Below are 57,505 nucleotides of genomic sequence, written 5' to 3'. Positions count from 1 at the left end.
CTCGCGTGAGGTGTACGGCGCGCCGCCGTGGCAGGTCGATGCGTGGGTGTCGACGTACACGGCGATCCGGGCCGGCGAGCTCGACGGGGTCACCGGCGACGTGGAGCGGCTCACCGGTCGTCGCCCGGTGTCGCTGCGTGAGTACCTCGAGCGCGAGAAGACCTGACCCACAGGCAGAACCGACGCCCGACGCGCTCCCGGGGTCAGTGGGCCAGGGCGACCAGCTCGGCGGTCTGTCGGGCGATGGCGAGCTCCTCGTTGGTCGGCACGACGGCGACGACCACCGGCGACGCGTCGGGGGAGATGACGCGCGCCTGCTTCGACCGGGCGCCGTTGCGCGCCCGGTCGACCGAGATGCCGAGCCCCTCCAGCCCGTCGGTGACGGCCGCGCGCAGGGCGATGCTGTTCTCACCGATGCCGGCGGTGAAGACGAGGACGTCGACGCCGCCGAGGATCGCGACGTAGGCGCCGACGTAGTGCTTGAGCCGGTGCACGACGACGTCGAAGGCCAGACGGGCGTCGGGGTCACCGGCGGCCAGCCGGTCCTCGAGCTCGCGGAAGTCGTTGACCCCGCTGAGCCCGAGCACACCGGACCCCTTGTTGAGGAGGGTGTCGATGTCCTCGAGCGAGAGCCCGGCCTCGCGGCCGAGGTAGGCGTGCAGGCCGGGGTCGACGTCGCCGGAGCGGGTCCCCATGACGAGTCCCTGCAACGGGGTCAGGCCCATCGAGGTCTCGACCGCCGCGCCACCGCGCACCGCCGAGGCCGAGCAGCCGTTGCCGAGGTGCAGGATCACCTGGCGCAGCTCGTCGACAGGGCGGCCGAGCAGGTCGGCGGCCGCCTGCGAGACCCACTGGTGCGAGGTGCCGTGGAAGCCGTAGCGACGGATCGAGTGCCGCTCCGCGAGCTCCCGCGGCAGGGCGTAGGTCGAGGCCTCCGGCGGGAGGGAGGAGAAGAACGCCGTGTCGAAGACGGCGACGTGCGGTACGGCGAAGCGCTTGCGGGCGGCCTCGATACCCGTCACGGCGGCTGGGTTGTGCAGCGGTGCCAGGGCGCTCAGCTCGCGCACGCGGTCGAGCACGGCGTCGTCGATGACGACGGGCTCGGAGAAGTCGGGGCCCCCGTGCACGACGCGATGACCGACGGCCCGCAGGGCCAAGGCAGCGAGGTCGACCCCGTCCGCGCGCAGGTCCTTCGCCATCCGCTCGAGCGCCCCCGCGTGGTCGGCCACGCCGCTGCCGGACTCGCCGATGCGCTCGACGGTACCGCCGGCCTGCTTCTCACCGGTCTCGGGCACGACGAGCTGGTACTTCAGCGACGACGACCCGGCGTTGAGCACGAGGACGGGTCGGGTGGCGTCGGTCATGCGTGCTCCTGCTGCTGGGCCTGGACGGCCGTGATGGCCACCGTGTTGACGATGTCGTCCACGAGCGCGCCGCGCGAGAGGTCGTTGACCGGCTTGCGGAGGCCCTGCAGGACGGGGCCGATCGCGACGGCGTGGGCGCTGCGCTGGACGGCCTTGTACGTGTTGTTGCCGGTGTTGAGGTCGGGGAAGACGAACACCGTCGCGCGGCCGGCGACGTCCGAACCCGGCAGCTTGGCCCGCCCGACCGCCGGGTCGATCGCGGCGTCGTACTGGATCGGCCCGGCGAGGGCGAGGTCGGGGGCGCGTTCGGTGACGAGATCCGTTGCGGCCCGGACCTTCTCGACGTCGGCGCCGGACCCGCTCGAACCCGTCGAGTACGACAGCATCGCGACCCGCGGCTCGATGCCGAACTGTCGGGCGGTCTGCGCCGACGACACGGCGATGTCGGCGAGCTGCTCGGCGGTCGGGTCGGGGATGACGGCGCAGTCGCCGTAGACGAGGACGCGGTCGGCGAGGCACATGAGGAAGACGCTCGACACGGTCTTGACGCCGTCGCGCGTCTTGACGAACTCGAGGGCCGGGCGGATCGTGTGCGCGGTCGTGTGGACCGCCCCCGACACCATGCCGTCGGCGAGGCCGAGCTGGACCATCATCGTGCCGAAGTACGAGACGTCGGTGACGACCTCGCGGGCCAGCTCGAGGGTCACCCCCTTGTGGGCGCGCAGCCGGGCGTACTCGGCGGCGAAGCGCTCGACGAGGTCGGGGTCGGTGTTCGACACGACGCGCGCCTCGTCGAGGTCGAGCCCGAGCGTCGAGGCCCGGGCGCGGACCGTCGTCTCGTCGCCGAGGAGCGTCAGGTCGGCGACGCCGCGCCGCAGCAGCACGTCGGCGGCCTCGAGGATGCGGTCGTCGCCGCTCTCGGGCAGCACGACGTGGCGACGGTCCGAGCGGGCCTGCTCCATGAGCTGGTACTCGAACATCAGCGGGGTGCGCACGGGCGAGGCCGACACGTCGATGGCGGCGAGCAGCGCGGCCTGGTCGACGCCCTCGGAGAAGAGCCGCCGGGCCACCTCGATCTTGTTGCGCGACGACCGCGTCATGGGCCCGAAGACGCGGGCGGCGCGGCCGGCGGTCGTCATCGTGTCGGCGTCGGTCAGCGCGATCGGCAGGTCCTGCTGGACGCCGGCCGACAGGCGCGCGATCGCCTCGGGGATCTCGTAGCCGCCGGTGAGGATGATGCCGGCCAGGCTCGGGAAGGTGCCGGACTGGTGGGCGAGCACGAGGCCGGGCACGAGGTCGGTGCGGTCGCTGGGGGCGATGACGGTGACGTCGGTGCGCAGCCGCGGCAGGACGTTGGGCAGGCTCATCGCCGCGACGACGAGGCCGAGGCTGTCGCGGTCCATCCACGCCTCGGTGCCGAGGACGAGCCGGGCGCCGGTGGCGGCGGTGAGCTGCCGGAAGCTCGGGGCGCGCAGCAGCGGGTTCTCCGGCAGTGCGGCCGTCACGGCGAACGGCAGGTCGGCGAGGATCGCCCGGACGGCCTCGACGTCGACGGGCTCGACGCGGTTGGCGATGACGGCCACCGGCTCCGCGTGGTTGGCACGCAGCTCGGCGAGGGCGCCGTCGGCGGCGACCCGCACCTGCTCCGGTGAGCGGTCCCGGCCGTGGACGACGAGGACGACGGCCGAGCCGAGGTTGGCCGCGACGCGGGCGTTGAACGACAGCTCGGTGCCCGTTGACACGTCCGTGTAGTCGGAGCCGAGCACCAGCATCACCCGGAAGCGGCTCGCGAGCCGGCCGAAGCGCTCGACGATGAGGTGGAGCGCCTCGTCCGGGTCGTCGTGGGCCTGCGCGTACGTGACGCCGAGCGTCTCCTCGTAGGTCTGGTCGGTGCCCGGCTGGGCCACGAGCATCTCGACGATGTGGTCCACCTCGTCGTCGGGCCCGGTGCCGCCGAGCGTGGTCAGCGGCCGGAAGATCCCGACCGACCCGACCTCGCGCAGCAAGGCGTCGAGGAGCCCGAGGGCCACCGCGGACTTGCCGGTGAGGCCCTCCGGTGAGGCGAGGTAGACGCTGCGGCTCACGCTCCGAACCTAGCGGGTCGCCGGTGCGCGCGAGGACCCGGTGGTCACGCGTCGGGGGCGGGAGGCGTCGGGACGGCGTCGAGGCGCTCGAGCAGGGCGACGGCGTCGAAGGGGGCGCGTCCCTGCGCGTCGTTGTCGAAGTAGACGTACACGTCGTGGCCCTCATCGGCCCACGCGCGGCACTGCCGCGCCCACCGGTCCAGCGAGGCGTCGGAGTAGCCGCCCGAGTACAGCTCGGTCTCGCCGTGGAGGCGCACGTAGCGGAAGTTGCTCGTCGCGTCGCGCATGACGGGGAAGCGTCCGGCGGTGTCGGCGACGACGAGCGCGACACCGTGCCGCGCACACAGCTCGCGGGCCTCGTCGGTGTCGAAGCTCGGGTGACGCGGCTCGAGCGCGTGCCGGACGGGGCGGTCGGCGTCGGTGGCCCTCAGCGCGTCGTCGGTGGCCACCTTGTCGTCGTGGCGTGCTGCGAGGTCGGCCAGCCGACGCGTCGAGCGGGGGAGCAGCCCGAGGAAGGTGTCGACGCGCTCGGCGTCGAAGGTGAGGCGCTCGGGCAGCTGCCAGAGGAACGGCCCGAGCTGGTCGCCGAGCGCGAGGACACCGGAGGCGAAGAAGTTCGCGAGCGGCGTCTCGACGTCGCGCAGGGCCTTGAGGTGGGTGATGAACCGGCCGCCCTTGACGGCGAGGTCGACCGACGCCGGTACCGCCTCGCGCCAGCGACGGTACGACGTCGGCCGCTGCAGCGAGTAGAAGGAGCCGTTGAGCTCGATGGAGGTCATCCGCTCGGCCGCGTAGGTCAGCTCGAGACGCTGCGGCAGACCCTTGGGGTAGAAGTCGCCGCGCCAGGACGGGTAGCGCCAACCGGACACACCGACGTGGAAGCGACCCATCCGGCCACCGTACGCGTCAGGCGCCCCGGGGCGCGTACATGATGAGGGCGACGCCGACGAGGCACACCACCGCGCCCGCGACGTCCCAGCGGTCCGGGCGGAACCCGTCGACGACGACGCCCCAGAGCAGCGACCCTGCCACGAACACCCCGCCGTACGCGGCGAGGATCCGCCCGAAGTGGGCGTCCGGCTGCAGGGTCGCGACGAAGCCGTAGAGCCCGAGCGCCACGACGCCGGCGCCGATCCAGGCCCAGCCACGGTGCTCGCGGACCCCCTGCCAGATCAGCCACGCGCCGCCGATCTCGGCGAGGGCGGCGAGGGCGAACAGCAGCAGCGATCGGGCGACGGTCATGGGCCGATCCTGCCCGAGCCGCGGGCCCTGTCGGGGTCGAGGTGCGGACGGCACCCCTCGAGGCCGGTGCGGCGAGGACTCCGTTCGCTGCCGCCATCGTGGAATGACGCGACATTTCTGGCTTGTCGCCTACCGCGGAAAGAATGATTACGGGTCTCATTGTGCGCCTGTGGAATCCGATGTTTTACCGTCGGACGAGCTTGCGGCAGAGGTAGTCTCGAACGGGTCGTGGCGGGTTCCGACCGGGTCGCGCCGCACGGACGAAGAGGGATGAACATGTCCGACGTGAGTCCTCGGGGTACGGGTGGGGCCGCGTTCGCCGCGACCTTGATGATCATCGGTGGCGGGTTCGGGATCCTGCAGGGACTCGCCCTGCTGGCCAAGCCCGACTACTACGTCCAACCCAAGGGCTACTTCATCAACACCAGCGCATCGACGTGGGGCTGGATCCTGCTCGTCGTCGGGATCGTCGTCGTGGCAGCCGGGTTCGGCGTGCTTTCGGGTGCTTTCTGGGCCCGATGGCTGGGCATCATCTTCGTCAGCCTCCAGGCCTTCGGGAACTTCCTCTTCATTCCGGTACAGCCGTACTGGTCCTCGATCCTCGTCCTCGTCGACCTCTGGATCATCCACTCGCTGTTCGTCCACCGCCGCATCCGTGACTGACTCGAATGCTCGGACTGAGTTGGACTGACTCGCGCGCGTCGCCGTCAGCCGCCCACAGCGACGGCTGGGCCCCCCTCGTCCAGGCGCGTGAGTCCAGGCCAATGCCCGGCCAGACGGCTGTCGAGCGGCCGCGCGTCGCCCACGCTGCTTCGCGCCTGAACGCTGCACGAACACCGCGGCGTCCCTCCGGCGATCTGTGCACCTACACGCCTGCCGGGTGTCACCATGGATGTGGGCGCCACGTCTCCCACAACGTCGGTGCACCGTAACCCCCGGGCGGGGGCTCCCGGGGGAAGCCGCCGAGCAGGCCATGCGCGGAGGGGGGCTCCCAGATGGCCTGAGCCTGCTCGGCGGCCCAGCCTGGCTCAGGTGCCCCCACTCACCAGCGGGCCGATGTCACGGGTGACCGATGGCTCCGTCCACGGCTCGGTCAGCGCCGAGGACCTTCGAAGAGCGCCGGGGTCTCACCGTGGCCCGCCGGCCGCACTCCCGTTCCGGACGTGGGTGGGTCCGTCGCTGATCGACCTTTCGGTGCAGGGCTCAACAGGGAGCGAGAATCCCGCCGATCCAGTACGCCCTGTTTCGACCGCATCCGCGACGGTGAGCGGTCACACTTCCGTTGGTGACGACGCTCAAACGTATCGGGCGGCTCCGGGCGGTGCTCGCGGCGTACTCGTTCAACCCGTACCTGCACGGCCGGGCCGCCGAACTGGCTGGTGGCGCGCTGCTCGCCGACGGCCTCGGCGGCCGGCGCAGCCCACTGGATGGACGCAAGAGCCGCAGCGGCATCCTCGGTGGCGTCCTGATCGTCGTCGTCGGCCTGCTCGCCGCGTGGTCCATCGCGTCTCACATGGCCCCCATCGAGGCCTACCCCGACGGGAAGACGGTGCCCGGCACCGTGGTCGCGGTCCACTACAGCCAAACCGCCTCCAGGTGCGGGTCGACGCGCACGGTGTGCACCGTGTGCTCCGTCGAGGCCAAGTTCACCTCCGAGGGCTTGACCACCACGACGATCGCCGGCGTACGCAGCCCTGACCAGTGCAGCATGAAGGGCCAGCCGGTCGAGGTGTCCGTTCGTGGGAGTGACCTCGGATCGGCCCGCGTCCTGCTCCCCTCCGACCAAACGCTGTTCCGCTTGGGCCAGTACTTCGCATGGCTCTGGGTCGCCCTCGGCGCCTGGGTGCTGTGGGACCGGCTCACCGCAATCGTCGTCGGCACCGTCCTGCTCCGGCAGGGCCGACGCGTGGTCGCCACGCACCCGGCAGTTCCCGTGGACGAGCTGATGACGGACCTGCAGAACGCCTGGGGCAGGGGAGCAGCCCGGACCCCCGCGTACGAAGCCCCGTAAGCCCATCCGGGAAGCCTGCGGGCGTCGGTACCCGGGTGGAGGCGGATGGCCAAGAGAAGACCCCGCCCCCTCCTGCGTGTTCCGCAGGTGGGAGGGGATTCCGTCGGGCGGAGCTGAGGGGACCCCGCCGTCCTCGCTGTGCTGCGGCGGCTCCTCGAATCACGGGGTCCCAGAAACGGCAGAGAGACCGGACGAAAAGCGTGTCCGGTCTCTCTGCCGTTGGTGGAGCTGAGGGGATTCGAACCCCTGACCTTCTCATTGCGAACAGGTGCGGGGCCGTTGTGGTGCTCGTCCTGGTGCGGTGCATGCGTTTCCTCGGCGCCCTTGGCGGGTGGGCGTTTTGGGGTGCGGGGGACACCGGGGGGACACGACTCAGCCCCGCGTGTTGGCGCATCGACCGGAACGGACAGGGCTGGGTGGTGCCGCGCAGAAAGCGCTTCGAGGACCCAGCGACGCGGGTCGTCGACACCGCCGGCCGCTCGAGGTGGGCAGTGGTCCTCCCTGACACTGCGTCCGAGCGGCGACGGCTGGGGCCTCCCTCGTCCGGGCGCTTGAGTCCGGGCCGCGGATGGTCGAGCATGCCATCGAGCCGACTGCCAATAGGCCGCGCGCCCCCATGTCCCGTGGAAGCGCGGGGTGCGGTGGGGTGCGCGTAGGCGCGCCAGCGCCGGAGCGCGGGGTCCCCATCGCGGGGTCCCGCGCTTCTTCGCGCCGCAGGCGCGTTTAAGCCAGTACAGATAGTCCTCACGACACGCCTGACCCGTCCACCGACCAGCGGCATGACCGAGCGAGTTTGGCCATGCTGCACACAGGGACCTCGCAGGCCCTGATTGCCGTCTTCGCCAGCCTGCGACACACGCCCTGCAACGCGTCGGCGTAGGTGCCGAGCCGTCGACGGGAACTCGGCCGGCTGAGACATCGTCCTCCACGGTGAGAGGGCTATCCGGCTAGCCGAGACGTCTGCCGTATGCCCGTCGTGTCGAGGACGCGCTCTCAGTTGTCCGCTGCCTCCGTCCCCTTCACCCGGCGACGCTCGGCGGTCGAGTAGGCGACGGCGAGAGACTCCATCAGCTCCGGCGTCTCCGGAAGGACGGCGTCCGCCCCGAGGACCTCAAGGACGTGCGAGCGTTCGAGAGCGTGTTGAAGCGACGGTGAGACGCCACAGAGGACGAGGCCGATATCGCGGGCTCGGAGACGTTGCGCGGCCAGCTCGAAAGCCTTGAGGAAGGTGGCGGACGGGATCTCTCCGGAGCCACGCAGCGAGAGGACAACCGCGGCGTCGACCGTCTCCCGCGGGTCGGGCCACTCGTCCTCGAGCCGGTTGACCTCGGCGAAGAAGCTGGGGCCGTCGTAGTGCAGGACGGTCGTGGCATGACTGGGTAGCGCTGATGGCGGGTCGCCGACCGTCCATCCGCCGTCGCCCACGGGTGTCAGCTGCAGGATGCGGCCGCGCTGGGACGCCGAGACGGCGAAGAGGACGATCGACAGTCCTGCGCCGATGAAGATGGCCTGCTGGAGCGGCAGCTGGGTGGTCGCGAGGAAGGTGACTGCCATCGCCGTCGTCGAGAGCCAGGAGGTGCGCAGCACGAGCGTCAGGTCGGGGAGGCGGCCGGCGACGAGCTCGCCGCCGATGACGATGAGCAGGCCTCCGATGACGGCCATCGGGATGTGCCCTGCGACGGGCCCCACCGCGAGGACGATGAGCGCGAGCCAGGCGCCGGCGAAGATGCCTGACCACCGGGTCCGCGCCCCGGCGCTGGTGGCGACGCCGGTGCGGGAGAGCGACCCGCCGGTCGGCAGCGCGGAGAAGAGGCCGCCGGCGATGTTGGCCAGGCCCTGGGCGCGGAAGTCGATGGACGCGTCCGGGCGGGACCCGTCGGGGTTGGCGACGGCGGCCCCGATGCCGGCGGCCTGGGCGAGCGCGACCAGGGGGCGATCGCGATTGCTCCGAAGACCAGCCCGGGGACGGAGCCGAGGTCGGGCACCGAGAAGGGCGGCAGCGACCGGGGGACGCTCGCGATGTCCGAGACGAGCTCGACGTCCGTGTGCAGGGCGGCGCAGGCGACGCTGACGACGAAGAGCGCGACGAGGGTCGCATAGGAGCGCAGCCGCCGGATCGAGCGGACGGCCGCCCAGACAGCCACGGTCGCCGCGGAGACCAGCACTGTGGTGCCGTCCCAGTCGTCGATGTGCGTCAGCGCGTCGACGAGCTTGGCGATGGTGTTGTGCGAGGTGGGGGTGTAGGCGGTCGCGTCCTTGATGACTCCGGTGATGATCTGCAGCGCGATGCCGGTGGTGAATCCTGTCATCACGGCGGTGGACACGAACGACATGACGGAGCCGAGTCCGAGCAGGCCCATGACCAGCATGACAATGCCGACCAGGATCGTCAGCGTCGCCAGTGCGCCGGCGTCGCCGGGGTCGAGCCCAGCGTCCGACAGCACGCTGCGCGAGGACAGCGCGATGGCGCTGGTCAGCGTCGTCACCATCAGCGCGGTGCGGGCGAAGACGGATCCGACCATCGTCGGCACGACCCCTGACCACAGGCCGAGTGGCGCCGCGAAACCGCCGATGCTGGCGTAGGCCATGCCCTCGGGGATCGAGAACAGCCCGGTCACGAAGCCCGACACGGCGTCCTGGCGCGACGGGCGGCCCAGCTTGGGGAGCAGGGTCACGGAGTCACGATCGCGAAGTTGGGGTCGCCCGGCTCCAGAACCGCGAGGAGTCGACCGATGACCGTTTCGTCACCGGTTACCTCGATACCCGTCTGCGCGAGCGTCCCCGTTGCCAGCGCCGGGAGCGCACGCCGTGTGGTCGTGACGGTCGCGTCGGCCTCGCCGCTCTGGGGTCGGTCGCTGTAGGTGAGGACGCCGTTGCCGAGGCGCACACGGTAGCGTTCGCCGGAGTCGGTGAGCACCACGTCGATCGAGAGTCGCTCGTCCCAGGCGCCCGGGCCGTTGACCTGGATGGCCAGTGCGTCGAAGAGCATCGCGGGAGTCAGCTCGGCGAGCAGGTCGGTTGCGGCGGTCGTGGTGGGGGTGCCGAACTGCCCGTCGCGCAGCTCGGTGGCGCCGGAGAGGTAGAAGTCGCGCCAGGTGCCGTTCTCGGCCCCGTAGCCGAGCTGCTCGTAGGTGTCGGCCAGCACGTCTCGGGCCCGTTCGTGGTCCGGCTGGGCGAAGACGGCGTGGTTGGCGATCTCCGCGGCCCAGCGGTAGTCGCCGGCGTCGAAGGCCGCGCGCGCCTGAGTCACGATCGCGTCGATGCCGCCCGCGAGCTCGACGTATCGCGTTGCCCGCTCGACCGGGGTGTGCTCCCAGAGGTGGGCGGGGTTGCCGTCGAACCAGCCGAGGTAGCGCTGGTAGACCGCCTTGACGTTGTGGCTGACGGAGCCGTAGTAGCCACGAGCCGACCAGGCGTTCTCGAGGGCCGGCGGCAGCTCGATGCTCTCGGCGATCTCGGGGCCGGTGAGGCCCTGGTTGAGCATGCGCAGGGTCTGGTCGTGCAAGTACGCGTAGAGGTCGCGCTGAAGGCCGAGGAACTCGACGGCACGCTCCTGCCCCCAGGTCGGCCAGTGGTGGGAGGCGAAGACGACCTCCAAGTCGGCACCGAACAGGTCGATGGTCTCTGTGAGGTACTTCGACCAACCGTGCGGGTCCCGCACAACGGCACCCCGCAGCGTGAGCAGGTTGTGCAGGTTGTGGGTGGCGTCCTCGGCAGCGCACAGGGCCTTAAGGTCGGGAAAATAGAGGAGCATCTCCGAAGGTGCCTCGGTGTCGGGCGCCATCTGGAAGACGATCCGGACACCGTCGACGACCTCCTCCTCGCCGGTCTTGGTGATCTCGACCGTGGGCGCGATGAGCGAGACAGACCCGGTCGACGTCGTCTGGCCCAGGCCGGCGCCGACGCCACCCTGCGGGCCCCGGGCCAGCGCCGCGCCGTACATGTACCCGGCGCGTCGACCCATCGCCGTCCCGGCGTAGACGTTCTCGCTGATGGCATGCCCGACAAAGCCCTCCGGCGCCAGGACCGGCACCCGGCCGGCGTCCACGTCGGCTTGTGTGGTCACCCCCTTCACCCCGCCGAAGTGGTCGATGTGCGAGTGGGTGTAGATGACGCCCGTCACCGGCCGATCGCCCCGATGCGTGCGGTAGAGCGCCAACGCGGCGGAGGCGGTCTCCACGGAGATCAGGGGGTCCACGACGACGACCCCGGTGTCGCCCTCGATGAAGGTGATGTTCGACAGATCCATCCCGCGCACCTGGTAGATGCCCGGCACGACCTCGAACAGTCCGCTGGTCGCGACGAGTTGCGACTGCCTCCAGAGGCTGGGGTTGACCGTGTCAGGGCAGTCCCCCCGGAGGAAGTCGTAGGTCGAGGGGTCCCATACGACTCGGCCCTCGTCGCCGCGCACTGTGCCGTCCAGCGGGGCGATGAGCCCGCGCCTCGCGTCGTCGAAGTCCTGGGTGTCGTGGAACGGTAGACGATCGCGGATCTCGTCCTGCTGGTGGACGATCGTGGATTCGGCCGGTTTCGGGGAGCTGGTCATGGTCCTACCCCTCCACATCCCGCCCAGAACCACATCACCCGGGCGGTGTGATGCGTGGCTTGAGGCGCCCCGCGGGGTCCTTTTGCCCGCACCCTTTGCGAGCATGCCGTCCCGGACCGACGTCCGCTCATCGGCGTGTGGGTGAAACTTCGACCGCGCGACACGCGGCGTGTTTCTTCGTCGCCCGGCACCCCGGGCGGGGATGGTGGTGAGTGCGGACACACCCACACAAAAGACCTGAACTGACAAAACTGCGGGCTTGATGCCCTGGGGGTCGGCTCCCCACCCGGCCAGAGGCCATCCACACGAATAGCCGCCACACACACAGACACGAACTTCTCGTCCGCCACCTCTTCTTCGTCATCACCTGACGTGGCCTGGCGTGTGCGCGGCTCCCCGCAGCGCCGGCATCTTCTCAACTCGTTTCTGGGCCGCCCTTTCGGACCGGGTGTGCCGTGCAGCGGGAGCCGCAGTACCTGCACGGCACACCCACCCGGACCGCTAGGGAAGGGGGTGGCCGCCATGACCCGGGAAACACGAGACCGCGTCTGGGACGCCGTCCCCCTCCGCGCCGCCGACGACACTCCGGGTCAGGCGGGTGACGAGCCCGTCGGGGAGGGTCATCCGCTGGACCTGGGCCACCTCGACGCCGCCACCGAGGCGCAGGTCATCGCCCGGCTGACCTCGCGCAACTTCAACGCCTGGTCCGAGGCCGCCTCCCGGGTCGGTCACTGCGCCAGACCGATTCGGCTGCACGGCTCCTCACAGACCGTCGACACGTCCACCGGTGAGGTGCTCTCGAGCTTCTCCTCGGCCGACAGCCCGCTCGGGGTCCTGCACGTCCGCTGCGGCAACCGCCGCGCCGCCGACTGCCCGTCCTGTTCCCGCGTCTACGCGGCCGACACGTTCCACCTGATCCGGGCCGGCGTCGTCGGGGGCAAGGGCGTCCCCGACACGGTGTCGGAGAACCCACTCGTGTTCGCGACCCTCACCGCGCCGTCCTTCGGCCCGGTGCACGGCACCCGCGACGGGCGCCGCTGCCGCCCCTACCGAGGCAAGGACCAAGCAGACCGCTGTGCGCACGACCGGCCGACGGTCTGCCACGCCCGGCATGGCGACAAGGACGTGCTGCTCGGGCAGCCGCTGTGCCGGGACTGCTACGACTACGAGAGCCACCTCGTGTGGCAGTGGTGGGCGCCCGAGCTGTGGCGCCGGTTCACCATCGACCTGCGCCGGTCCCTGGCCCGTCACGTCGGCGTCCCGGAGGCGCGGCTGTCGCAGCTGGTGACGGTGCAGTACGCGAAGGTCGCCGAGTACCAGCAGCGCGGCATCGTCCACTTCCACGCCCTCCTCCGCCTCGACGGACCAAAGACAAGGGACGGGTTCGCCGCGGCTCCCGCTGGCATGACTGCCGCCCTGCTCGCACGCCTCGTCGAGGAAGCGGCCGCTGGCGTCACCTTCGACGCCCCACCCCTGCACAAGGATGACGAGGCGCGCCGGCTCCGGTTCGGCACCCAGCTCGACGCCCGACCCATCGCCACGGCCCGCCGCACCGACGACCCCGACCGGGCGCTGGCCCCGGAGCAGGTCGCCGGCTACCTCGCGAAGTACGCGACCAAGTCGGCCACCGACTCCACGGCTACCGACAGCCCCCACGCGCGACGGCTGCGGGCCACCATCGAAGCCGTCGCCGACCGGATCCGGGCCGACGCGCGACTCGATGGGATCCCGCTGCGGGATCACCCGTATGGCCTGCTGTTCAAGTGGCGGCACATGCTCGGCTTCCGCGGACACTTCTCAACCAAGTCCCGCCGCTACTCGACCACGCTCGGGCAGCTGCGCCGGCGCCGGGTCCGCTACGAACGCGCCCTGGCCGCCGCGCGGCGCGAGGGTCGCACCCTCGACGTCCGCACCCTCGACGACCTCCTCCAGGACGACACCGAGGAGACCACCCTCGTAGTCGGCCACTGGACCTACGCCGGGACCGGCTGGGACACCGACGGCGACACCGAGCTCGCCAAGGCCGCTGCGGCTCGGCACGTGAGTACGCCCAGGAACGAGCAGCGAGCAAGCACCAGAACGACTGACAGAGAGAGGAGTTCGGACATGGAAGCAGACCAGTCAAAGCAGGAGAAGGCCCCGCCCCTCCCGGTGTTGCTGACCTCACGCGAGGTCGCCGTCGCGCTGCAGGTCTCGCCGGCAACCTTGTGCCGGTGGCGGCAGACGGGACACGGTCCACGGGTCGTGTGGCTGTCGCCGTACGCCCCGCGGTACCGGCCGGAGGACGTGACCAAGTGGCTGGAACGGATGGCGGCATGAGCATCAGCAAGATGCCCAACGGCCGCTTCCGGGCTCGGCTCAAGAGCGGCCGGGTCGGCGTCGCCAGCAAGGTCTTCGACACCCGACGCGAGGCCAAGGCGTGGCTCGACCGGGAACGAGCCGCACTGGCCGGCGGCGTCGACCCCCGCGCCGGACGGGAGCGGGTCCGGCCCCTCGTCCAGCGCTGGCTCGAGGTCCGGCGAGTCACCGTGGCCGCGAAAACCTACCGCGCGGACCAAGACCTGCCGCGGCTCATGCCGACGAGCATGTTGGCCCTCCAGGTGTCGGCGGTTTCTGGCCGTGAAGTCGCCCGCTCCTTCGAGGCGCTGCTGGCTGCCGGTCTCGAAGAGGGGTCGGTCGTGCGGTACCGCGCCAGCCTTTCGTCCTTCTTCAGCTGGTGCGTGCGCGAGAAGCTCATCCTGGCCAACCCGGTCACCGGCGTACGGGTGCCGCGTCAGTCCGACGAGGCCGACGAGATGGACCCCTTCAGCGAGGCCGAGCTCGAGGAGGTCTACGCGCTGTGGCACGCGGCCGCGCCACGCCTCGCCGACATCCTCCTCGTCCTCGCCTGGACGGGTCTGCGCTGGGCGGAGGCTCGTTCGCTGCGGGTGGCTGACGTCGTCGAGGTCCCGACGCCGGGGCTGCTGGTCCGTCGGTCGCAACCCGAGGGCGGCGCGGTCAAGTCGACCAAGGGCCGGTCGTCCCGGCGCGTCCCGCTCGCCAACCGGGTGCTGCCGATCGTCCTGGGTCTGTGCGCCGGCAAGGCTCCCGGCGACCTGGTCCTGACGACCGAGCGTGGGGCGCAGCTGCACCGGTCGGCGGTCCTCCGCACCCTGCATTGGGTGACGACCGGTCGGGGGCGCCGGATCCACGACCTGCGCCACACCGCCGCGTGCCTCTGGCTGGCCCGTGGCGTCGACCCCGGGACCGTCCAGGCGTGGATGGGACACGAGTCCATCGGCACCACGAACCGCTACCTGCACCACCTCGGAACCGGCGCCGATCTGGCCGGTCTGGCGAGGCTCAATGTGACCCCGGGGGACACCGGGGGGACACATCGGCAGGAGACGGGCGGATGACAAAGAGAGAACCCCGTCCCCTCATGCGCGTTTCCGCAGGTGGGACGGGGTTTCTCATCGGTGGAGCTGAGGGGATTCGAACCCCTGACCTTCTCATTGCGAACGAGACGCGCTACCAACTGCGCCACAGCCCCTTGGTGCGGAAGGAACGATAACACCCGGGGCAACGCCGCATCCAATCGGTCGGGCACTTCGCCGGCCGTACGTTCCGCCCTCGCCGGCCCCGGTCGCGAGCGTGAGGAGAAGGGCGGCCAGCGAGCCATCCTCGCACCGGCCACCGACAATGAGCCTGTTGAGCGGATTGGTTTGCGCGGCAGGCGAACTCGATGTGGACAACTCCTTGATGGCACCACGACATTCCCCTAGAATCGAACACATGTTCGCATCTGGTGGGGTTGACGTGCCTGGGGCGGCCGGCCGCCTCGGTGCGCTCACGGCAGCCCTGCAGGCCGAGCTGGCCACGCTCGGCGCCGATGCCCGCGACGACACGTCACTCGACGACACGTCGGTGGTCGACAGCCTGGCCGCCCTCGAGGTGGCCAAGGCGGCCTGCGCAGCGGCGCAGGCGCGCCTGACGGAGCGGTTCGTCGCCTCCCGGGCCCGGGAGGCTGCACGGTTGCGGGCCGAGGGGCGGGCCTACGCGGATGCCGGTGACTTCGACGGGTGGGTCCTGGCCCGCGACCGGGCACGCACCCTCGAGCTCGATCCCGAGGACGCCGACTCCCGGCGCCGAGGCAGACACCGCGCCTCGGAGAGCGCGGACGCTGATGCCCGGTCGCGGTCCTCGCGGCGTCTGATGCTGGCGCGCACCGGGGTCGCGGCCGAGGTGGCCCTTGCCCGGCACGAGTCGCCCGCACGGGGATCGCGCCTGGCGAACGCGTCGGTGGCGCTGGTGCGTCACCTGCCGCACACCCTGGACGCACTGTCGGCCGGGGCCCTCAACGAGCGGCGCGCCGACCTCGTCGTCCGGGCCACCGGCCACCTCGAACCGGTGGTTCGGTCCAGGGTCGACGCCGAGGTCATCGGGATCAACCTCGACGTCGACGACCCGACGTCCGGGGTTGGCGGGTGGGGCGACCGCGAGCTGGAACGCCGCGTCCGGGCCTGCGCCGACCGGCTCGACGCCGAGGCCGCCGTCGCCCGAGCCCGCCTGGCCGAGTCCGAGCGCCGGGTCACGGTCCGGCCCGTCCCGGACACGATGGCCCTGGTCACCGCGCTGCTCCCGGTGGCTCAGGCCGTCGCCGTCCACGCGGCCCTGACCCGGGCCGCCCTGTCCGCGAAGGCCTCCGGCGACGAGAGAGGCAAGGGCCAGCTGATGGCAGACACGCTCTTCGAGCGCGTCACCGGCCAGGCCACCGCCGCCGAGGTGCCGGTCGAGATCCAGCTCGTCATGACCGACCGCGCGCTGCTCGCCGGCGACGACACCCCCGCCCACGTGCCCGGCTACGGCCCGGTCCCCGCCGGCTGGGCCCGCGACCTGCTCGCCCGCGCCACCCGCCCAGTGCACGGCGGGCCGATCGGCACCGAGACCGGCATCGACACCGCCCTGGCCCGCCACGCGGACGACGCCGAGGGAGACAGCACCGCTCGGGCGTGGGTGCGTCGGCTGTTCACCCACCCCGGCACCGGCACCCTCGTAGCCATGGACAGCACCCGACGGCTCTTCCCGGCCGGGCTGCGCCGGTTCGTCATCGCCCGCGACGGCACCTGCCGCACCCCGTGGTGCGATGCACCCGTGGCCCACATCGACCACGTCACCCCACACGCCGAGGGCGGGGCCACCAGCGCCACCAACGGCCAAGGCCTGTGCGTGCGCTGCAACCTGGTCAAGGAACAACCCGGCTGGCACACCCGCGTCGCCCAGGCCGGACTCAGCCCCGGCGACGACCCGCCCCACACGGTCGAGATCACCACCCCGACCGGGCAGCGGTACACCTCGACCTCTCCGCCCGTCCTGCCCATGACCGGTCGGCCCGAGCGACGTCGCTCCACCAGGCCCCCGAGGCCACGCGCACCCGAGGCGACGCCGCCACCCACGCTCATCGTCCTCGAGCTCTACCGACCCTCGACGTTCGAGATCGAGCTCGCCTGCTGATCCGCCGCCGTACCTGCCGCCGCGTCGGAGGGGTTTCGACGCGGCGGCAGGGGCTCACGGCCGGAAGGTGAGCGCGAGTGCCGCCCACGTGCCCGACGTGGTGCCGTCGGCGCGGAAGGTCCCGGTCGCGGTCGGCAGCTGGTAGGCCCGGCCCAGGTTGGTGCTGCCCGTGGCCTGCGCGGTCAGCGCGGTCCAGGCGGAGGTCCACCTCGGGCTGGTTGCCGAGGTGAACGAGGCCACCGCCCCGAACACGACCTCACGAGCGGCCGTCGTCGTCTGGGTCGCCCCGGACGAGAAGGACGAGCCGGAACCGGATGCCGACGCCACGCGGTCCACCCGAGTGACTCCCTGCAGGTCATCGGCCACCATCCGGTAGGTCGACGCCTTGGGGAAGGTCGCCGTGATCTTCGCCCCGGCCGCGAGCGGCTTGGTTGCCGGCGCGGTCAGGACCACGAGTCGGCCGGAGGAGGCCGACACCGAGCGGGCGAGCGTGTACGTGTTTCCGGCCGTGTCGGTGACGTTGACGGCGCCGTTGGAGTTGGCGACCACTTGGACGGTGACGACGATGAGGTGGTTCTGCTGGACGCTCGCGCCGGAACCGAGGGTGATGACCGCGCTGGACCCGGACGACGTCGACGCCGCCGTACCGATCGTGCCCACGAAGCCCGGCGGTGGTGCGGCCACGGTGACCGTGCGCTGCGCGGTGCCCGTGAGGCCCGAGGCGTTCGTGACCGTCAGGGTCACCGTGTAGCTCCCCGCGGTCGGGTAGGCGTGGGTTGCCGTCGACGTCGCCGAGGCGGCCGTCGTGGTGCCGTCGCCCCAGGCGAAGCCGTAGGTCAGAGCCTGCCCCTGCGGGTCGGTGGAGGCGGACGCGTCGGCCGTCACGACGAGGGGCGCGACGCCGCTCGACGGCGTGACCGTGAGCGAGGCTGCGGGCGGCAGGACCGGCGGCACGATGGTGACGCCCCGGCTGACGGTGGCCATCAGGCCCGAGGTGTTCGTCACCGTGACGGTCACCGCGTAGTTACCGGATGTGCTGTAGGTGTGGCTGGCGGTCGCCGTCGTCGACGCTGGCACAGTCGTGCCGTCACCGAAGTCGAAGGCGTACGAGAGTGCCTGTCCCTGTGGGTCTCTCGAGGCCGACGCGTCGGCCGTGACGGAGATGGGGGCGGTTCCGCTCGAAGGGGTCACCGACAGCGATGCCGTCGGCGGCTGCACGGGTGGCGGTGGTGCGGCGACCGTGATGGCCTTCTGGGCGGTCGCGGTGAGCCCCGACGTGTTCGCCACGGTCACGGTGACGGTGTAGCTGCCTGCGGTCGAGTAGGTGTGGCTCGCCGTGGCTGTCGCCGACGCGGGCACCGTGGTGCCGTCACCGAAGTCGAACGCGTACGAGAGCGTCTGTCCCTGTGGGTCGCTCGAGCCCGACGCGTCGGCCGTGACGGAGACGGGCGCGGTGCCGCTCGAGGGGGTCACCGACAGGGAGGCCGTCGGGGGCTGGAGCGGGGGCGGGGGCGCCGACACCGTGACCGACCGGTGGTCGGTCGCCGTGAGTCCCGAGGCGTTCGTGACGGTCACGGTGACCATGTAGCTCCCGGCCGCCGTGAACGTGTGGTTCGCGGTCGCAGTCGCCGAGCGGGCACGGTCGTGCCGTCACCGAAGTCGAAGGCGTACGAGAGCGTCTGGGCCTGTGGGTCGCTCGATGTGGACGCGTCCGCCGTCACGTCCAGGGCCGCGGTACCGCCCGTCGGCGTGACGGCGAGCGTCGCGACCGGTGGCTGCACCGGTGGCGGCGGCGTCGTGACGGACACGGTCCGGGCCGCGCTGCTACTCAGGCCAGAGGTGTTGGTGACCGTGACGGTGACCGTGTAGCTGCCGGCGGTCGTGTAGGCGTGGTCCGCCGTGGCGCTCGAGGATGCCGCCACGGTGGCGCCGTCACCGAAGTCGAACGCGTACGAGAGCGTCTGTCCCTGTGGGTCGCTCGATGCGGACGCGTCGGCCGTCAGGGCCAGCGGTGCGTCGCCGCTCGCGGGCGTCACCGAGAGCGACGCGGCGGGTGGCTGCACGACCGGAGGTGCCGTGACGGTCTCGGCGGCGGTCGTCGTGGTGCTCAGCCCGCTCGTGTTGCGCACCGTGACCTTCGCGGTGAACGTCCCGACGGCGGTGTAGACGTGCGAGGCGGTCGGCGAGGACTGTGCCGACACCGTCGTGCCGTCACCGAAGTCGAAGGCGTACGTCAGGGCCTGGCCCTGCGGGTCGGTCGATGCCGACGCGTCGGCCGTGACCGACAGCGGCGCGATGCCGTTGCTCGGGGTCATGACGAGGCTCGCGGCCGGGGCCTGGACGGGCGGTGGCGGCGCGGCCACGGCGACCGAGCGGCTCGCGGTCCCTGTGAGGCCCGAGGTATTCCGGGCCGTCACGGTGACGGTGTACGTGCCGGCGGCGTCGTAGGTGTGGGTCGCGGTGGGCGAGGACTGCCCGGTCAGCGTCGTGCCGTCACCGAAGTCGAAGGAGTAGCTGAGCGCCTGGCCCTGCGGATCGTTTGAGGTGGACGCGTCGGCGCTCACGAGCAGGGGGGCGGTGCCCGACGTCGGCGTCAGCGTCAGGGCGGCGACCGGCGGCTGGACCGGCGGCGGCAGGTCGGGCTGGAACTCGTACGCGCCGAGGTCGTCGTAGAGCCGCGGACCCGCCGCGAAGGTGTTGGTGACGTTCGGGTCGCGCACGCGCGGGTAGCCGAGGATGTCGGTGGCCTGCTCGCCCGGCACGCCGCTGTCGCCGCGGTCGATGGCCGGGGAGCCTTCGCGCAGCGAGAGGTCCCACGTGCCCGTGTCGGAGAACCTGGGGTCGGCCTGGACGCCCGCGGCCTCTTGGCCGGACGCGGTGCGCATCGCGGCGAGGCTCGTGTACGTCGAGCCCCAGGCGTACATGACGCCGGTCTTGCTGAGGTACACGAGGTTGTGGTCGACGAGCGTGCTGTTCTGGGCGCCGTCCCAGACGCCGATGTTGCCGGCGCGACGCGCACAGCTGATGCCGGCGTAGGCGGGGTAGACGGCGTTGTCGACGGCGATGTTGTTGGCGATCCGGTAGCTGCCCGAGGTCGTCCCCTCGAGGTTGATGCCGCTCGTGCAGTTGCGGAACACCGTGTTGCCGACGATCGTGCCGCCGGTGACGTTGAGGTTGTCGATGCCGTGGTCGCCGTTGTTGTACGTGACGTTGAGCGTGACGAGGTTGTTGTTGGCGCCCGTGTAGAGCTGTATGCCGGTGTCCTCGTTGTCGTGGGTCACGTTGCCGGAGATGACGTTGCCCGGGCTCGTGACGTTGATGCCGTTGGCGTTGCGCTGCCAGCCCTGGGCGTTGAAGCTCGACTGGTTGTTCGTCACGGTGTTGCCCGTCGAGGTGCTCGTGACGTAGATGCCGGTGTCGCTGTTGTGGTTGGTGTTGTTGTCGGCGACGAGCGAGTTGTTCGTCGTCCGGATGCTGATGCCGGGGGCCGTGGCGCTCTGGGCCTGACGACCCGCGTTGGTCACGGTGTTGCCGCGGACGGTGATGTGGTCGCTCTTCGTGACGTAGACGCCGTCGCCCGTGGTGCCCGTGAACGTGAGGTTGGACAGGGTGATGTAGCTCCGCGTCGAGATGTACGCGCCGTTCGTCACGCCGGTGCCGATGACGGGGTTGCGGCCCGGCCAGCTCGTGATGGTGATCGGGGCGCTGGCCGCGCCCGACGCGGACGGCTTGATCGTCTCCGCGTAGGTGCCGTCGCCGATGTAGAGGGCGTTGCCGGCCTGCAGGCGGCTGACCCCCTTGGTGATGGTGCAGAAGGGCGCGCTCGAGGTGCCGTTGCCGGAGTCGCTGCACACCGGGCTCGTCTTGTCGACGTAGAAGTCGGCGGCGACCGGCAGCACCGGCGGCGTGCCGATGACGTACTCGTCGATGATGCTGCCCGCCGTGCACGTCATGTCCTCCCTGGAGGCCGACGAGTCGCAGACCGCCTGCAGCTTGAGGCCGTTCGGGCCGACGTCGACGCGCAGGTGCGACAGGTGCATGGCCCGGAACGCCGTGCGCGGGTCGGTGCTCGTCCACGGCGTCTCGAGCGAGGACGGCGCCCCCACGGTGACGTGCGTGACGCCCTGGATGGGCTGGAAACGCTCGTAGTCGTGCGAGTGACCGTTGATGTTGAGGACGTACTTGCTGTATGTCTGCCCGAACCCGTCGAGGATCGAGGCGATCCCGGTCTCGCCGGGGTGGTAGCCGGTCGAGTAGGCGGGACGGTGGCCGTAGGTGACGATGTACTGGATGTTCGGGTCGTCCTGCGCCTGACGCATCAGCGGTCCGGCCTTCGACTGCCAGTCGCTCCAGGCCCCCGTCCACGGCTCCGGGTAGGCGATGAACCGCACGGGCCCGGCGTCGAACCAGCCCCAGTCGTTGCCGCCCGACGAGACGGCCGGCGATCCGGGCGACGCGGCGGCGTGCGGCATGAGGAGGCGACCCTTGTAGTTGCGCAGGTCGTCCGAGCCGGCCACGTCGTACTCGTGGTTGCCCCATGCGGGCATGTACGCGGCCCGCGTGCTCCACCGCATGACGTCGTTGAAGTGCTGGCTGATGGCCGCCATCGTCGTGCCGTTGGCATACGTCAGGTCGCCGACCATGAGGACGAACGACGGGTCGTCGGCCGTCATGTTGTCGAGCGTCGCGCCGAGCTTGGAGAAGTTGACGGTGTCGCCGACGTCGCCGATCGCGTCGAACCGGAAGGTCGAGGACGGTGGTGCGTGGAAGGTGTAGTCGGGGCCGCCCCCGATGGAGTAGTGGTAGGTCGTGCCCGGGACGAGGCCGCCGAGCTCGAGCTGCCAGAAGGGCCCGGGGGAGTCCCACGGCGTCCACGCCGGCGCGGCTCCCGTGGCGGTCTGCCCGTAGGAGGTCGTCGTGCCCCACCGGACGTCGTTCGCCGTGCCGTGCCAGTCGATGGCGACCGACGTCGACCCGGTGAAGGCGTAGTGCACCTGGTCGGTCGGGGTGTCGGCCCAGCCCGGGGAGGCCGGCGCCCCCACGAGCAGCGCCAGCGCCGCGACGATCGCCGGCGGGAGGATGCGGGCCAGCCACCGGATGCGTCGGTGCGGGCTACGGGCAGAAGACTGCGGCGACCCCGTGTTCATGGGTCGACGCTAGGCACGGACCCCGGCCCGGTCGACCGGCCCGCGGCGTACCGCCGCCTACGTCATCGGGTGTAGCCCTCAGACCCAGCTGGGGAACCACATCCGCGCCTGCCACTCCGACAGCGGGATGACGTCGGCGACGTAGATCGGCAGGAAGAACGCGAAGAGGGCCATCGTCAGCAGGACGAACCCGCCGATGACACCGAGCCCGACGCGTCGACGCGTCAGGGACGCCTCGCGCCCACCCATGACCATCCCGAGGACGTAGACGCACGCGAGCACGACCCACGGGACGAAGGCGACCTCGTAGAAGGAGTAGATGGTGCGGTTGCCGAGGAAGAACCACGGCAGGTAGCCGGCGAAGAGGCCGCAGAGGATCGCGCCGGCGCGCCAGTCGCGGCGCAGCGCCCACATGAAGATCAGGACGAAGATCGCCAGCGTGGCGGTCCACCAGATCGAGACGGTGCCGATCGAGGTGATCGCCTTGCTGCACTGGTCGACGAGGCAGCCGTCGGCGCCCTTCTTCGGCCCCTCGTAGAAGAAGGAGGTCGGCCGGCCCTGGATGAGCCAGGACCACGGGTTGGTCTGGTACGGGTGCGAGGACGTGATGGCCTGCGTCGAGGCGTACATCTGCTGGTGGTAGGCCCACAGCGAGCGCCACCAGTCCGGCAGCCAGGCGTAGTGGGTGTCGGGGTTGCTCGCCGCCCACGTGCGGAACGACCCGCCCTGGGTCAGGATCCAGCCGGTCCAGCTGGCCACGTAGGTGACGACGGCCGTGCCGACGAGCTGCACGAAGGCGAAGGGCCCGTCCTTGACGAGGGTGCCCGAGGCCCAGCCGCGCACCCCCGCGGCGCGGCGCGCTCCGACGTCCCAGAGGACCGTGAGCAGGCCGAACGCGACGACGAAGTAGAGACCCGACCACTTGGTGCCGGCCGAGAGCCCGAGCATGACGCCGGCCACCCACCGCCACGGGCGCCAGCCCAGCCACGGCCCGAGCCGCGAGATCGACGCGCGGGGGCGGTCGCCGACCTTGCGGGCCAGCACGTCGCGGGCCCGGTCACGGTCGATGAGCAGGGCCCCGAACGCGGCGAGACCGAAGAACATGACGAAGATGTCAAGCAGGCCGGTGCGGGAGTGGACGAAGTGGTGGCCCTCGAAGGCGAGCAGGGCGGCGGCGACGGTGCCGAGCAGGTCGGAGCGGAACAGGCGCCGCGCGATGCGCCCGAGCATGAAGATTGAGATCGTGCCGGCGAGGGCCACCGCGAACCGCCAGCCGAAGGAGTTGAGGATGCCGAAGGGCATCTCGCCCCAGCCGATGAGCCACTTGCCGACGGGCGGGTGGACGACGAAGTCGCCCTCGGTGCCGTAGATCATCGGGTCGTTGGCGGTGAAGTGCTGGTCGACCTGGTTGGCCTGCTGCAGCACGTCGTCGTTCTTCATCTCGAACCAGTACAGGACCAGCGACCAGCCCTGCTTGACGTAGTACGTCTCGTCGAAGACGAGCTGGTGCGGCGCCCCGACGTGCCAGAAGCGCATGAAGCCGCCGACGAGGGTGAAGAACAGGGGGCCGGCCCAACCGAGCCACGCGACGCGTCCGGCGACCCGCCGCCTGAGGCGGAGGTCGTCGGCGGGGTCCCCGAGCAGGCGGACGCGCACCTGTCGGGTCGAGTTCATGCGCGCCATCGTATGCAGTGCGCCTGCACGCCTCAGAGGGAGATGCCGCGGGCGCGCAGCAGCGAGTAGCCGAGGAAGGCGACGACGTCGAGGATCGTGTGGCACACGACGAGGGGCATGACGCGGCGGGTGCGCACGAACACGAGCCCGAGGATCAGCCCCATGGCGATGTTGCCGACGAAGCCGCCGAAGCCCTGGTACAGGTGGTAGGAGCCGCGGACCAGGGCCGACAGGGCGATGACGAGGGGCCAGGCCCAGCCGGACTGCCGCCAGCGGGTGAAGAGGTAGCCGACCATGACGACCTCCTCGAGCAGCGCGTTGCCGACCGCGGCGAGGACGAGCACCGGCACGGTCCACCAGACGGCCTCGAGGTTGGCGGCGGAGACGTTGGTGTTGACGCCGAGCGCGCGGGCCAGCAGGTAGAGGCCGAGCCCGGGGATGCCGATGACGGCGGCGAGCCCGACGCCGCGGAGCAGGTCGCGGCCGGGCTCGGTGCGGTCCAGGCCGACGAAGCGCCCGGCCCGCACCTCGGTGGACGGGCGTCGTACGTGGTTCAGCAGGTAGAGGGCGAGCAGCACCGGCACGAGCGGCAGCAGGATGTTGGCCAGCTGGTAGGCGAGGTCGAGCCAGGGCCGGTCGGGCGTCGCGGACTGGTTCATCGCCGTCGTCTGCTGGGACAGCGGGACGGCCCGGGTCAGCTTCTCGACGATGGAGAGCCCGGCGTACACGGCGGAGGAGCCGAGGCTGACGCCGAGGACGAGGAGCGTCTCACCACGCAGGGACCTCCGCGCGGCGGGGTCGTCGGCCAGCACCGGGTCCCACGGTGAGGGCCGCGACAGGAACCGCGCCAGGGCACCGGTGGACGACATGCGGTCACTGTAGCCATCGCGGGTACGTTCGACAGGTGTCGTTGCTCTCCGGCTGGCGGCGCGGCGACCACGCCGCGGACGGGTTCGCCTACCCGGTCTACGAGCGCGGGGACGGGCCCGGCATCGTCCTGGTCCACGAGAGCCCCGGCCTGACGCCCGAGGTCATCGACCTCGGCGACGAGCTCGTCGAGGACGGGTTCACCGTCGCGATGCCGCACCTCTTCGGCTCCTCGCACGCGCGGCCCCGCACGTGGGAGGCCGTGCGCGTCGTGCCGCGGCTCTGCGTCACCCGTGAGTTCACGATGGTCGCCACCGGCCGCACTGCACCGCTCGCCGGCTGGCTGCGCAGCCTCGCGCGCGACCTGCACGGACGCGTCGGGGGACCCGGGGTCGGGGCGCTCGGCATGTGCGTCACGGGCGGCTTCGCGCTGGCGATGATGGTCGACCCCGTCGTCGTCGCGCCGGTGGTCGCGCAGCCGGCGACGCCGTTGCCGCTCGGCGTCCGACGCGCTGCCGACGTCAACCTCGACACGTCGGACCTCGAGGCCGTGCGGCGCCGGGTGGCGGCGGGCTGCCCGGTGCTCGGCCTGCGCTACCGCGACGACTGGGTCACCGGCACCCGCTTCGACACGCTGCGGCGCGAGCTCGGTGACGGCTTCCTCGCCGTCGAGCTCGACGGGCACGGCCACGCCACCCTGACCGACCACCGGCACCCCGAGGCGGTCACTGCGGTGCGCTCCTTCTTCCGTGAGCGGCTCCTCGAAACTCCCTGAGCGCAAGAAGGCCTCCATCAAGCTCGGCCCGGCATCGGCCAACACCAAGCAGGCCCAGCAGGTCATCGCACAGCTGCCGGACAAGGCCGTCACGACCGACGTCGGCGCCCCGTACGCGGGCTCGTCGTTCTACTACTCGGGCTCGGGCAACGACCTGGACGCGACGATGACGAAGTCCGTGACGCTTCCGGCGGGGACCGTCTCGCTGTCGGCCAAGGCCCGCTACGACATCGAGAAGGACTGGGACTACGCGTACGTCACGGTCGACGGCAAGCCGGTCGTCACCAACCGATCGACGGACGCCGACCCCAACGCGCAGAACTTCGGGCACGGGATCACCGGCTCGAGCGGTGGACAGTGGGTCGACCTCACGGCCGACCTGTCCGCCTACGCCGGCAAGACGGTGACCCTCGGGTTCCGTTACTGGACCGACGGGGCCGTGGCCTGCGCACGGGCCGTACAACTTCGGCTTCCTCGACAACCCGGACCTGCAGAACCAGGTCGAGCACTTCCCCTATCAGGACGGCCTGCTCGTCTGGTACTACGACACCTCCTTCGCCGACAACAACGTCGGCGACGCGTGCCTCGCGGGCCGCTGCGGCGGCCTGTACCTGCCGGTGGACGCCCACCCCGGGATGCTCCTCCGGCCGGACAACGGCAAGGTGTGGCGCCCGCGCGTCCAGTCCTACGACTCGACCTTCGGGCTCGAGCCGACCGACCGGATCACGTTGCACGCCAACTTGACCGGGCAGGCGTACGGCGGCCTGCCGGCGAACCCGCTCTTCGACGACACGAAGAGCTACTGGGTGGCGCCGGACGCGTCGACCGGCAACCTCGGCTGGTCGAGCGTGCAGGTGCCCACGACCGGCACGAAGATCCGAGTCGTGTCGACCTCGGCACAGGGCTCGTTCATCCAGGTGAGCGTCAACCAGTGACGGGCTGACGCGACCCGCACGAGGGCGGAGGGGCGGACGGCGAGAGCCGGCCGCCCCTTCGTCGCGTGCGGGGCGCCGACGGTGCTACGGAGGATGCACGCGAAATGCATTGGCCCCGTGGCTCATCCACCTCTACCGTCGTTGGAATGACGACCTCTCCACTGCGCCTGGCCCTCCGCGCGCGCCTCACCGCCGCGATGCGCGAACGGGACCGTGGCACGGTGTCGGCGCTGCGCACGGCCCTCGCCGCGATCGACAATGCCGAGGCCGTCCCCGTGGCCGACGTGCGGGGTCGCGTCGCCGGCCTTTCGGGTTCCGAACACGTGGCCGGCGCTGCGATCGGGGTGGGCGCGGCCGAGGCGAACCGGCGCGAGCTGGACGAGGACGCCGAGCGCGCCGTCGTCGAGGCAGAGGTGGCCTCGCTCCTCGAGGCGGCGCGCCACCGGCGCGACGCAGGGGACCTTGCGGGCGCCGAGGCCGCGGAGGCAGCCGCCCGGCTGCTCGCGGACGTCGCCGCCTCCGCCTCCGCCTCCGCCGGCTGACGAACCTGGCCCCGGCCCGCCGTGGTCCACAGGCTGCGGGGGACAACCTGTGCACATCCGCCCGGAGCATGTGGACGACGCGGGCGCGGCTGTGGACGACACGCCGCACGCCTGTGGACGTCGACATTCTTTGGCGAAAATGCTTGTGGCGCAGCGTCGGACGGGATAGAAATCTCTCACGCACTCCCCTCCGGGAGAGCGGGACGGAACGGGGACGACGGTCCACACGGTGGGGCAACCCACTGCGACAGCCGGGTGACGAGGCTGGCGGGACCGAAGGAACCGAGTCGTCGGCCGGGAGCGTCACCAACGACCGGTCACACCAGAAGGGCCCTTGGGACTCATACTTCCAAGGGCCCTTCGCCTGTCTCGGCCGCGACTCGCGTCAGGCCTGCGTCGTCACCGGCGCACGCCAGGGCTTGAGCCACGGCGTCTCGGGCCAGCCCTCACGCCCGGCGACGAGCTCGTACATCGTCGCGCCGTCGATCGACTCGCGGACGATGTCGGCGTGCCCGGCGTGCCGGGCCAGCTCCTCGACGAGGTGCAGGGCGACCCACCGGACGGACCAGGCGTCGACGTCCTTGGGGAACCACGGCGCGTCGCGGGGCACCGGCACCGCGGCGCCGAGGTCCGCACGCCGCAGCACGTCGCGCGTGACCTCACCCTGCGCCGCGAGGGCCGCCAGGAGTGACTCGAGGGTGTCGGCGTCGGTGACCCTGAAGTCGTCGCCCCACGCCTGCGCCTGCTCCTCGCCGGACGCGTCGGGCGGCGTCGGAGCCTGCGGGGCCGCGGCCATCCGCTCGGTCCAGCCGCGCTCGCACGTCGTGACGTGCTTGACGAGCCCGCCGATCGACAGCGTGCCGGCGGTGGGGGTCAGGCGGATCTGCTCCTCGGTCAGGCCGTACGCGGCGGCGGCGAAGGCCTCGCGCTGCTGGTCGAGGTAGGCGATGAGGCCCTCGCGCTCGTCGGCGACGGGGGGAACCTGTGCGGGCATGTGGAGCTCCTTCTCGTGGGGTGGCGTGTCCAAGGGGTCGCGTGGTTCAGGCGGTGCGGTGCGCCCAGAGGTCGCGCAGCAGGGCGATCTCGGCGCCGTGGTGGATCAGCTCGCGGTTGATGTGCAGCACGAGCGTGGCTCGCGACGCGTCGGCGAACGGCCCTTCCGCCGGACCGCACGGCTCGCCCAGCCCGTCAGTGCCCCAGCTGCGCACGCCGTCGAACCAGGCGGCGTACGCCCGGTCGAGCTGGGCCAGGGCCTCGTCGGCGGTCGCGGCGTAGTCGAAGGTGAAGTAGTCGGCCTCGGGGGCGCCGAAGTGGTGGTGGGCACGGGCGCCGAGCACCCCGACGATGATGTGGGCGAGCCGCCAGGCGATCGTCGTCACCGGCGTGGGTTCGGGGGCGGGGTAGGCCCAGTCGATGGTCATCTCTCCGGTGCCGCCCTGGATCTCGGTGCTGCCCTCACCGCGGCGGTGGACGTTCCAGGCGCCCGGGGCCGGCTCCCAGAGGTACTCCTCGTCGGTGAGCCCCTCGAAGCGGGCCCGCAGCTGGTGCTGCCAGTGCCAGTCGGCCTGCTCGACCAGGGTCTCGTTCCAGTCGATGGTGGTGCGCGTCGTCGGTGTCATGAGTCGATCGTGGCAGGCATATAGGACAGAAACTGTCCGCAGTGGCTGCGACACTTGTGGCATGTCCACGACGAGCGACGGCCCCGGCCCGACGGCCCGCGTCCTCCGGCTGCTCGACCTGCTCCAGAGCCGACCGGTGTGGAGCGGAACCGAGCTCGCCGAGCGCCTCGGCGTCACGACCCGCAGCGTGCGGCGCGACGTCGACCGGCTCCGCGAGCTCGGCTACCCCGTCAACGCGGCGCACGGCGCGGGTGGGGGATACCAGCTCGGCGCGGGCCGACGGCTGCCGCCCCTGCTGCTCGACGACGACGAGGCCGTGGCCATCGCCGTCTGCCTGCGGCTCGCAGCCGGCGGCACCGTCGAGGGCCTCGGCGAGGCGGCGGTCCGCACGTTGGCCAAGCTCGACCAGGTGCTGCCCGCGCGGCTGCGCTCGCAGGTCGAGGCCATCCACGAGGCCACCGTGACGCTCGACAGCACCACCTCACCCGTCGACGCGTCGACCCTCCTCGTGCTCGCGAGGGCGTGCCGCGAGACCGAGCGGGTGACCTTCGCCTACGACGGGCCGCGAGGGGCGGGCGAGCGTCGCGTCGAGCCCTACCGACTCGTCGCGACGGGCCGCCGCTGGTACCTGCTGGCCTACGACCTCGACCGGCAGGACTGGCGCACCTTCCGGCTCGACCGGATCAGTGGCGCCGAGTCGCGCGGCTGGCGCTTCCGGCCGCGCGACGCCCCCGACGCCGCCGAGCACGTGCGCCGGTCGATCTCCCGCGATGCCTACGACCACGTCTGCCGCGTCCGCATCCATGCGCCGAAGTCCGTTGTGGAGGAGCAGGTCCCGCCGTCGGTCGGCACCGTGACGGCCGACGGCCGGTCACACTGCATCTTCGAGGCGGGCGGCAACCATCTCGGCTGGATGGCGATGCACCTCGGCGTGCTCCCGTGGGAGATGACGGTGCTCGACCCTCCGGAGCTGCGCGACATCATGCGGGAGCAGGCCGAGCGCCTGCTCCGCGCCGCGAACGCCGACCCCGGCCGGCCCGGCGATCCCGCGTGACGCGTCAGCCGGTGTTGCGCAGGCCCGCCGCGATGCCGTTGATGGTGAGCAGCAGCGCGCGCTGGACGTCCTCGTCGGGCTCGACGTCGTCGGGCACGGCGCGTGAGCGCGCGAGCAGCGAGGTCTGCAGGGCGTGCAGGGGAGCGAGGTAGCTGTCGCGCAGCGCCAGCGTGCGGCGCAGCACCGGGGCCGACTCGAGCAGCTCGTCCTGCTCGGTGACGCGCAGCACCTCCTCGACGGTGCGCGCGTGCTCCTCGCGGATCGTGTCGAAGATTCCCGCGACATCGCCGGGCACGAGGGCCCGCACGTAGCCGGCGGCGATGTCGAGGTCGGTCTTGGCCAGCGTCATCTGCACGTTGGACAGGAAGGTCCGGAAGAAGGCCCAGGAGCCGTACATCTCGCGCAGCGTCCTCTCCCGGCCGTCCTCGCGGGCGGCGGCGAGGCCCGAGCCGACACCGAACCAGCCGGGCAGGATGATGCGCGACTGGGTCCAGCCGAAGACCCACGGGATGGCGCGCAGGTCCTCGAGACCACCCTCGCCGCCGGGGCGCTTCGACGGTCGCGACCCGATGTTCATCTTGCCCAGCTCGTCGACCGGCGTCGCCGACACGAAGAACTTCACGAGGCCGGGGTCGCGCACCAGGGCGCGGTAGGCGTCCTGACCGCGCCCGGCGACGACGTCCATCGTGCCGTTCCAGCCGTCGAGGACATCCTGCGGCAGCAGCGAGCGACGGTGCAGGGCCGACGCCTCGAGCACCGCGGCGAGGGCCACCTCGAGGTTGAACCGGGCCAGACCCGGCAGCGTGTACTTGTCGCTGATGACCTCGCCCTGCTCGGTGATCTTGATCGGGCCGTCGAGGCTGCCGTAGGGCTGGGAGAGGATCGCCTCCCCCGTGGGGCCGCCGCCGCGCCCCACCGAGCCACCGCGGCCGTGGAAGAGCCGCAGCACGACGCCGTGGCTCCGGGCCACGTCGCGCAGCGCCCGCTGCGCGCGGTGGATCTGCCACTGCGACGCGGCGATTCCCGCATCCTTGGACGAGTCGGAGTAGCCGAGCATGATCTCCTGCACGTCGCCGCGCGCGGCCACGACGCGTCGGTAGGACGCGTCGGACAGCAGCGCGTCGAGCAGCGGGCCGGCGGCCTCGAGCTCGGCGACGGTCTCGAAGAGCGGGGCGAAACCGATGCGCGCCGTGGCCGGGGAGGCGTCGCTGCCGGTGTCGAGGAGCCCCGCCTCGCGGGCCAGCACGACGACGGCGAAGAGGTCGTCGACGTCGTGGGTCATCGACACGATGTAGGTCTCGATGCACTCGTCGCCGTACGTGTCGAGCGCGCGGCCGATCGCGGACATGAGTGACAGCGACGCCGTCGCCGCCTTGCCGAGATCGTGCGCCCTGGTGCCGGTGAGCGGGCGCCGCGAGGCCATCTCGCGCGAGAGCACCTCGATGCGGGCGGCGTGGTCGAGCTCGCCGTAGGGCGTGTCGAGCTCGCCGAGGCGGTCGTACAGCTCGGCGAGCGCGGCGTGGTGCTTGGCGCTGTGCTCGCGCACGTCGAGCGTGGCCAGGCCCGTGCCGGTCGCGACGGCCGCACGGATGAGCCGCAGCATCGCCCCGTCGGCCGTCAGGGTGTCGCCGCCGGCCAGCATCGACTCGCGGATGAGGACGAGGTCGGCGAGCAGCTCGTCGAAGCTCGCGTAGTCGCGGCCCGGCTCGTGCGCGGTGCCGTGGTCGAGCCGGTCGCCGGTACGCAGCAGGCGCACCCGGACGAAGCTGAGCTTGAGCCGGTACGGCTCCTCGGCGTTGAGCCGCCGCACGGCGTCGTACGTGACCGGGAGGGCCGCGGCGTCGCGCTCGAGGCTCTCGCGCAGGGCATCGGTGACCTCGACGAACCGCGTCGAGCTCGACAGCTCGTGGAGCATGTGGTCGAGCTTCTCGACGAGCTCGCTCAGGCCGGCGTCGTGCTGCAGGCCGATGACCTCGAGGGTGACCTCGGGCGTGACGTTCGGGTTGCCGTCGCGGTCGCCGCCGGCCCAGGCGCCGAAGCGGAGCGGCCGCGCCGACGCCGGCAGCTCGACGCCGATGCCGGCCAGGGTGCGGTCGAGCTCGGCGAGCAGGTCGGGCACGACCTGGCCGGCGAGGAACCGGAGGGTGTGCATCGCCGTGCGGGCCTCGTCGGTCGGCTCGGGACGCACGATCCGCAGCTCGTCGGTCTGCCACAGCATGTCGACGAGCTCGGCGAGGCGGCGCTCGGTCCGCGGGCCCTCGGTGGCGGGGCGGCGCGGGTCCTCGAGCTCGGTGACGGTGACGGCGATGCGACGCATGAGGTTGAGGACGGTGCGACGCGTCGCCTCGGTCGGGTGGGCCGTGAAGACGGGCCGGTACTCGAGCCGGGCCAGCACGTCGTCGAGCTGCTCGCGCTCGATTCTGCCGGCGTCGAGCGCCTCGCCGATGCGCCGGACCGTCGCGGCGAGCGGTCCCTCGTCGACGGCGCTCAGCTCCTGCCAGCGGTGCAGCTGCTCGGTGACGTTGACGAGCTGGAAGTAGGCGGTGAAGGCGCGCGCGAGCACGACCGCGGTCGAGGCGTCGACGCCCTCGAGCACCGCCCGCAGCTCGTCGTCCTCGGGCTGACGGGCCAAGCCGCGGACCTGCTCGACGAGGGCGAGCAGCTCGGGGCCCTCGTGGCGGGTCAGCGCCTCGCCGAGGAGGGTGCCGAGCTGGCGCACCGACGCCCGGAGCGCGGCGTGCTGCTGCGCCGAGGAGACACCGGCGGCGAACGTCGCGACGTTCGGCTCGCGTCGGTCGGCCTCGAGGAGCTGCTCGGTGGTGGCCCGGTCCTGGGTGCTCATGCGTCAGTGGTACCGCGAAGAGGTTTCCGAAGGGTTACCGGTCCACGATGGGGGACGAATTCTGGACACTGCGTCCACGATCCGGACGCCGCCCCCGCCCTGCGAGGATGGCGCCATGAGCACCGGCACCCTCGGCACCCTCGTTCTCGCGGCCACCCCCATCGGCGACCCGCGCGACGCCGCGCCGCGCCTCGCGGCCGAGCTCGCCGACGCCGACGTCGTGGCCGCGGAGGACACCCGGCGCCTCCGGCGCCTGCTCACCGACCTCGACGTCACCCCGCGCGGTGCCGTCCTCAGCTACCACGAGCACAACGAGGCGAGCCGCACGCCCGAGCTCGTCGAACGGCTCGTCGCGGGGGAGCGCGTCGTCGTCGTCACCGACGCCGGGATGCCCTCGGTCAGCGACCCCGGGTACCGCCTCGTCGCCGCGTCGGTCGAGGCGGGCATCCGCGTCACGTGCGTCCCCGGCCCGAGCGCCGTCCTCATGGCGCTCGCGGTGTCGGGGCTGCCCGTCGACCGGTTCTGCTTCGACGGGTTCCTGCCGCGCAAGCCGGGGGAGCGGGCCCGCGCCCTCGCCGAGGTGGCCGACGAGAGACGCACCATGGTCTTCTTCGAGGCACCGCACCGCCTTGCCGACGCCCTCGCCTCGATGCGCGACGCGTTCGGCGCCGACCGGCAGGCCGCGGTGTGCCGTGAGCTGACCAAGACGTACGAGGAGGTCCGGCGCGGCCGCCTGTCCGAGCTCGTCGAATGGGCGGCCGACGGCGTCAAGGGCGAGATCACCGTCGTCGTCGCCGGCGCGCCGCGTCGCGTCGCGTCGCTCGAGGACGCTGTCGAGCAGGTGCGCCGCCGCGTCGGGCACGGCGAGCGGCTCAAGGACGCCGCCGGCGCCGTGGCCGCCGAGAGCGGGCTGTCGAAGAAGGCGCTCTACGACGCCGCCGTCGCCCGGGGCTGACCGCGCGACCCCGCGCCACCCATGGCGTCCCGGCCCGTGGACGCGAGAGGGTACGGGTGGAACAGGGCGACGTCACCGGACGTTCCCGACCAATGTGGCCGACGACGACCGCCGGCCCGACGAGGACAAGGCAAGGAGCAGGGATGGCTACGATCCGCAACGCGTCCGCGCACTGGGAGGGCTCGCTCATGGAGGGGGCCGGCAAGGTCACCTTCGAGTCGTCGAACCTCGGGACCCACGACGTCACGTGGGCCTCGCGTGCCGAGGAGCCGGGCGGTCGCACGAGTCCGGAGGAGCTCATCGCCGCCGCGCACTCGACGTGCTTCTCGATGGCCCTGTCGCACGGCCTCGCGCAGGCCGGCACGCCGCCGGAGAGCATCGACACCCAGGCCGCGGTCACCTTCCAGCCCGGCACCGGCATCACCGGCATCGTGCTCACGGTCACCGGCAAGGTCCCGGGCCTCACCGCTGCCCAGTTCGAGGAGGCCGCTCAGGCCGCCAAGGAGGGCTGCCCCGTCAGCCAGGCGCTCAAGGCCGTGCCGATCAGCCTCGAGGTCAGCTTCACCGAGTGACCCGTCGGCTGCGGCCGACCGAGCAGATCCACGCGAACCGGCGCCCTCTGAAGGAGGGTGCCGGTTCGTCCGTGCCACAACGCTTTTCGACGCCTCAGCTGCCCTCGGCGGTCGACTTGAGGCCCTCGAGCATCGACTGCCAGTTCTGCGAGAACTGCTCGGCCTGCTCGGCCGAGTCGTTGCCGTCCTGCTCGAGCGTCACCGTGGTCGGGCCGTCTCCCTCGCCCTCGAGGGTGTAGGTGACGGTGTGGTAGTTCTCCGGCCGGTCCTGCTGGCCCATGAGCGGGCTGTAGTGCGTCACGGAGAGCCGCCGCGGCTCGTCGACCTCGAGCACCTCTCCCTTGTCCTCGTAAGGCCGGCCGTCCATCTCGCCCGCCCACGTGATGGGCCCGCCCACCGACCAGTCGGTCGTCAGGGTCGTGCCGGCCATCCACTCCTTGACCCGTTTCGGGTCGGTCAGGGTCTGCCACGTCCGTCCGGGGGACGCGTCGACCGCCACCTGCGCCTTTGCCACGTGTCCAGTCATGCCTCCGTCATACCCGCCGGGCGCCTCCGAGTCCGGCGGGTGCCTAGGATTCACCGCATGAGTCATGTCCTGTCTGCCGTCGCCTGGCCGTACACCAACGGCCCGCGCCACATCGGCCACGTGGCCGGTTTCGGCGTGCCCTCCGACGTCTTCAGCAGGTACATGCGGATGGCGGGCCACGAGGTCCTCATGGTGTCGGGCACCGACGAGCACGGCACGCCGATCCTCGTGCTCGCCGAGGAGGAGGGCCTGACACCGCAGGAGCTCGTCGACAAGTACAACGCCGTCATCGCCCAGGACCTCACCGACCTCGGCCTGTCCTACGACCTGTTCACCCGCACCACGACGCGCAACCACTACGCCGTCGTGCAGGAGCTGTTCCGCCAGGTCCACGCCAACGGCTACATGATCGAGCAGACGACGAAGGGCGCCATCAGTCCCTCGACCGGCCGCACCCTGCCCGACCGCTACATCGAGGGCACCTGCCCGATCTGCGGTTTCCCCGACGCGCGCGGCGACCAGTGCGACAACTGCGGCAACCAGCTCGACGCCGACGAGCTCATCGACCCGCGCAGCAAGATCAACGGCGAGACCCCCGAGTTCGTCGAGACCCAGCACTTCTTCCTCGACCTGCCGGCGCTCGCCGACGCCCTCGGCGAGTGGCTCGACGAGCGCGAGGCCTCCGGGCGCTGGCGGCCCAACGTCATCAAGTTCAGCAAGAACCTCCTCAAGGACGTCCGCCCGCGCGCCATGACGCGCGACATCGACTGGGGCATCCCGGTGCCGCTGCCGGGCTGGGAGGACAACCCGAACAAGCGCCTCTACGTGTGGTTCGACGCCGTGATCGGCTACCTCTCGGCCTCGATCGAGTGGGCTCGCCGGCTCGGGCCCGGCCACGAGGAGCGGTGGCGCGACTGGTGGAACGACCCCGAGGCCCTCTCGTACTACTTCCAGGGCAAGGACAACATCACCTTCCACAGCCAGATCTGGCCGGCCGAGCTGCTCGGCTACGCCGGCAAGGGCGACAAGGGTGGCGAGCCCGGGCCCTACGGGGTGCTCGACCTGCCCACCGAGGTCGTCGCGAGCGAGTACCTCACCCTCGAGGGCCGGCAGTTCTCGACGAGCCGCAAGCACGTCATCTACGTCCAGGACATCGTCGCCCGCTACGGCCCCGACCCGATCCGCTACTTCATCTGCGCGGCCGGCCCCGAGAACCAGGACGCCGACTTCACCTGGGCGGAGTTCGTCCAGCGCAACAACAGCGAGCTCGTCGCCGGCTGGGGCAACCTCGTCAACCGCACCGCGGCTATGATCGCCAAGAGCTTCGGGCAGATCCCCGAGCCGGGCCCGCTCGAGCCGGTCGACGAGGAGCTGCTCGCGGCCGTCCGCGGCGGGTTCGCCACGGTCGGGGCCTCGCTCGAGCGGCACCGCCAGAAGGCGGCGCTCGGCGAGGTGATGCGTCTGGTCGGCGAGGCCAACGCCTACGTCTCCCGAACCGAGCCGTTCAAGCTCAAGGGCGAGGACGAGCGCGAGCGGCTCGCGACCGTGCTCCACACGCTGGTGCAGGCGGTGAGCGACCTCAACACGCTCATGTCGCCGTTCCTGCCGCACGCCGCCAACCGCGTCCACGCCGTGCTCGGGGGCGCCGGCGCCTTCATGCCCATGCCGCGCCTGGACGTCGTCGAGGACCTCGACGACGACAGCCGCTCCTACCCGGTCATCACGGGGGAGTACTCCACGACGCCGCGCTGGGAGCCGCGTCCGGTCGTCGTCGGCACCCCGATCGCCAAGCCGACGGGCGTCTTCGTCAAGCTGGACCCCGAGGCCGTCATCGAGGCCGAGCGCGGCCGCCTCGGCGGCACGACGCCCGGCGCGCCCGACGCGCCCGACGAGAAGCAGGACCCCGACGACGAGCAGGGCCCCGACGCTGCCGCCGGCGCATGAGCCCGCACTCCTCGGGGCACCGCGGCCTGCCGGACCGGCCCGACCCGCTGCCGATCGACGTCGTCGACAACCACGTCCACCTCGACATCACGCGCGAGGGTGACGAGCCGTTCGACGTCGCGGAGGCGGTGGCCCGGGCCCGGCAGGTCGGCGTGACGCGGATGGTGCAGGTCGGCTGCGACCTCGACGGCATCGCCTTCACCATCGACGCCATCGAGCGCCACCCCGAGCTGCTCGGCGGAATCGCGTTGCACCCCAACGAGGTTCCGCGCCTGTCTGCCGCCGGCGAGCTCGAGGAGGCGTATGCGGAGGTCGAGCGCCTCGCCACGCACGAGCGGGTCCGCGTCATCGGCGAGACCGGCCTCGACTACTTCCGCACCGGGCCCGAGGGCATCCCTGTGCAGCAGGACGGCTTCCGCTGGCACATCGACCTCGCCAAGCGCACCGGGCGGGCCCTGCAGATCCACGACCGCGACGCCCACGACGACGTCCTGCGCATCCTCGAGGAGGAGGGCGCGCCCGAGCACACGGTGCTGCACTGCTTCTCCGGCGACGCCACGATGGCCCAGCGCTGCGTCGAGCGCGGCTACCTCCTCTCCTTCGCCGGCACCGTGACCTTCAAGAACGCCCGCGGGCTGCGCGACGCGCTCGCGGCGACGCCCCTGTCGAACCTCCTCGTCGAGACCGACGCGCCCTACCTCGCCCCGAGCCCGCACCGGGGTGCGACGAACGCGTCCTACCTCGTGCCGGTGACCCTGCGGGCCATGGCCGGTGTGCTCAACGTCGACGTGCCGACGCTGTGCCGCGCAGTGTCAGAGAACAGCGAGCGCGTCTACGGATCGTGGGCCCACAGCGACGCCGGTGAGCCCGTGGCCAAAACGGGGCAGAACGCCTAGCGCACCCCACGACGGACCGCTCGGCGACCGGCTGCGTCGTTACCGAAACTTGACCTGACCGCCCCTCGTCGGTCACTGTGGACGACTGTTGGCCGGCTGCAGCCCCGCATCGACCTCGTCCCGACGACGTGAAGAGGACAATTCGAGAGCGCGTTGCACCCGGGTCGTTCGACGTTCGGAGTGTTTTGGTTTCGCGCAATCTCAAGGTCCTCGCCGTTGCCGGCGCCGCCGTCGTCCTCACCGGTGGTGCGGTCGGAGCGGCCCAGCTCGACAAGTCCGTGACCCTCTCGGTCGACGGAAAGACCTCTTCAGCCCACGTGTTCGGCAGCACCGTCGGTGACCTCCTCGACTCCGAGGGCATCACCACCAAGCCCGGCGACGTCGTCGTCCCTGCCGCCGACACCCCACTGTCCGACGGCGAGGCGGTCACCGTCCGCTACAGCCGCCTGCTGACCCTCACCATCGACGGCAAGCAGCGCCAGATCCGCACCACCGAGAACACGGTCGACGGTGCGCTGCTCGCCCTCGGCGTCCGCAGCGACGGCGCCCGCATCTCGGTGTCGCGCTCGCAGACCATCGGCCGTCAGGGCCTGTCCCTGACGATCGTCACCCCGAAGGCCGTCACGATCTCCGCCGACGGTCACACCACGACGAAGACCGTCGCCGCCGCCACCGTCGGCGAGGCCCTCAAGCAGCTCGGCGTCAACGTCGGCAAGGCCGACCGCGTCACGCCGTCCGCCACGTCGCTGCTGACCAACGGCGCGAAGGTCCGCATCCAGCGTGTCCAGCAGTCGTCGGCCACCGTCACCGAGGCCATCCCCCACGGCACGACGAAGACGAAGTCCTCGTCCCTCTACACCGACCAGACCAAGGTCGCGCGCGCCGGCAGCGACGGCACCCGTGTCGTCACCGTGCAGCGCACCGTCATCGACGGCAAGGTCGTCGGGACCAAGCGCCTGTCCTCGAAGGTCACCAAGGCCCCGGTCGACCGCATCGTCCTCGTCGGCACGAAGGCGCGTCCGGCTGCGGCCAGCGGTGGCGGCGGCTCGACCGGCGGCTCGGGCGGATCGATCAACCTGGCCCGCGCCGCGATGTGGGACTCGATCGCCCAGTGCGAGTCGACCGGCAACTGGCACATCAACACCGGCAACGGCTACTACGGCGGTCTGCAGTTCCTGACCTCCACGTGGCTGGCCTACGGCGGCGGTGACTTCGCCTCGCGCGCCGACCTCGCCTCGCGTGAGCAGCAGATCACGGTCGCCAACCGCGTGTACGCCGACAACGGCACGTCGCAGTGGCAGTGCAAGGCCTGAGCTGACCCGCCCGCCCACGGCGTGACCGGACGCCCACCCGACCTTTCCCAGGTCGGGTGGGCGTCCGCGTTCCCGGGTCCTGCGGGCCATAGGGTGAGGTGCATGGGGAAGAAGGCGGTGGCGGGGAGCGCCCACCACGAGCACACCGGGCATGCCGGGCATGCCGAGGATGCGGCCCTGCTCGGCCCGGCCCAGGTCCGCGAGCTCGCCGAGCGGCTCGAGGTGCGGCCCACCAAGCAGTGGGGGCAGAACTTCGTCGTCGACCCCAACACGGTGCGCAAGATCGTGCGCGTCGCCGGCGTCGGGCCCGACGACGTCGTCGTCGAGGTCGGGCCGGGACTCGGCTCGCTCACCCTCGCGCTGCTGCCGGTGGTCCGGCACGTCACCGCGGTCGAGGTGGACCCCCGCCTGGCGGGCGCGCTCGAGCAGACCGTGGCCCGCCTGCAGCCACAGAACGCCGACAAGCTGCGGCTCGTGGCCGCCGACGCCCTCACCGTGACCAAGCTGCCCAAGCCGCAGCCGACGGCCCTCGTCGCCAACCTGCCGTACAACATCTCCGTACCGGTCGTCCTCTCCTTCCTGCAGCACTTCCCGACCCTCGAACGGGTCCTCGTCATGGTCCAGCTCGAGGTGGCCGAGCGCCTCGCGGCCACGCCTGGCGGCAAGATCTACGGCGTTCCCAGCCTCAAGGCCGCGTGGTACGCCGACGTCGAGCTCGCCGGACGCGTCGGGCGCAACGTCTTCTGGCCCGCCCCCAACGTCGACTCGGGGCTCGTGTCGCTCCGGCGGCGCACGCCGCCGGAGACCACGGCGACGCGCGAGGAGGTGTTCCGCTGCATCGACGCGGCGTTCCTCCAGCGCCGCAAGGCCCTGCGCGGCGCCCTCGCGTCGTGGGCCGGCTCACCCGCCCTCGCCGAGGAGGCCCTGCGCGCGGCCGGGATCGACCCGAAGACGCGCGGCGAGCAGCTCGACGTCGCGGCGTTCGCGCGGATCGCAGCGGCCAAGCCGCAGGTTGCGCGGCCGGCCACGGGCGGCCCCGCGTGACCCCTAGGGTGGGCGCATGACTGTCGCTCCGACCCTGCCGGGTGCGGTGACCGTGCGGGTCCCGGCCAAGGTCAACCTCGAGCTGCGGGTCGGGCCCTGCCGGCCCGACGGCTACCACTCGCTCGCGACCGTCTACCAGGCCGTGTCGCTGCACGACGAGGTCTCGGTGGCGCGCTGGGACGACTGGCAGGTCGTGCCCACGGGCACCTACAAGAGCCTCATCCCGACCGACGGCGACAACCTCGCGGTCCGGGCGGCCCGGCTCGTCGCCGAGCGGTGGTCGGTCGACGAGGCGCTGTCGATCCGCATCGACAAGGACATCCCCGTCGCCGGTGGCATGGCGGGCGGCTCCGCCGACGCCGCCGCCACGCTCGTGGCGTGCGACCAGCTGTGGGGCCTGGGCCTCGACCGCGACGACCTGGCCGAGCTGGCTGCCGTGCTCGGCAGCGACGTGCCCTTCCCGCTCACCGGCGGCAACGCCATGGGGTCCGGGCGCGGTGAGCAGCTGGCGCCCGTCCTCGCCCGCGGCACCTTCCACTGGGTCTTCGCCATCAGCGACACCGGCCTGTCGACGCCGGAGGTGTACGCCGAGTGCGATCGCCTCCGCGAGCGTGACGGCGTCGACGTCCCCGAGCCCCGTGTCAGCCCCGAGCTGATGGCCGCGCTGCGGTCGGGCGACCCGGCCGCTCTCGGCGCCGCGCTGCACAACGACCTCGAGCCGGCGGCCTTCTCGCTGCGGCCCCAGCTGCGAGAGCTGCGCGACGCCGGCGTCGAGTTCGGCGCCCTCGGTGGAATCGTCTCCGGGTCCGGCCCCACCGTGGCCTTCCTCACCGAGAGCCACGAGGCTGCGCTGGACCTGTCGGTCTCGCTCGCGGCGTCCGACCTGTGCCGCGACCTGCGCCGGGCCAAGGGTCCGGTCCACGGCGCCCACGTCGTCGCCACCCCCCGCGACTGACCGTCAGATCCCCGTTTCCCGATCGAGAGAGCACTCCGTCACCTACGGAGTGCTCTCTCGATCGGGAGCTGGATGACGGAGTGCTCTTTCGATCGGCAGAGTGGATTGCCGTGTTGACGGGCTCACGGCATAGGGTCGGTCACCGATGGCCAACCTCGTCTCGCTCGAACGCGTCTCCCTCGTCTTCGGCACCGCCCACGTCCTCGACGACGTCAGCATCGGCGTCCTCACCGGTGACCGCATCGGCATCGTCGGTGTCAACGGCGGCGGCAAGTCGACGCTGCTGCGCGTCATGGCCGGCCTCCAGGAGCCCGACTCGGGCCGCATCAGCAAGCAGGGCGGCGACGACGGCATCCGCATCAGGATGCTGAGCCAGGACGACGCGCTCGACCCCGAGTGGACGGTGCGCGAGGCCGTCCTCGGCGACCGCCCCGAGCACGTCTGGGCCGGCGACCCCCGCATCCGCGACGTCCTCACCGGACTGCTCGGTGGCATCGGGGCCGAGGCGATGGGCGGGCTCGACACCCGCGTCGGGCCCAAGTCCGGCGGTGAGCGCCGCCGCCTCGCCCTCGCGCGCCTCCTCGTCGAGGACCCCGAGCTGCTCCTGCTCGACGAGCCGACCAACCACCTCGACGTCGAGGGCGTGGCCTGGCTCGCCGACCACCTGACCCACCGCCGCCCCCGGCCGGGCAACGCGACCGTCGCCATCACCCACGACCGCTGGTTCCTCGACGCGTACGCGACGAACACGTGGGAGGTCGAGTCCGGAGGCGTCAGCTCCTTCGAGGGTGGCTACGCGGCCTACGTCCTCGCCAAGGCCGAGCGCGACCGCCTCGCCGGCGTCGTGGCCGAGCGCCGCTCCAACCTCATGCGCAAGGAGCTGGCCTGGCTGCGCCGCGGTGCGCCGGCCCGCACGAGCAAACCGAAGTTCCGCATCGAGGCCGCCAACGCCCTCATCGCCGACGAGCCCGACCCTCGCAACAACGTCGAGCTCGTGTCGTTCGCAACGCGTCGCCTCGGCAAGGACGTGCTCGACCTCGAGGACGCGACGCTCACCGTCGGCGAGCCCCCGCACGAGCGGACCCTGCTCGACGACGTCACCTGGCGCCTCGCGCCCGGCGAGCGCGTCGGCATCGTCGGCGTCAACGGGGCGGGCAAGTCGACGCTCCTGCGCGCCCTCACCGGCGAGGTGCCGCTCAGCGCCGGGCGGCGCAAGGTCGGCAAGACCGTCGCCATCGCACACCTGACCCAGGAGGTGCGCGAGCTCGAGCGGTTCGAGCAGTGGCGGGTCATCGAGGCCGTCGAGGACGTGCGCCAGTACACGACGCTCGGCGGCAAGGAGGTCAGTGCGAGCCAGCTGGCGACGCGCCTCGGCTTCCCGGGTGGGCGCCAGCAGACCCGCGTCGGCGACCTCTCCGGCGGCGAGCGGCGCCGGCTCCAGCTGACGCGCCTGCTGCTCACCGAGCCGAACGTCCTCGTCCTCGACGAGCCGACCAACGACCTCGACATCGAGACCCTCACCTCGCTCGAGGACGTCCTCGACGGCTGGGCGGGCACGCTCGTCGTCGTGTCGCACGACCGGTACCTGCTCGAGCGGGTCTGCGACCACCAGCTCGCCCTGCTCGGTGACGGCCGGGTGCGCGACCTGCCCGGTGGCGTCGACCAGTACCTCGAGCTGCGCGCCGCCGCGGCGCGCACGGCGACCGCGCCCGCATCGTCGGCGTCGGGTGGCGGATCGGGGGCGAACGCTCCGACGGCCACGACCGCCGCAGCCACGACGGCGAGCCCGGCCGAGGTCCGCGAGGCACGCAAGACGATGGCCCGCGTCGAGAAGCAGCTCTCCCGCCTGGCCGACCGCGAGGAGCGGATCCACGGCGAGATGGCCGAGAAGGCGACCGACGTGGGGGCCCTCGCCGACCTCAACGCCCGGCTCACCGAGCTCGTCGCCGAGCGCGAGGAGCTCGAGATGGAGTGGCTCGAGGCCGCGGACGTCGTCGGGTAGGCCCGGACCCTTGAAAGTATCTTGATATCAAGATACTTTCGGCCCATGGAGATGACTCTGCACCACGTCCAGGTGTCCGGCCCGGCCGGGTGCGAGGACGCCATGCGCGCCTTCTACGCCGGGGTCCTCGGCCTCACCGAGGTGCCCAAGCCGGAAAGGCTGCGCGCCCGCGGCGGCGTCTGGTTCCGAGCGGGCAGCGAGCCCGGCGGTGCGGAGGTGCACGTCGGCATCGAGGACCCGTTCGCTCCGGCGCGCAAGGCCCACCCGGGCATCGCCGTGGCCGACGTGGAGACGCTCGCCGCGGCGGTCGGGGCGGCCGGCGCGTCCGTCACCTGGGACGACAACATCCCCGGGCTGCGTCGCTTCCACGCCAGCGACCCGGTCGGCAACCGCCTCGAGTTCCAGCAGCGCGCCGACGCGTGAGCGGGCGGTCGGTGTCAGGACGTCGAGTCGCCCGGGCGGGCCTCGAGCGGGGCGAGCATCCGGCGCAGCAGGGTCGCGAGCTCGCGGCGCTCGCCGGCCCCGAGCTCGGACAGCAGCGACTTCTCCTGCTCGATGAGGTCGGCCATGGCCGAGTCGACGACGTCACGCCCGGCCGGTGTCAGGCGCACGAGAACGCCGCGCCGGTCGCCCGGGTCGGGGCGCCGTTCGACGAACCCGCTGCGCTCGAGCCGGTCGACGCGGTTGGTCATGGTGCCCGACGTCACGAGCGTCTGCTGCACGAGGGCGCCCGGGGACAGCTCGTACGGCTCGCCCGCGCGGCGCAGCGCCGACAGCACGTCGAACGCCCAGCCCTCGAGCAGGTGCTCGGAGAAGGCGCGCCCGCGCGCGAGGTCGAGCCGGCGGGCGAGGCGCGACACGCGGGAGAGCACCTCGAGGGGCGAGACGTCGAGGTCGGGTCGCTCGCGGCGCCAGGCCGCGACGATCTCGTCGACGTCGTCGCCAGCGGGGCGACCCGCGCGGCGGTCCGGGCTCATGACCCCCAGCCTAGTCACCATCAAGACTCTTGACATCGAAGGAAAGTGAGGACGCCGTGTCCGACACGACACCCCCGACCGGGGAGCGCACCACCGACTCTGCCTGGGACCCGGGGCAGTACGCCCGCTTCGCCGACCACCGCGGCCGGCCCTTCGCCGACCTGCTCGCTCGCGTCGACGCGCGCGACCCCGAGCTCGTCGTCGACCTCGGCTGCGGACCCGGCGAGCTGACGCTCGGGCTGGCCGGGCGCTGGCCCGAGGCCCGCATCGTCGGCGTCGACTCCTCGCCGGAGATGCTCGAGAAGGCGCGCGCGCTCGACGGCGAGAGCCGCGTCGAGTGGGTCGAGTCGTCGGCCGAGGACTGGGACCCCACCGGGCTGGGTGGGTCCGTCGACGTCCTCGTCACCAACGCGACCCTCCAGTGGGTCCCGACCCACCTGCGGCTCATCCCCGGCTGGCTCGACGCCCTGACGCCCGGGGGCACCTTCGCCATGCAGGTGCCGGCCAACTTCGACGCGCCGTCGCACCGCCTCATGCGCGAGGTGGCGCAGCGGCACCCGCGCGCCGACGACCTGCGCCGCGGCCTCGACCGGGCCGCAGCGGTCGCGCTGCCCGGCACGTACGCTGCGCTCCTGCTCGACCGCACGCCGGAGGTCGACGTGTGGCAGACGACCTACGAACAGGTGCTCTCGGCGCCCGAGGGCGGCCCGCACCCCGTGCTCGAGTGGGTGCGCGGCACCGGGCTGCGCCCCGTCCTCGGCATCCTCGCGGACGCCGCCGAGCGCGAGGTCTTCGAGCAGGAGTACGCCCGCGAGCTGGAGGTGGCCTACCCGCGTCGGTCCTTCGGGGTGCTCTTCCCGTTCACGCGCAGCTTCGCCGTGGCCCGCACCCGACGCGCCTGACGCGTCGGGCGGATGCGTCAGGGCGGGTCGTCACCGCGGGCGCGCTCCTGCGCGACGACCTCCGCGAGGTCGGCGAGCCGGTGGCGCTGCTGGAGCGGCCGCGCCATCCGGTGGTTTCCCTCGAGGCGCGCCGCGTTGCGGTCGAGGTAGGCCCAGTAGCCGGCCGTGAAGGGGCAGGCGTCCTCGCCCGTGCGCTTCTTCGGGTCGTACCGGCAGCCGCCGCAGTAGTCGCTCATCCGGTCGATGTAGGCGCCGCCGGACACGTACGGCTTGGTCGCCACGGCCCCGCCGTCGGCGTGCTGGCTCATGCCGACGACGTTGGCCGGCATGACCCAGTCGTAGCCGTCGACGAACCGGGTCTGGAACCACTCGGTCAGCGCGTCGGGGTCGTAGCCGCGCTGGGCCGCCCAGCCGCCGAGCACCATGAGGCGCGGGATGTGGTGCACCCAGCCGCGGTCGCGGACGCCGCCGAGCGCGTCGGACAGGCAGGCGGCCTCGACCGCGTCGGCGTCGAGCTCGTCGAACCAGCGGGGGAGCGGGCCGCGCCGTGCCGCGAGCGCGTTGCGGCGTCGGTAGGAGCGCCCGAGGTGCCAGTAGACGTGCCAGACGTACTCGCGCCAGCCGACGACCTGGCGCACGAATCCCTCGACCGACTCCAGCGGCGCGTCGCCGTCGTGGAAGGCCCGGACGGCGCGCTCGGCCACCTCGACGGGGTCGAACAGGCCGAGGTTGAGCGGCACCGACAAGAGGCTGTGCGCCATGGCCCAGTCGCCGCGCAGCATCGCGTCCTCGTGCGGCCCGAAGGCGCCGAGCCGACGCGTCACGAACCGCTCGAGCGCGGCCAGCGCCTCGCGGCGGGTCACGGCGAACAGCCTGGGGCCGTCCTGGCCCACCGGCTCGAGCACACCGTCGCGCGTCCAGCGGTCGAGGTCCTCGCGGACCTGCTCGTCGATCTCGTCCTCACGCGGTCGGTACGGCGGCGGCATGTCGAGGTGCTCGGCGCCCTTCGGTGGGGGCTCGCGGTTGGCCTCGTCGAAGGACCACCGCCCGCCGACCGGGTGCTCGCCCTCGACGAGCAGGTCGAGCCGCAGCCGCTGGAACCGGTAGAACTCCTCCATCCGCACCCGCCGGCGCCCCCCTGCCCAGGCGGCGAACTCCTCGCGCCCGAGGGAGTAGCCCGGCGTCGGGTCGATCCCCTCCACCTGCCCCGAGTCGTGCAGCCGGCGCACGAACGCGTCGGCGCCCCACGACGTCGGCTCGTACACGCGCACGGGTCGCCCGACCTGCTCCAGCGCCTCGGCGTAGGTGTCCGTGTGCAGCAGCGTCACCGAGCCGGCGGAGCCCTCGAGCTCGGCGGCCCGGTGGCGCAGCGCCGACAGCACGAGGTGCAGCTTCTGGCGGTGGAACCGCCGGCGGGCCAGCGCGCGCGTGCTCTCGACGAGCAGGACGCCGTCGCGTCCGACGTCGAAGTGCGGGCCGAGCTGGTCGGCGAAGAGCCAGCGCATCGTCACCCGGGCACCCATACCCGCCACCTGCGCTGCCCCGACGGGTGGGCGTTCCGTCACGCTACGCGTCGGCGTGCAGCGCGCCGGCCTGCGGCGCGCGGGCGTGTGAGGTCCGCCAACGGTCGGTAAGACGTCGACCAAGAGGGCCCCATGGCGGCACCGCTACCGACGGGTCGAGGTCAATTTCGGGCATTTCCTGACATTCGCGAAAAATCTGTCATGAAATGGGGAGTGGCACGTCTTACGGATGACGGCATCGCTGGAGCGTCCCGCTTGGTCAGGGGAGGGAGCGGCTCCTGAGGTCCGCACCCGTGGTGCCGCCAGGTTTCGTCCTTCCGCGATGGTTTCGTGGAGGGGATCATCCGGAAGGGCGAAACCTGCCATCTGTCTTGCGCTGCGCGTCGAGTCGACGCACGCGGCGCGCCGGGGCAGACTGTCCACCACTGGCAAGTGGCTGGAAGGGCTCGAGGTGTCGGCTGACCTGACCATGTGGTCGAGCGAGGCGTGGTCCTCTGCTGCCGACGTGCAGCTGCTCGCCCGCAGCCGGGAGGGGTCGGCCGAGGCGTTCGGCGAGCTGTGGCGTCGCCACCTGCCCGCCGCGTACGCCGTCGCCCGGCGCGTCCGCACGCGCACGAGCCCCGAGGACGTCGTGGCCGAGGCCGCCGCCCGCGTCTTCTCCCTCATCAAGGAAGGACGCGGCCCGGAGGAGCACTTCCGCGCCTACTTCCTGTCCGCCGTGCGCACCGTCGCCCTCGACTCCAGCAGCCGCGACCTGCGTCTCGTGCCCACCGAGGACGACGACCTCGACGCCCTCGCCGACCCGGTCGAGCAGCACGGCCCCGACCTCGGCGACGACGAGACCGTGGCGCTGGTCCGCGAGGCGTTCCGGTCGCTGCCCGAGAAGGACCAGCGCGTCCTGTGGCACACGACCGTCGAGGGCGCCGCCCCGCGCGTCGTGGCCCCGGCCCTCGGGATGAGCGCCAACGCCGTCAGCGTCCGGGCCATGCGCGCCCGCGAGAACCTCCGCGCCCTGTACCTCGACGCACGGGCCGAGCGCGGCCTCGCCGCGGCCGACACCGACGAGTGCCGCTGGACCATCACCCACCTGGGCGCCCTCGTGCGCGGCCGGCTGCCCAAGCGGCAGACCGAGCGCGCGCAGGCGCACGTCGCCTCCTGCTCCCACGCGGCCCGGCTCGCCGACGACCTGCGCGTCATCCACGACGGCTTCCCGGCCCTCGTCGTGCCGCTCGTCCTCGCGGCCGGGGTGTCGACGCCCGGGTTCGTCACGGCCGGTGGCCTCGGGCTCCTCGGCGGGGCTGCGGGTGCGGCCGGTGCGGCCGGTGCCGGTGGGGTCGCTGCGGCCTCGTCGGGTGGCGCAGCCGCGGTCGGTGCGGGGGCCAAGGCGGGTGCGTCCGGGTCCGGACGCCTGGGCTCGGCCGCCGACGCCATGGGCCAGGTCGCGAGCCGGGCCGCCAGCGTCGTCGCGGGGCTCGCCGTCACCGCCGGTGCCACGGGCCTGCTCGGCGGGCCCGCGTCCACCTCGCTGCCTGCCGACGCCGCGCCCCGACCGTCGACGTCCGCGACGGCGAGCCCCGGCCCGAGCACGGCCGCCCCCGGTGGCTCCCTCCGGGCGGGTGGGTCGGCCGCCTCGTCCACGACAGGCACGTCCCCGGCCGCGCCCGGAGCCACGCACCCCGCGGCGACGAGCGCCGCGGCGGCGATCCCGGCGGCCGCCTCGACCACCTCGGCCTCGGTCACCGGCACGCCGGCGCCCCCGGCCCCCGGTGGTGCGAACGCTCCCGCCGCAGGCGGGGCCACCGCGGGCCCCGGTACGTCCCGCGGGGCAGGCGGCACCCCGCCGCCTCGGCCTCCCGTCACGTCCACGCCCCCGACGACGCGTCCGACGCCGCCGACCTCCAAGCCGCCCAGCCCGCCCCCCACCTCGACGCCGCCCGCCCCGCCCCCCACGTCCGAGCCGCCGCCGCAGCCCTCGAGCCCGCCCACGATCTCGGTCAAGGTCATCGCCTCCGGCGACCCCAGCCGGTTCAGCCTGTCGATCCGGACGACGGTCGGAGGCCGCCTGAGCCTCACGGTCTCCAACGCCTCCGGCACCGGCTCGCTCCGGGCCTCCAACAGCGCCTGGACGTGCTCGAACACCGGGAGCGCACGCGTCTCCTGCACCGGGTCGTCGTCCGGCGGCCGCGTCCAGCTGACGCAGGGCGGCCTCGGGGGCCTGTCGCCGGTCACCGTCGTCGTGACCGACGGCGCGGGCGACACCTATCGGCGCACGTTCTTCGGCTGACCGCTGCGGCGGTCGACGTCCGCGTCCGCGTCGGCAGCAGCGTGGTGAGCGGTCGTCAGCGGCGCGGCACGGTGACGAGTCGCGGGCTCCGGTCGAGGCCCGACAGGCCGTTCCACGCGAGGTTGACGAGGTGGGCGGCCACCTGGTCCTTCTTGAACTTGCGCTTGTCGAGCCACCACTGGCCGGTGAGGGCGACCATCCCGACGAGCATCTGGGCGTGGATCGGGGCCGACTTCGGGTCGAGGCCGCGTGACTTGAACTCGGCCGCGAGCAGGTGCTCGACCTGGGAGGCGACCTCACCGAGCACGCTGGCGAACGAGCCGGTGGACTGCCCCGGAGGAGAGTCGCGCACGAGGATCCGGAACCCGTCGGGGTCGCTCTCGACGTAGTCGAGCAGCGCGAGGGTCGCGCGCTCGAGGAGCATCCGGGCCCCGTCGCCCTCCTCGAGGGCACGGGTGATGCCACCGAGCAGCGCCTGGATCTCGCGGTCGACGACGACGGCGTAGAGACCCTCCTTCCCGCCGAAGTGCTCGTAGACGACGGGCTTGGAGACGTTCGCCTTGGCGGCGACCTCCTCGACCGTCGTGGCCTCGAAGCCCTTCTCGGCGAAGAGCCGGCGCCCGACGGTGATGAGCTGCTCGCGCCGTTCGGGGCCCGTCATCCGGGCGCGGGTGCGCGGCCGCGGCGTCCGCTCGGGGCGGTCGTCCGTGGCGTCCGCGGCGTCCCTGTCATCCCTGTCGTCCCTGTCGGCGGTCACGTCGTCATCGTGCCATTCGGCGGCGACCGGAAGGCCCGGGCTCCCACGCGCCGGGCGCGTCGGGCGGGGACGAATCGGCACGCATGCCGCAGTGCGACACGCGCAACGTGTCCGCATCAAGCAATCCGCACACGAGAGGGGTCTGCATGTCGCACACTTGGGTCTCTCTCCACACCTGAAAGGACCACGGTGTCTGCGAACGCCGTCGGTGCGACACCCGACTCCACCCCGCTCGCCGACCTCACGGACGTCGACCTGCTCGACCGCGTGCGGCACGGCGACGACGACGCGTTCGTCGTCCTCTGGCGGCGCCACCTGCCGGCCGCGCAGGCCGTCGCGGTGCGCTTCCGGGGTCGCGTCGCGCCCGAGGACCTCGTCGCCGAGGCGTCGGCACGGATGCTGCGCCTGCTGCGCGAGGGTGCCGGACCGCGTGACAACTTCCGCGCCTACTTCACCTCGACCGTCCGGACGCTCGGCGTCGACGCCGTGCGTCGCGACATGAGCGCCCTGCCCACCGACGCCGCCGACCTCGACCGCGTGGCGGGGACCGAGGTCGACGACGAGCTCGAGGAGGACCTCGGCAGCGGCCTCGTCCGCGAGGCCTTCGCGCGCCTGCCCGAGCGGGAGCGTCAGCTGCTGTGGATGACGATGGTCGATGGTGCGGCCCCGCGGGCCGTCGCCCCGCGCCTCGGGGTGTCGGCCAACCTCGTCAGCGTCCGAGTCATGCGCGCCAAGGAGGCGCTGCGCGGCCACTACCTCGACGTGTGGGTCCAGCAGCGCAGCGCCGAGTGTGCGAGCCCCGAGTGCCGCTGGACGCTCGACCACCTCTCGGCCCACGTCCGCGGACGCTCGACTCCGCGCCGGCACGCGAAGGTGGAGGCGCACCTCGCCTCGTGCCCGCGCGACGCGGCGCTCGCCGACAACCTGCGCCGGATCAGCACCGGGTTCGCGGGACTCGTCCTGCCCTTCCTGCTCGCCGGCGCGAGCCAGGCCTTCGGGTCCGGCGTCGGTCAGGGCGCGGGCGGGCTGCTCGTGACCGGCGGGGCCGGTCTCGGCGGGGCGTCAGGGCTCGGAGCGGGCGCCGCCGGCGGCGCCGCCTCCGCGGGAACTGCCGGCGCCGCGGGCGCGGTGGGTGCCACGGGTGCCACGGGTGCCGCGGGTGGCGCGATGTCGGGCGGCGTCGTGTCCGGCGCCTCCTCGCTGGTCACCGGCGTGGCCGGTGCTGCGGGTGGCACGGGCGTCGGCGGTGCGGCCACGGCCTCGACCGCGGTCGCGGCCACGGTGTCGACGGCGGGCGCCGCCGGGGCGACGACCGCCTCCATCGCCGCAACCGGCGCGGCCGCGTCGGGTGTCGCATCGGGTGTCGCGTCAGGCGTCGTCTCGAGCGCCCTCGCAACGGGCGCCGCCGCTGGAGCTGCCGCCCTCGTCCCCGTCGCCGTCGCCGCGGGCGGCGCGACCATCGGGGGGCTGACGATCTCCCCACCCGTCGCCACGGCCGTCGCGGGCATCGTCATCGGCCTCGGCGTCGCGGCGCCCGCCGTGGTGCTGACCCACGGCACCAACGAACATTCAGTCGTCCAGCAGCACCCGTCGTCCTCGGCGAACCGCGCGCCGCGACCCGGGGGTGCCGTCGGGCCGACCACGCTGCCCGACCTCGGGTCGGCCGTCGGGGGAGCGGTCGGTGGAGCCGTCGTCGCCCCTGTCATCTCCGCCACGGTTCCCGTCGCCCTAACGACCTCGGCCACCGCCACGGCTGCCCCGACGCCGACGACCACGGCCGTGTCGACGCCCTCGGCCACGGCATCCGCGGCGCCCGACCCGTCGACCGCCTCGACGCCCTCGGCGCCCCCACCTGCAGCCGCGGACCCGGCCCCCGCGCCATCGGCCTCGGCCCCGGCCGTGCAGCAGTCGCTGCCGGCGCCCGCGGCTGTCGTGGGGCCCACTGACACGGCACCGGCTGCAGGCTCGGGCTCGGGATCGGGCTCAACGCCGGCCGGGGCGCCTGCAGGCGACAGCGGCGCGGGCGCTTCGGCCTCGACCCCGGGCAGCTGACCGACCGACGCCCGACCCCGCACCGGCGCTGCACTACCCTGTGGCACGTCCTCGTGGACGTTCCCCGGTTGGTCTGCCGGCAGGGCCCGCCTGACTTTGAATCAGGACTAGCGACGTAGGTTCGACTCCTACCCGGGGAGCAAGCTCGACGCGATGCGTAGCAAGCGTCGAGCGGGTCCCCGGCAGGAGTCGGGAGGAGCGAGGCACGAGCGACGGTGCCCTACCCGGGGAGCGGCGGCACGACGAGCGGACCCCCGCTGTGAGCGGCGTCACGCCTCGCCCACGGGCGCGCCGGAGGCATCGCGAGCCCCGAGTAGAGTGGCGGCGGCGCACCCCCGGTGCCACCGCGTACGCACCTGCTCGACGGCCGGTCCGGGGCTGCAAGGCACCGCACCCGACGACAAGGAGCTGCGCCCCGTGAGCGATCTGCGGCCGACCGCCGTGATCGTCCTCGCCGCCGGCGAGGGCACACGCATGAAGTCCACGACCCCCAAGGTCCTCCACACGATCGGCGGCCGCAGCCTCGTGGCCCACGCGATCCGGGCGGCCCGCGGGACCAGCCCCGAACACCTCGCCGTGGTCGTCCGGCACGAGCGGGACCGCGTCGCCGAGCACGTGGCGCAGGTCGACCCCGATGCCGTCATCGCCGACCAGGACGAGGTCAGGGGCACCGGTCGCGCCGTCGAGTGCGCCCTCGAAGCGCTCCCGCAGGGTCTGAGCGGCACCGTCGTCGTCACGTACGGCGACGTCCCTCTCCTCACGGCCGACACCCTCTCCGGGCTCGTCGCCGCGCACAGCGCGAGCGGCAGCGCGGTCACCGTCATCACCTCGACGCTGGCCGACCCCACCGGCTACGGCCGTGTCATCCGTGGAGCCGGCGGGCACGTCGAGGCGATCGTCGAGCAGAAGGACGCCACCGACGAGCAGCGCGAGATCCGCGAGGTCAACAGCGGCCTCTACGCCTTCGACGCGATCGTGCTGCGCGAGGCGCTCGCCGAGGTCCGCACCGACAACGCCCAGGGCGAGAAGTACCTCACCGACGTCGTCGCCATCGCGCGGTCGCGCGGCCTGTCCGTCGACGCCCACCTCGTCGCCGACCTGTGGCAGACCGAGGGCGTCAACGACAAGGCGCAGCTGGCCCGTCTCGGCACCGAGCTGAACCGCCGCATCGTCGACCAGGCCATGCGTGACGGTGCCATCGTCATCGACCCGGCCACGACGTGGATGGACGCCGACGTCACGGTCGGCCCCGACACCGTCGTCCACCCGAACACCCAGCTGCTCGGCGCCACGACCATCGGGCGCGACTGCGTCGTCGGCCCCGACACGACGCTGACGGACACCGAGGTGGGTGACGGCGCGAGCGTCGTGCGCACCCAGGCCGAACTGGCCCAGATCGGGCCCGACGCGAGCGTCGGGCCCTTCTCCTACCTGCGTCCCGGCACGGTCCTCGGCCGGGCCGGCAAGATCGGCGGCTTCGTCGAGACGAAGAACGCCCGGATCGGCGACGGCGCGAAGGTGCCGCACCTGACCTACTGCGGCGACGCGACGATCGGCGAGGGCGCGAACATCGGCGCCGGCACGATCTTCGCCAACTACGACGGCGTCACCAAGGGCCACACGGACGTCGGCCGGTGGAGCTTCGTCGGGAGCAACTCGGTCGTCGTGGCGCCGCGGACCATCGGCGACGGCGCCTACGTGGCGGCCGGCTCGGCGGTCGTCAGCGACGTCGCCCCCGGTCAGCTGGCCGTGACCCGCGCCCAGCAGCGCAACATCGACGGCTGGGTGGCGCGCCGGCGCGCCGGCACGAAGACCGACGAGGCGGCCCGGACCGCCGTGGACGCCGAGGCGGCACTCGCCGGCGAGGCAGGAGCCGTGGTCGAGAACGACCGGCTCGGAAGCGACGAGAAGGGCGCCCAGGCATGACCGGCATCAACAAGACCACCGAGAAGCACCTCATGGTGTTCTCCGGCCGGGCGCACCCGCAGCTCGCGCAGGAGGTGGCCGACGTGCTCGGCACGAGTCTCGTGCCGACGAGCGCCTACGACTTCGCCAACGGCGAGATCTACGTGCGGTACGAGGAGTCGGTGCGCGGGTCGGACGCCTTCGTCATCCAGAGCCACACCGCGCCGATCAACGAGTGGATCATGGAGCAGCTCATCATGATCGACGCGCTCAAGCGCGCCTCGGCCAAGCGCATCACCGTCGTGCTGCCGTTCTACGGCTACGCGCGCCAGGACAAGAAGCACCGCGGCCGGGAGCCGATCTCGGCCCGCCTCATGGCTGACCTCTTCAAGACCGCCGGCGCCGACCGGCTCATGGCCATCGACCTGCACACGGCGCAGATCCAGGGCTTCTTCGACGGCCCGGTCGACCACCTCATGGCGATGCCGATCCTGTCGGAGTACGTCGGCAAGAGGTACGGCCACCTCGACCTCGCCGTCGTCTCGCCCGACGCCGGCCGCATCAAGGTCGCCGAGGACTGGTCGACACGCCTGGGCGGGGCGCCGCTGGCCTTCATCCACAAGACGCGCGACATCAACCGGCCCAACGAGGTCGTCGCCAACCGCGTCGTCGGTGAGATCAAGGGCCGCGTCTGCATCCTCGTCGACGACATGATCGACACCGCGGGCACCATCACCAAGGCGGCCGACGCCCTCATCGAGGAGGGTGCCGAGAAGGTCGTCATCGCCGCGACGCACGCAATCCTGTCGGGCCCGGCCGTCGACCGGCTCAAGGCCTGCAAGGTCGACGAGGTCGTCGTGACGAACACGCTGCCGATCCCCGAGGACCGACGCTTCGACAAGCTGTCGGTGCTGTCCATCGCGCCGCTCGTGTCGATGGCGATCAAGGAGGTCTTCGAGGACGGCTCGGTGACGAGCCTCTTCGACGGCAAGGCCTGAGCGTCGCCCGACGCGTCACGGCTCCGACGCGTCATGGCTCCGACACGTCACCCTTCGTGACGCGTCAGGCGCGGGCGCGTCGGGCCCGGTAGGCGGCGGTGTGCGCACGAGCCGCGCAGCCGCCGTCGCAGTAGATGCGCGAGCGGTTGCGGGACAGGTCGACGACGACGTCGTCGCAGTCCGGCGCGGCGCACACGCGTAGCCGGTCGAGCTCGCCCGCGCGGACGACGTCGACGACGGCGAGGGCGGCCTCGACGGCCATCCGCTGCGCGAGGGGAGCATCGGGCGGGGTGGCGTGCACGTGCCAGCCCGAGTCGTCGTGCTCGACGAGCTGGGGCAGGGCCGCGCCTTCGGCGAGCAGCTCGTTGACGAGTCGGACGACGGCGGCCTCGTCGTGCTCCCAGAGCCCCCGCAGCCGCGGTCGCAGGGCGCGCACCGCGTCGAGCTCGGCGGCGTCGCGGTCGAACCGGCCGGTCCACCGCTGCTCGGCGTAGAGGGCTGAGAGCTCCTCGACGGTGACGAGGGCGTCCTCGGCCGAGTCCCCGGGCACGGTGCCCGGCATCGTGTTGACGAGGGCCGCGGCGGCGTGGAGGGCCGTCTCGGTGTCATGGGTGAACACGCTATTGACTCCTGACATCGCTGATCGCTACCGTCAGGAGTCTAATCGCAGACGGTCCTGACAGCGGCTCACCGCCGGGCCGGACGCGTCACCCGAACCGCATCGCCTGGAGGTCACCGTGTCCGCGGAGCCCGCCACCCCGACGCCCGGCCTCGCGCCGGCGTCCACCGCTCCCGGCCCGACCGACCCGCCCGTCCTCGAGTGGGGCCCGGAGGACGCTGGCGGTGCCGCCGATGTCTCTCCGGGCGCGGCCGCCCGCCACCCTCTGCTCGGGCTGGGCGTCGCCCTGGCGTCGGCCGCCGCCTTCGCGACGTCAGGGGCCTTCGCCAAGCCGCTGCTCCTCGCCGGCTGGGCCCCCGGTGCCGTCGTCACGCTCCGGATCACGCTGGCCGCGCTCGTCCTGCTCGTGCCGACCCTCGTCGCACTGCGCGGCCGCTGGGGCGTGCTGCGGCGCAACGGCCGCGCCGTCGTCGGGTACGGGCTCACCGGCGTCGCCGGCTGCCAGCTGGCCTACTTCAACGCCGTGACGCACCTGTCGGTCGGCGTGGCGCTCCTGCTCGAGTACCTCGCGCCCGTCCTCATCGTCGGCTGGCTCTGGGCCCGGCACCGACGCGCCCCGCGCCGCCTCACCCTGGCCGGTATCGGGCTCGCGGTCGCCGGTCTGCTCCTCGTCCTCGACGTCACCGGGGGAGCGCGGCTCGACCTCGCTGGCGTGCTCTGGGGCCTCGGCGCGGCCGTCTGCCTCGTCCTCTACTTCCTGCTCGCCGACCACGTCGACGCCGACCTGCCGCCGATGGCGCTCGCCGGTGCCGGGCTCGTCGTCGGGGCCGTCGTGCTCTGGGCCGCCGGGCTCATCGGCGTCATGGACCTGACCCGTGGCGCCGACGTCGTGACGCTCGGCGGCGCCGACGTGCCGTGGTGGGTGCCGGTCCTCGTCATCGCGCTCGTCGCCGCCGCGTTCGCCTACGTCACCGGGATCGCGGCCGTGCGGATGCTCGGGGCCAAGGTCGCCTCCTTCGTGGCCCTGACCGAGGTGCTCTTCGCCGTGCTCTTCGCCTGGGTCGTCCTCGGCGAGCTGCCGACGGCGCTGCAGCTCGCCGGTGGGTTGCTCATCGTCGGCGGCGTCGTCGCGGTGCGCGCCGACGAGGCCCGCACGCCCCTGGCCGAGCCGGCCAGCCCGCCCTCGACGGGCTAGCCAGCCGCCCCGGCCGAGGCGGGGCGGCCAAGAACGCTCACGGCGTGGCGCTGAAGACGACGTCGACCCAGTAGTTGCTGGACTGCCAGGTGTTGTTGGGGAAGGCGCTGGAGCCGTTGTAGACGTAGACGCCGTTGCCTCCGCTCGTGCCGTCCTGCAGGGCGTGCAAGGGCGGGTTGTCGACGCCGGTGGTGGCGAAGAAGCTGTTGTCGCCGGCGTAGTGGCCGACCGGGGCGAAGTACGAGGCGACGTAGACCGTGCCTGCGGTGATGGTCACGGGCGTGGCGAAGGTGACCTGCTGCCAGCCGGTGGCGGTCTCGTTGGTGAAGGTCGCGGTCGCCAGCCTGGTGCCGGTGGAGCTCCACAGGGTGCCGGTGTGGGTGCCGGTGTTGCCGGTGCCCTTGTAGAACCGGATGCCGGTGATCTGGCCGGCCACGTCGGACCGGAACTTCACACCGAGCTCGACAGAGGAGACGTCGTTGATGCTCGGGTTGGTCGGGGTGGCGCTGCTGGCCCAGATCGAGCAGGCGGTGCACCCGGTCGCCACCGCGGGCGTGATGCTGTTGGAGGCGGCGGAGTCGGGTCCGGTGCCGATGGCGTTGGTGGCCGAGACCTTGAAGGTGTAGGCGGTGCCGTTGGTCAGGCCGGTGACCGTCGTGGTGGTGGCCGGCGGGGTGCCGGTGACGGTGGTCGGGGTGCCGGCGGTGGTGCCGGCGTAGGGGGTGACGGTGTAGCTGGTGATGGCGCTGCCGTTGTTGGCGGGCGCGGTCCAGGCGACGGTGGCCTGCTTGTCGCCGGCGGTGGCGGTGACGCCGGTGGGTGCCGCCGGTGCGGTGGGTCCGGTCGGGGTGATCGCGGCCGAGGCGGTGGAGTCGGGTCCGGTGCCGATGGCGTTGGTGGCCGAGACCTTGAAGGTGTAGGCGGTGCCGTTGGTCAGGCCGGTGACCGTGGTGGTGGTGGCCGGTGGTGTGCCGGTGACGGTGGTCGGGGTGCCGGCGGTGGTGCCGGCGTACGGGGTCACGGTGTAGCTGGTGATGGCGCTGCCGCCGTTGGCGGGCGCGGTCCAGGCGACGGTGGCCTGTTTGTCGCCGGCGGTGGCGGTGACGCCGGTGGGCGCCGCGGGTGCGGTCGCCGCTCCGCCGGTGGTGGAGAAGACGACGTCGACCCAGTAGTTGGCTCCCTGGAAGGTGTTGTTGGGGAAGGCGCTGGAGCCGTTGTAGACGTAGACGCCGTTGCCTCCGCTCGTGCCGTCCTGCAGGGCGTGCAGGGGCGGGTTGTCGACGCCGGTGGTGGAGAAGAATCCGGTGTCGCCGGCGTAGTGGCCGACCGGGGCGAAGTACGAGGCGACGTAGACCGTGCCTGCGGTGATGGTCACGGGCGTGGCGAAGGTGACCTGCTGCCAGCCGGTGGCGGTCTCGTTGGTGAAGGTCGCGGTCGCCAGTCTGGTGCCGGTGGAGCTCCACAGGCTGCCGGTGTGGGTGCCGGTGTTGCCGGTGCCCTTGTAGAACCGGATGCCGGTGATCTGCCCGGCCACGTCGGACTTGAACTTGACACCGAGCTCGACAGAGGAGCTGTCGTTGTGGCTGGGGATGGCGGGGGTGGCGGTACTCGGCCAGATGGTGCAGGCAGCGCACCCGGTCGGTCCGGTCGGGGTGACGGCGGCCGAGGCGGCGGAGTCGGGCCCGGTGCCGATGGCGTTGGTGGCCGAGACCTTGAAGGTGTAGGCGGTGCCGTTGCTCAGGCCGGTGACCGTGGTGGTCGTGGCCGGTGGTGTGCCGGTGACGGTGGTCGGGGTGCCGGCGGTGGTGCCGGCGTACGGGGTCACGGTGTAGCTGGTGATGGCGCTGCCGCCGTTGGCCGGGGCGGTCCAGGACACGGTGGCCTGCTTGTC

General features: G+C 72.3%; 44 protein-coding genes, 2 tRNA genes and 3 pseudogenes (1 of these 49 cut by a window edge). 27 read left to right on the top strand and 22 right to left on the bottom strand.

The genetic code is table 11. From position 1 onward, the window contains the following. On the top strand, window positions 1-166 hold the 3' portion of the coding sequence (locus AC3A5R_RS11720) for an SDR family oxidoreductase (RefSeq protein WP_487620936.1). The gene continues 701 nt to the left of window position 1, outside the view; only the last 166 of its 867 coding nucleotides appear in the window; its start codon lies beyond the left edge, outside the window; its stop codon occupies window positions 164-166. A gap of 37 nt (window positions 167-203) precedes the next feature. On the opposite strand, the gene AC3A5R_RS11715 is transcribed toward AC3A5R_RS11720, so the two are convergent. Genes AC3A5R_RS11715 through AC3A5R_RS11700 form a run of 4 tightly spaced genes read right to left on the bottom strand, consistent with a single transcriptional unit; the run spans window position 204 to window position 4,690 of the window. Further along, window positions 204-1,364: an acetate/propionate family kinase gene (locus AC3A5R_RS11715; protein WP_487620935.1), complete on the bottom strand. Its 1,161-nt coding sequence runs from the start codon at window positions 1,362-1,364 to the stop codon at window positions 204-206. After that, window positions 1,361-3,448, bottom strand: coding sequence for a phosphate acetyltransferase (pta, locus tag AC3A5R_RS11710; RefSeq protein WP_487620934.1), 2,088 nt, complete (start codon window positions 3,446-3,448; stop codon window positions 1,361-1,363). Before pta ends, AC3A5R_RS11715 begins: the two co-directional genes overlap by 4 nt. A 44-nt stretch (window positions 3,449-3,492) precedes the next feature. Next, window positions 3,493-4,338, bottom strand: coding sequence for a DUF72 domain-containing protein (locus AC3A5R_RS11705; RefSeq protein WP_487620933.1), 846 nt, complete (start codon window positions 4,336-4,338; stop codon window positions 3,493-3,495). A gap of 16 nt (window positions 4,339-4,354) precedes the next feature. Continuing rightward, a complete protein-coding gene (locus AC3A5R_RS11700; protein ID WP_487620932.1) occupies window positions 4,355-4,690 on the bottom strand; it encodes a YnfA family protein in 336 nt (111 codons plus the stop codon). Between the two features lie 276 nt (window positions 4,691-4,966). Here AC3A5R_RS11700 and AC3A5R_RS11695 point away from each other — a divergent pair, with 276 nt between their 5' ends. Both AC3A5R_RS11695 and AC3A5R_RS11690 read left to right on the top strand, forming a co-directional pair. Then, window positions 4,967-5,353: a DUF7144 family membrane protein gene (locus AC3A5R_RS11695; protein WP_487620931.1), complete on the top strand. Its 387-nt coding sequence runs from the start codon at window positions 4,967-4,969 to the stop codon at window positions 5,351-5,353. A gap of 622 nt (window positions 5,354-5,975) precedes the next feature. Then, complete coding sequence (locus AC3A5R_RS11690) at window positions 5,976-6,701, top strand: nucleotidyl transferase family protein (RefSeq protein ID WP_487620930.1); 726 nt, start codon at window positions 5,976-5,978, stop codon at window positions 6,699-6,701. A gap of 993 nt (window positions 6,702-7,694) precedes the next feature. Here the strand turns inward: AC3A5R_RS11690 and AC3A5R_RS11685 are convergent. The 4 genes and pseudogenes from AC3A5R_RS11685 to AC3A5R_RS11670 all read right to left on the bottom strand — a co-directional run bounded on the left by AC3A5R_RS11685 (window position 7,695) and on the right by AC3A5R_RS11670 (window position 11,247). Continuing rightward, window positions 7,695-8,363 (bottom strand): STAS domain-containing protein, encoded by a 669-nt coding sequence (locus AC3A5R_RS11685; RefSeq protein ID WP_487621193.1) that lies wholly within the window; start codon window positions 8,361-8,363, stop codon window positions 7,695-7,697. A 9-nt stretch (window positions 8,364-8,372) separates the two neighbouring features. Further along, a pseudogene (locus tag AC3A5R_RS11680) lies at window positions 8,373-8,603 on the bottom strand (SulP family inorganic anion transporter); the annotation flags it as partial. A gap of 41 nt (window positions 8,604-8,644) precedes the next feature. Beyond that, window positions 8,645-9,331, bottom strand: a pseudogene (locus AC3A5R_RS11675) (SulP family inorganic anion transporter); the annotation flags it as partial. Between the two features lie 41 nt (window positions 9,332-9,372). Further along, window positions 9,373-11,247: an alkyl/aryl-sulfatase gene (locus tag AC3A5R_RS11670; RefSeq protein ID WP_487620929.1), complete on the bottom strand. Its 1,875-nt coding sequence runs from the start codon at window positions 11,245-11,247 to the stop codon at window positions 9,373-9,375. Window positions 11,248-11,769: 522 nt separating this feature from the next. Here AC3A5R_RS11670 and AC3A5R_RS11665 point away from each other — a divergent pair. Both AC3A5R_RS11665 and AC3A5R_RS11660 read left to right on the top strand, forming a co-directional pair. Beyond that, window positions 11,770-13,566 carry a replication initiator gene (locus AC3A5R_RS11665; protein ID WP_487620928.1) on the top strand — a complete coding sequence of 599 codons (1,797 nt, stop codon included), beginning with the start codon at window positions 11,770-11,772 and terminating at the stop codon, window positions 13,564-13,566. Then, window positions 13,563-14,645: a tyrosine-type recombinase/integrase gene (locus AC3A5R_RS11660; protein ID WP_487620927.1), complete on the top strand. Its 1,083-nt coding sequence runs from the start codon at window positions 13,563-13,565 to the stop codon at window positions 14,643-14,645. Before AC3A5R_RS11665 ends, AC3A5R_RS11660 begins: the two co-directional genes overlap by 4 nt. A 61-nt stretch (window positions 14,646-14,706) precedes the next feature. On the opposite strand, the gene AC3A5R_RS11655 is transcribed toward AC3A5R_RS11660, so the two are convergent. Next, window positions 14,707-14,779 (bottom strand) — tRNA-Ala (locus AC3A5R_RS11655). Between the two features lie 242 nt (window positions 14,780-15,021). Between AC3A5R_RS11655 and AC3A5R_RS11650 the strand changes: the two genes are divergently transcribed. After that, the gene (locus tag AC3A5R_RS11650; protein ID WP_487620926.1) at window positions 15,022-16,740 is read left to right on the top strand and encodes an HNH endonuclease; all 1,719 of its coding nucleotides are present in this window, start codon (window positions 15,022-15,024) and stop codon (window positions 16,738-16,740) included. A 54-nt stretch (window positions 16,741-16,794) separates the two neighbouring features. On the opposite strand, the gene AC3A5R_RS11645 is transcribed toward AC3A5R_RS11650, so the two are convergent. The 4 genes from AC3A5R_RS11645 to AC3A5R_RS11630 form a co-directional block, all read right to left on the bottom strand. After that, the gene (locus tag AC3A5R_RS11645) at window positions 16,795-18,315 is read right to left on the bottom strand and encodes a PKD domain-containing protein (RefSeq protein ID WP_487620925.1); all 1,521 of its coding nucleotides are present in this window, start codon (window positions 18,313-18,315) and stop codon (window positions 16,795-16,797) included. After that, window positions 18,312-21,887, bottom strand: coding sequence for a PKD domain-containing protein (locus AC3A5R_RS11640; protein ID WP_487620924.1), 3,576 nt, complete (start codon window positions 21,885-21,887; stop codon window positions 18,312-18,314). The genes AC3A5R_RS11645 and AC3A5R_RS11640 overlap by 4 nt, the downstream gene beginning before the upstream one ends. 78 nt (window positions 21,888-21,965) lie before the next feature. Then, window positions 21,966-23,561, bottom strand: coding sequence for a dolichyl-phosphate-mannose--protein mannosyltransferase (locus AC3A5R_RS11635; RefSeq protein WP_487620923.1), 1,596 nt, complete (start codon window positions 23,559-23,561; stop codon window positions 21,966-21,968). 32 nt (window positions 23,562-23,593) lie between these two features. Continuing rightward, window positions 23,594-24,430, bottom strand: coding sequence for a CPBP family intramembrane glutamic endopeptidase (locus tag AC3A5R_RS11630; protein WP_487620922.1), 837 nt, complete (start codon window positions 24,428-24,430; stop codon window positions 23,594-23,596). 35 nt (window positions 24,431-24,465) lie between these two features. Between AC3A5R_RS11630 and AC3A5R_RS11625 the strand changes: the two genes are divergently transcribed. From AC3A5R_RS11625 to AC3A5R_RS11610, 4 genes and pseudogenes are all read left to right on the top strand, one after another. Then, on the top strand, window positions 24,466-25,203 hold the full coding sequence (locus AC3A5R_RS11625) for a dienelactone hydrolase family protein (protein ID WP_487620921.1): 738 nt from the start codon (window positions 24,466-24,468) through the stop codon (window positions 25,201-25,203). Continuing rightward, window positions 25,178-25,588, top strand: a pseudogene (locus AC3A5R_RS11620) (immune inhibitor A domain-containing protein); the annotation flags it as partial. The gene AC3A5R_RS11625 and the pseudogene AC3A5R_RS11620, both read left to right, overlap by 26 nt. 103 nt (window positions 25,589-25,691) lie before the next feature. Then, window positions 25,692-26,138: a hypothetical protein gene (locus AC3A5R_RS11615; protein ID WP_487621192.1), complete on the top strand. Its 447-nt coding sequence runs from the start codon at window positions 25,692-25,694 to the stop codon at window positions 26,136-26,138. A 146-nt stretch (window positions 26,139-26,284) separates the two neighbouring features. Continuing rightward, the gene (locus tag AC3A5R_RS11610) at window positions 26,285-26,680 is read left to right on the top strand and encodes a GatB/YqeY domain-containing protein (protein ID WP_487620920.1); all 396 of its coding nucleotides are present in this window, start codon (window positions 26,285-26,287) and stop codon (window positions 26,678-26,680) included. 385 nt (window positions 26,681-27,065) lie between these two features. On the opposite strand, the gene AC3A5R_RS11605 is transcribed toward AC3A5R_RS11610, so the two are convergent. Continuing rightward, window positions 27,066-27,674 (bottom strand): DinB family protein, encoded by a 609-nt coding sequence (locus AC3A5R_RS11605; protein ID WP_487620919.1) that lies wholly within the window; start codon window positions 27,672-27,674, stop codon window positions 27,066-27,068. A gap of 46 nt (window positions 27,675-27,720) precedes the next feature. Then, entirely contained in the window at window positions 27,721-28,299 is a 579-nt protein-coding gene (locus AC3A5R_RS11600; protein WP_487620918.1) for a DinB family protein, read from the bottom strand. A gap of 61 nt (window positions 28,300-28,360) precedes the next feature. Between AC3A5R_RS11600 and AC3A5R_RS11595 the strand changes: the two genes are divergently transcribed. Further along, the gene (locus AC3A5R_RS11595; RefSeq protein ID WP_487620917.1) at window positions 28,361-29,353 is read left to right on the top strand and encodes a helix-turn-helix transcriptional regulator; all 993 of its coding nucleotides are present in this window, start codon (window positions 28,361-28,363) and stop codon (window positions 29,351-29,353) included. A 4-nt stretch (window positions 29,354-29,357) separates the two neighbouring features. On the opposite strand, the gene ppc is transcribed toward AC3A5R_RS11595, so the two are convergent. Further along, window positions 29,358-32,195, bottom strand: coding sequence for a phosphoenolpyruvate carboxylase (gene ppc, locus AC3A5R_RS11590; protein WP_487620916.1), 2,838 nt, complete (start codon window positions 32,193-32,195; stop codon window positions 29,358-29,360). A 115-nt stretch (window positions 32,196-32,310) separates the two neighbouring features. Between ppc and rsmI the strand changes: the two genes are divergently transcribed. Then, window positions 32,311-33,150, top strand: a complete 840-nt coding sequence (gene rsmI / locus AC3A5R_RS11585; RefSeq protein WP_487620915.1) for a 16S rRNA (cytidine(1402)-2'-O)-methyltransferase — start codon at window positions 32,311-32,313, stop codon at window positions 33,148-33,150. 143 nt (window positions 33,151-33,293) lie between these two features. Continuing rightward, a complete protein-coding gene (locus tag AC3A5R_RS11580) occupies window positions 33,294-33,722 on the top strand; it encodes an OsmC family peroxiredoxin (RefSeq protein ID WP_487620914.1) in 429 nt (142 codons plus the stop codon). A gap of 94 nt (window positions 33,723-33,816) precedes the next feature. Here AC3A5R_RS11580 and AC3A5R_RS11575 read toward each other — a convergent pair whose 3' ends face one another. Beyond that, a complete protein-coding gene (locus AC3A5R_RS11575) occupies window positions 33,817-34,248 on the bottom strand; it encodes an SRPBCC domain-containing protein (protein WP_487620913.1) in 432 nt (143 codons plus the stop codon). Window positions 34,249-34,305: 57 nt separating this feature from the next. On the opposite strand from AC3A5R_RS11575, the gene metG reads away from it, so the two are divergent. The 7 genes from metG (at window position 34,306) to AC3A5R_RS11540 (ending at window position 42,825) form a co-directional block, all read left to right on the top strand. Beyond that, entirely contained in the window at window positions 34,306-36,192 is a 1,887-nt protein-coding gene (gene metG, locus AC3A5R_RS11570) for a methionine--tRNA ligase (RefSeq protein ID WP_487620912.1), read from the top strand. Beyond that, window positions 36,189-37,088: a TatD family hydrolase gene (locus tag AC3A5R_RS11565; protein ID WP_487620911.1), complete on the top strand. Its 900-nt coding sequence runs from the start codon at window positions 36,189-36,191 to the stop codon at window positions 37,086-37,088. The genes metG and AC3A5R_RS11565 overlap by 4 nt, the downstream gene beginning before the upstream one ends. A gap of 185 nt (window positions 37,089-37,273) precedes the next feature. Next, window positions 37,274-38,401: a resuscitation-promoting factor gene (locus AC3A5R_RS11560; RefSeq protein WP_487620910.1), complete on the top strand. Its 1,128-nt coding sequence runs from the start codon at window positions 37,274-37,276 to the stop codon at window positions 38,399-38,401. Between the two features lie 102 nt (window positions 38,402-38,503). Then, a complete protein-coding gene (rsmA, locus tag AC3A5R_RS11555) occupies window positions 38,504-39,445 on the top strand; it encodes a 16S rRNA (adenine(1518)-N(6)/adenine(1519)-N(6))-dimethyltransferase RsmA (protein WP_487620909.1) in 942 nt (313 codons plus the stop codon). Window positions 39,446-39,461: 16 nt separating this feature from the next. Then, window positions 39,462-40,400 carry a 4-(cytidine 5'-diphospho)-2-C-methyl-D-erythritol kinase gene (locus AC3A5R_RS11550; RefSeq protein WP_487620908.1) on the top strand — a complete coding sequence of 313 codons (939 nt, stop codon included), beginning with the start codon at window positions 39,462-39,464 and terminating at the stop codon, window positions 40,398-40,400. Window positions 40,401-40,545: 145 nt separating this feature from the next. Next, entirely contained in the window at window positions 40,546-42,402 is a 1,857-nt protein-coding gene (locus tag AC3A5R_RS11545; protein WP_487620907.1) for an ABC-F family ATP-binding cassette domain-containing protein, read from the top strand. A gap of 45 nt (window positions 42,403-42,447) precedes the next feature. Continuing rightward, entirely contained in the window at window positions 42,448-42,825 is a 378-nt protein-coding gene (locus AC3A5R_RS11540; protein WP_487620906.1) for a VOC family protein, read from the top strand. Between the two features lie 14 nt (window positions 42,826-42,839). Here the strand turns inward: AC3A5R_RS11540 and AC3A5R_RS11535 are convergent, their stop codons facing one another. Continuing rightward, window positions 42,840-43,379 (bottom strand): MarR family winged helix-turn-helix transcriptional regulator, encoded by a 540-nt coding sequence (locus AC3A5R_RS11535; protein ID WP_487620905.1) that lies wholly within the window; start codon window positions 43,377-43,379, stop codon window positions 42,840-42,842. A gap of 29 nt (window positions 43,380-43,408) precedes the next feature. On the opposite strand from AC3A5R_RS11535, the gene AC3A5R_RS11530 reads away from it, so the two are divergent. Further along, window positions 43,409-44,281: a methyltransferase domain-containing protein gene (locus tag AC3A5R_RS11530; RefSeq protein ID WP_487620904.1), complete on the top strand. Its 873-nt coding sequence runs from the start codon at window positions 43,409-43,411 to the stop codon at window positions 44,279-44,281. Window positions 44,282-44,298: 17 nt separating this feature from the next. Here AC3A5R_RS11530 and AC3A5R_RS11525 read toward each other — a convergent pair whose 3' ends face one another. Continuing rightward, window positions 44,299-45,804: a cryptochrome/photolyase family protein gene (locus AC3A5R_RS11525; RefSeq protein ID WP_487620903.1), complete on the bottom strand. Its 1,506-nt coding sequence runs from the start codon at window positions 45,802-45,804 to the stop codon at window positions 44,299-44,301. Window positions 45,805-46,255: 451 nt separating this feature from the next. On the opposite strand from AC3A5R_RS11525, the gene AC3A5R_RS11520 reads away from it, so the two are divergent. Then, window positions 46,256-48,088, top strand: a complete 1,833-nt coding sequence (locus AC3A5R_RS11520) for a sigma-70 family RNA polymerase sigma factor (RefSeq protein ID WP_487620902.1) — start codon at window positions 46,256-46,258, stop codon at window positions 48,086-48,088. Window positions 48,089-48,143: 55 nt separating this feature from the next. On the opposite strand, the gene AC3A5R_RS11515 is transcribed toward AC3A5R_RS11520, so the two are convergent. Next, complete coding sequence (locus AC3A5R_RS11515) at window positions 48,144-48,749, bottom strand: TetR/AcrR family transcriptional regulator (protein WP_487621191.1); 606 nt, start codon at window positions 48,747-48,749, stop codon at window positions 48,144-48,146. Window positions 48,750-49,034: 285 nt separating this feature from the next. Here AC3A5R_RS11515 and AC3A5R_RS11510 point away from each other — a divergent pair, with 285 nt between their 5' ends. From AC3A5R_RS11510 to AC3A5R_RS11495, 4 genes are all read left to right on the top strand, one after another. Next, entirely contained in the window at window positions 49,035-50,897 is a 1,863-nt protein-coding gene (locus AC3A5R_RS11510) for a sigma-70 family RNA polymerase sigma factor (RefSeq protein ID WP_487620901.1), read from the top strand. 61 nt (window positions 50,898-50,958) lie between these two features. Then, window positions 50,959-51,037 (top strand) — tRNA-Gln (locus tag AC3A5R_RS11505). Window positions 51,038-51,314: 277 nt separating this feature from the next. Further along, window positions 51,315-52,823 (top strand): bifunctional UDP-N-acetylglucosamine diphosphorylase/glucosamine-1-phosphate N-acetyltransferase GlmU, encoded by a 1,509-nt coding sequence (gene glmU, locus AC3A5R_RS11500; RefSeq protein ID WP_487620900.1) that lies wholly within the window; start codon window positions 51,315-51,317, stop codon window positions 52,821-52,823. After that, window positions 52,820-53,800 (top strand): ribose-phosphate diphosphokinase, encoded by a 981-nt coding sequence (locus AC3A5R_RS11495; RefSeq protein ID WP_487620899.1) that lies wholly within the window; start codon window positions 52,820-52,822, stop codon window positions 53,798-53,800. Before glmU ends, AC3A5R_RS11495 begins: the two co-directional genes overlap by 4 nt. A gap of 64 nt (window positions 53,801-53,864) precedes the next feature. Here the strand turns inward: AC3A5R_RS11495 and AC3A5R_RS11490 are convergent, their stop codons facing one another. Then, window positions 53,865-54,437, bottom strand: a complete 573-nt coding sequence (locus AC3A5R_RS11490; RefSeq protein ID WP_487620898.1) for a CGNR zinc finger domain-containing protein — start codon at window positions 54,435-54,437, stop codon at window positions 53,865-53,867. Between the two features lie 100 nt (window positions 54,438-54,537). Between AC3A5R_RS11490 and AC3A5R_RS11485 the strand changes: the two genes are divergently transcribed. Then, window positions 54,538-55,614, top strand: a complete 1,077-nt coding sequence (locus tag AC3A5R_RS11485; RefSeq protein WP_487620897.1) for an EamA family transporter — start codon at window positions 54,538-54,540, stop codon at window positions 55,612-55,614. Window positions 55,615-55,651: 37 nt separating this feature from the next. On the opposite strand, the gene AC3A5R_RS11480 is transcribed toward AC3A5R_RS11485, so the two are convergent. Further along, the coding region (locus AC3A5R_RS11480; protein ID WP_487620896.1) for a DUF4082 domain-containing protein at window positions 55,652-57,505 on the bottom strand (1,854 nt) is incomplete at its 5' end.

The organism is Intrasporangium sp. Soil_C_50, from assembly GCF_057656595.1.
This window is presented reverse-complemented; position numbering and strand designations above follow the sequence as displayed.

Bases quoted from the DNA above. Each gene is read 5' to 3' on its own strand.
- AC3A5R_RS11715 (WP_487620935.1), bottom strand. From the start codon at position 1,364: ATGACCGACGCCACCCGACCCGTCCTCGTGCTCAACGCCGGGTCGTCG.
- AC3A5R_RS11705 (WP_487620933.1), bottom strand. From the start codon at position 4,338: ATGGGTCGCTTCCACGTCGGTGTGTCCGGTTGGCGCTACCCGTCCTGG.
- AC3A5R_RS11700 (WP_487620932.1), bottom strand. From the start codon at position 4,690: ATGACCGTCGCCCGATCGCTGCTGCTGTTCGCCCTCGCCGCCCTCGCC.
- AC3A5R_RS11695 (WP_487620931.1), top strand. From the start codon at position 4,967: ATGTCCGACGTGAGTCCTCGGGGTACGGGTGGGGCCGCGTTCGCCGCG.
- AC3A5R_RS11685 (WP_487621193.1), bottom strand. From the start codon at position 8,363: ATGGCCGTCATCGGAGGCCTGCTCATCGTCATCGGCGGCGAGCTCGTC.
- AC3A5R_RS11670 (WP_487620929.1), bottom strand. From the start codon at position 11,247: ATGACCAGCTCCCCGAAACCGGCCGAATCCACGATCGTCCACCAGCAG.
- AC3A5R_RS11665 (WP_487620928.1), top strand. From the start codon at position 11,770: ATGACCCGGGAAACACGAGACCGCGTCTGGGACGCCGTCCCCCTCCGC.
- AC3A5R_RS11660 (WP_487620927.1), top strand. From the start codon at position 13,563: ATGAGCATCAGCAAGATGCCCAACGGCCGCTTCCGGGCTCGGCTCAAG.
- AC3A5R_RS11650 (WP_487620926.1), top strand. From the start codon at position 15,022: ATGTTCGCATCTGGTGGGGTTGACGTGCCTGGGGCGGCCGGCCGCCTC.
- AC3A5R_RS11640 (WP_487620924.1), bottom strand. From the start codon at position 21,887: ATGAACACGGGGTCGCCGCAGTCTTCTGCCCGTAGCCCGCACCGACGC.
- AC3A5R_RS11635 (WP_487620923.1), bottom strand. From the start codon at position 23,561: ATGAACTCGACCCGACAGGTGCGCGTCCGCCTGCTCGGGGACCCCGCC.
- AC3A5R_RS11630 (WP_487620922.1), bottom strand. From the start codon at position 24,430: ATGTCGTCCACCGGTGCCCTGGCGCGGTTCCTGTCGCGGCCCTCACCG.
- AC3A5R_RS11610 (WP_487620920.1), top strand. From the start codon at position 26,285: ATGACGACCTCTCCACTGCGCCTGGCCCTCCGCGCGCGCCTCACCGCC.
- AC3A5R_RS11605 (WP_487620919.1), bottom strand. From the start codon at position 27,674: ATGCCCGCACAGGTTCCCCCCGTCGCCGACGAGCGCGAGGGCCTCATC.
- AC3A5R_RS11600 (WP_487620918.1), bottom strand. From the start codon at position 28,299: ATGACACCGACGACGCGCACCACCATCGACTGGAACGAGACCCTGGTC.
- AC3A5R_RS11595 (WP_487620917.1), top strand. From the start codon at position 28,361: ATGTCCACGACGAGCGACGGCCCCGGCCCGACGGCCCGCGTCCTCCGG.
- ppc (WP_487620916.1), bottom strand. From the start codon at position 32,195: ATGAGCACCCAGGACCGGGCCACCACCGAGCAGCTCCTCGAGGCCGAC.
- rsmI (WP_487620915.1), top strand. From the start codon at position 32,311: ATGAGCACCGGCACCCTCGGCACCCTCGTTCTCGCGGCCACCCCCATC.
- AC3A5R_RS11580 (WP_487620914.1), top strand. From the start codon at position 33,294: ATGGCTACGATCCGCAACGCGTCCGCGCACTGGGAGGGCTCGCTCATG.
- AC3A5R_RS11575 (WP_487620913.1), bottom strand. From the start codon at position 34,248: ATGACTGGACACGTGGCAAAGGCGCAGGTGGCGGTCGACGCGTCCCCC.
- metG (WP_487620912.1), top strand. From the start codon at position 34,306: ATGAGTCATGTCCTGTCTGCCGTCGCCTGGCCGTACACCAACGGCCCG.
- AC3A5R_RS11565 (WP_487620911.1), top strand. From the start codon at position 36,189: ATGAGCCCGCACTCCTCGGGGCACCGCGGCCTGCCGGACCGGCCCGAC.
- rsmA (WP_487620909.1), top strand. From the start codon at position 38,504: ATGGGGAAGAAGGCGGTGGCGGGGAGCGCCCACCACGAGCACACCGGG.
- AC3A5R_RS11550 (WP_487620908.1), top strand. From the start codon at position 39,462: ATGACTGTCGCTCCGACCCTGCCGGGTGCGGTGACCGTGCGGGTCCCG.
- AC3A5R_RS11545 (WP_487620907.1), top strand. From the start codon at position 40,546: ATGGCCAACCTCGTCTCGCTCGAACGCGTCTCCCTCGTCTTCGGCACC.
- AC3A5R_RS11540 (WP_487620906.1), top strand. From the start codon at position 42,448: ATGGAGATGACTCTGCACCACGTCCAGGTGTCCGGCCCGGCCGGGTGC.
- AC3A5R_RS11535 (WP_487620905.1), bottom strand. From the start codon at position 43,379: ATGAGCCCGGACCGCCGCGCGGGTCGCCCCGCTGGCGACGACGTCGAC.
- AC3A5R_RS11525 (WP_487620903.1), bottom strand. From the start codon at position 45,804: ATGGGTGCCCGGGTGACGATGCGCTGGCTCTTCGCCGACCAGCTCGGC.
- AC3A5R_RS11515 (WP_487621191.1), bottom strand. From the start codon at position 48,749: ATGACGGGCCCCGAACGGCGCGAGCAGCTCATCACCGTCGGGCGCCGG.
- AC3A5R_RS11495 (WP_487620899.1), top strand. From the start codon at position 52,820: ATGACCGGCATCAACAAGACCACCGAGAAGCACCTCATGGTGTTCTCC.
- AC3A5R_RS11490 (WP_487620898.1), bottom strand. From the start codon at position 54,437: ATGTCAGGAGTCAATAGCGTGTTCACCCATGACACCGAGACGGCCCTC.